Genomic DNA, 57,671 nt, shown 5'->3' on the forward strand with positions numbered 1-57,671 from the left:
CGGGTAGCGGGCGTTAAAATACAATAGGGCTTGAACGAATGTGAAAGCCAGCGCCTTGAGGTGCGTGTTAGTAATAAAGGGTTATACCCGAAGAGAAAACCACCCCTTTTCAGGGGTGGTCATTATTCTTTGTCAAATTGATTGTAAGCGTCGTAAGCGTCCAATAACGAGGTATCTACCTTTGAAACAAAAATACAAACATAAAAGAAAAAATGGAGGAAGATAAAATGTCAAAACAAATTGTACCATTAGACGTTGGTTATTCACCAAAAAAAGAAGGGAAATCTAATGCGATTATACTAAAGCTTCGTAAGAGGAAAATGGAATGGGTGCTTTACGATTCGTTGATAAATAGCCATTATTTTAAAAATAATGTTAAACTTAGTGGAAATAAGAAAAAGTAAATAACCCCATTTAACGGGTAGCGGGCATCAAAATACAATAGTGCTTGAACGAACAAATGTGCTGTTATACCCTAAGAGAAAACCACCCCTTTTCAGGAGTGGTCCTTATTATCTTGTATTTCTATTTACTGTTCTATTAGTACTAGTACGAGTAGAATCATTAGTTGCGTTTCTTGAAGATACCTGACTTTGAGAGTTATTATTAGTGTTTCTAGTCGTAGCTGATGCAGAATTCGTTAATGAATTGAAAACTGTTGTAAGAGCTGAACGAGTATCACGCTGTTTTGAAGCAATAGCAGCTTGATAAACCGCATCTCTATCAGTACCAGCATACATGTAGTCAGTTTCTGTATTTCTTTCTTTAGCATACTCGACACCATTTTTCATTTCAATCCCTGCAGGTTTTTCAAATGATGTGGGAATTTTATTACCTGACACTTTTTTCATTACATCAGCCATGATTACTTGTGTAGTTTGTGCTTGTTCTGATGATAGAGCTTTTGCAGCGGAGTCTAGCACATCTGCACCTTGCCAAACAGACACTGTATAATCGGTTGTATAACCAATCATCCAACTGTCTTTAGTAGAATTTGCAACATCTATTCCAAAATTATAGTAAGCAGAGTCATCGAATGTACTTGAACCAGATTTACCGGCCATATCGAAATTATCTACTTTTCCGTTTGGAGAAGTACCATTACTAGTTAGAACACCTTTTAATACATTTGTTATTAAATATGCAGTTTCTTCTGACATAGCTTTAACAGGTTCATTTTTGATATTTGGTAGTTCTTTACCATTGGCATTAAAAATTTTAACAATTGTAGAAGGTTTATTATAGTATCCTTTGTTACCAAATGATGCGAAGGCACCAGCCATTTGAGTTGGAGAAACACCATCAACGTTTCCTCCAATTGCTGTAGTTGGTTCATCTTTTGTTACAGGGATACCAAGTTTCTCAGCGAAGTATTTAGCTCTTTCATACCCGACTGTTTCAAAGGCACGAACAGCAGGAATGTTGTAAGACCAAGATAAAGCTCTACTCATAGAAACTGTTCCATGGTAAAGTCTATCCCAGTTTTGAATAAAGAAATTAGTTCCCGCAATTTGATAAGGTGTATCTGAGAATGTAGTTTGGGCATCCCATCCGTAGTATTCAATACCAGGAGCGTAATCAATTATTGGTTTAATAGATGAACCGGGTTGAACACGGGCATCAACTGCATAATTATATCCTCCAGCTTTGTAATTTTTTCCACCACCAATTGCTTCTATAAGTCCGGTCTTCGTATTAAGGACTGATATAGCAGCTTGAGAAGCATGAGGTTTCATAGGAGTACTTTGATTATCTAGCATGTTTTGAACATATGTTTGTAATTCTGGATTTAAATTAGTATAGATTTTTAATCCCATTGAAAGGGGATCTTTAATATTTTCAAAATTTTGATTTTCTTTTAATTCTTTTGTTATTTGATCGATATATGCAGCATACTTAGGGTTATAAGTATGCTGATTTGCACGCTCTTCTTTTGTTTTTTCAACGATTCCCTCCATTATAGGAGTGTTAAGTGCATTGTTGTATTCGTCTTCTGTAATTTTATCATTATTAAGAAGTGCGTATAAGACTGTGTCCCTACGCTCCTTTGCTTGTTCAGGATAATCATAAGGATTATATAGGATTGGTTGCTGAGGTATACCAGTTAAGAGAGCAACCTGAGGTAGTGTTAATTGATTCAACTCTTTATTATAAAAGTATTTGGCTGCTGTTTTAATACCGTATTGTCCATCAGAATAATATATTTTATTCATATACATCTCTAATATATCATCTTTAGAATATCTGTTTTCTAACTTAAGAGAAAGATATGCTTCTTGAATTTTACGTTGTAATGATTTATCAGATGTTAGTAATGAATTTTTTACTACTTGTTGTGTTATTGTACTTGCACCTTGTTGTGCAGAATTAGAACGAATATTTACAAGGAGTGCTTTGATAAGACGAATAGGATCGATACCTATATGTGATTGGAATCTTGTGTCTTCTGTAGAAAGGACAGCATCTGTGATATTTTTTGGAATATCATTTATTGATACATATTCTCTTTTTTCAGCACCAACGGTAGCTATTAAATTAAGATTTTTATCATAAATTTCAGATGATAAAGGATCTTGTAAATTAGCCTGAGTAATATCTGGAACATCCTTTAATTCTTTTGCAAACAGTATTAAAATGGTAAAGAATAATACTAAGCATATTGAAAAAAAGATAGAACTAATATATTTGAATAAAGTTTTCATTTATTATTAAAACTCACTTTCATTATTTTTTATAATAGTTATATAATCTAATCTTATTTTGTAGTTAAATGATAATTCAAATGCAGTTGCTTCAAATTCACTAAGTTTTATTGACTTTCTTCCTCCCGTTTGAGCCCGATTAAAGAAGAATACGAATCTCTTAAATGGAAGTAAGAAAGTTTTATCGATTTTTTTAAATCTAACTATAATAAAAGTTATTCCACCATGATTTAAAATTTTTTGCATATGTTCTATTTGATGCTTATGAATATTATTTAAAGAAAATGATGTAGCTGAATTAGTTTCTTTAGCCTCAAAATCAATATATTTTCCATTCCAAAGACCATTGTAATCCGTAGTAGAAGGAGTTTTATAAAATGCTTTTGTAATCATAGCACTCGCTCTATTAGGATAATTAACATCTACAATTTGAATAGGAATAGGTTTTTTATGAATAACTGCAATATCATTATTTAAGTAATATTTATTCGCAAAATTTATATCTTCCTCGAGTTCCATACCACGATTAGAATATTTTGTTTTTTGAATGAAATTACTTTTCTTATTAGGATAATTAAACATATATCCCTCCATAAATAATTATCCTATATATTATACTATATTATTAGCGAAAATTAAATTGGTAATAATCAAAAACAATATATTTTTTAAAAATATTAAATTAATGAGTTAAAGTGAAATGCTAGGTAGGTAAGAAGAATATTAAATTATTATATTATTAATTTATAAAATATTTATATTTTTGTCATTTTATGACTAAAGAAAAGTTATATCATAGATATCAAAATTCGATATAGTAGGAGCTGGCTGTTTAAAAATTAGGTATCTTAGAAAAAATTGGATTTGAATTAATTAAAGAAAGGTTAAGTATATATTTATAAAAAAATGAAATTATTTGAAAAAAAATAATAGATTTGTGGTATAATATAGTTAATTTTAAAAATGAGAGGTGGTATTGTTATGAGACAATCAAGAACATTTATTCCAACAACAAGAGAAGTACCATCCTCTGCAGAAGCAACAAGTCATAAGTTGCTTATCAAAGCGGGGATGGTGAAGCAGGTATCTGCAGGAGTTTATACTCATCTTCCCTTGGCTACAAGAGTAATTCAAAAAATTGAAAAAGTAATAAGAGAAGAACATGAAAAAATTGGCGCTGTAGAATTATTAATGCCAATTTTACAATCAGATGAATATTGGAAAAAATCTGGTCGTTGGAATAAGATGGGAGACGAATTAATTCGTGTTACTGATAGAAAAAATGCAGGATATGCATTAAGTCCAACAGCAGAAGAAATTATCTGTCAAACAGTTAGTAATATGGTAACTTCATATAAACAACTTCCAGTAAACTTGTACCAAATTCAAACTAAATTTCGTGATGAAATTCGTCCACGTTTAGGTTTATTACGTTGTAAAGAGTTCATTATGAAAGATGGTTATTCTTTCCATGATTCTCCAGAATCATTAAGAGAAACATATAAAGATTATTATCAAGCATACAGTAATATTTTTGATAGATTTGAACTTAAATATCGTGCGGTAAAAGCTGACTCAGGTAATATTGGAGGAAGTTATACTCATGAATTCCAAGCATTAGCAGAAGTTGGGGAAGATACTATTGCATACACTGAAGAGAGTGACTATGCAGCAAATATTGAAACTGCGGCGGTAGTAGAACAAAACTACACTATGCCTACAGGTTTCGAGAAAAAAGAACGTAGTTTATTAGAAACTCCAAATCAACAAACAATTGATGATATTGCTGCATATTGTGGAGTGGAAGTTAACCGTGCAATGAAAGCATTAGCTTTGAAAGCTGATGGAGAATTCTATTTAGTTCTTATGCGTGGTAATGATCAACTTAATGATATTAAATTCATGAAAGCTACAGGAACTTCAGAAGTTGAAATGGCAACAGAACAAGAAATTGAAGAAGTTATGGGTGGAGTAGTAGGTTACATGGGACCATTCGGAATTAAAAATTGTAGAGTAATCGGTGATAATGCTATTAAATATATGTATAATCACAGTTGTGGAGCAAATAAAAAAGGCTTCCACTATATTAATGTAAATCCAGGTGATTATGAAATAGAAGCTCACTATGATCTTCGTATGATTGAAGAAGGAGATTTAGCTGAGGATTTATCAGGACCAATTAAATTTGCTAAAGGTATTGAAGTAGGGCAAGTATTCGAACTTGGTAAAGGATATTCTGAATCTATGGATATTACTTACTTAGATGCAAATGGTCGTGCAAATCATTTTTACATGGGATGCTATGGTATTGGAGTTACTCGTGTTATTTCAGCAATTATTGAACAACATAGTGATGAAAAAGGTATTATTTGGCCTAAAGAAGTGGCTCCGTATCAAGTTCATCTAGTATGCGTTGATGTTAAGAAAGAAGAACAAGTTAAACTTAGTGAGGAACTATATGAGCAACTAACAGCAGCTGGCTACGAAGTTCTTTATGATGATAGAGCAGAACGTGCTGGTGTTAAATTTAACGATGCTGATCTTATCGGTATTCCATTACAAGTAGTTGTTGGGAAAAAAGCTGGAGAAGGAATAGTTGAAGTTAAGGAAAGAAAAACTTTAGAAAAAGTTGATACACAAGTTGCTGATGTGTTAGCTAAAGTAGAAGCATTTTATAAATAATAAAAAAACTAATGAATGCCAATTAAAAATAAATAGTTGTTAAGAAAATAACCATTTGTTTTTAGTTGGTATTTTTAGTATAATTTAGTTATGTATAATATATTCTTGTTTATAGAAAATATATTAAAAAATTGTATGATAAGTCAATTCATTTTATCTTTATATAGAATTAAGATGAATGAATTTTTTATGTTTAATAGAAGTTATTAGAATTATTGTGGAAATTAATTTTTCTCTTTAATGGTAGATTAGAGAGGTACTTAGAAATTAATGAAAATATAGTCAGTTATATAAAAAGTAGGAGGAATCATGAGTAATAAACATTTTTCTTTATTAGTTAAAACATTAGAATTAGAAGAACAGTTATCCAATTCAAAATTCATAAATTATTCTTTAGATAATATAGAAAAAGATAATAAGAATAAGATTTGGACGTTTAATTTTAGTGGAGAAAGTTTACCTTCAGTAGAAGAATTAACATTACTTATTCAGAAATTGCGAGAAAATTTCTTAGGTGATTATATTGTTAATTATCGTTTGAAAGTTAGTGAGGTAGTTACAGATGAGCAAATAAAAGAATTTTGGAAATATGTAATATTAGAAAATTTCTCAGAGATTTCTCAAGTTCTAATGGAGAGTATTTTATTTAGTGAAGTTGAAGTTAACAATAGTGTTTTAACTATGAAGATAATGGCTCCATCTATCTGGAATAATTTTATTAATGAACGAAAACAACAAATAATAAGTAGTTATGCAAATTTAGGTATTGAAATTAAAGACATTATTCCTAATTTTTCTAAAACTGATGTTGAAGCGGTACTTGTGAGTCAAGAAGAAAAAATTTCCCAGGAAATCGTTAAGTTAGAGGAAATAGAGAAAAAAGAGGCCGAGAGAAAACCAAAGGAACCTGAAAGAAAATTTGTTGCCTTTGGAGGCGGTGGTGGAACTCGATATGGGCAAGAAATTCGCGATGAGGACATCGTAGAAATCAAGGATGTTGTTGGTTATGCCGGAGATGTAACTATAATGGCTCAGGTTTTTGGGACTGAAGAGATTGTTCATAGAAATGGGTCTAGCCAGTATCGTTTAAAGCTTACAGATTATAGTGATTCTATAATACTAAGATTATTTGGTAATAATCCTAATTCAAAATTTCAAAATAAACGTAAGAATGAATTAATCGACCTAGTAAAAGGAATCAAAAAAGGTCAATGGCTTAAAATTCATGGGGCTGTAAGTAATGACCCATATTTAAGAGACACAATCATCGAGCCTAAGTCTATTGAGGTTGCTCATAAAGAAGAGAAAAAAGATAATTATAATGGGCGTAAACGAATTGAGTTAAATACTCATACGAAGATGAGTCAGCTTGAGGGTATTTCTTCAGCTAAAGAATATTTATCTCGAGCTATGAATTGGGGACATGAAGCCATTGCTTTTACAGATACGTATGGTGTTCAAGCATACCCTGAAATTTGTTTAAGTTCTAAAGGGAAGGATATTAAACCAATATATGGGTTAAATGCTTTTATCATGGATGATAGTATTACTGCTACGACAAATCCCAAAGAACTCAAATTAAAAGATGCTACGTATGTTGTATTTGACGTTGAGACTACGGGTCTTTCAGCAGAACGTGATAGATTAATCGAGATTGCGGCGGTTAAGGTAAAAAATGGAGCTGAAATAGATAGTTTTGAAAGCTATATTAATCCACAAAGACCTATTTCAGAACTTATTACAAGACTAACGAGTATTACTAATGATGATGTTAAAGATGCTCCACTTGAAAAAGAAGTAATGACTAACTTTTATAATTGGTTAGATAAAGATGACATATTAGTAGCCCACAATGCGAAGTTTGATCTTGGATTTTTAGATACTTGTTTTGAGCGCTTAGGTTTAGAGAATAAAAATAATGCCAGTATAGATACATTATTCGTCTCTCGTGCTGAAAATAAAGAAGCGAAAAGACATGGTCTTAGCAACTTAGCTAAACTATACAAAGTTCGCTTAGTTCAACACCACAGAGCTATTTACGATACAAAAGCGACGGCAGAAATTTTTGTAAAAATGCTAGATCAACTTTATGAATTAGGAATTGAATATCATAATGAAATAGATGAAAAGATTGACTTGGAGCTTGCACATAAGCGTTCGAGAACATTTCCTTGTTCGATTTTAGTAAAGAATGCTAAGGGTCTTAAAGATTTATTCAGATTAGTTTCATATAGTTGTACTAAGTACTTGAATTCTGCTAAACCTACGATACCGCGTAGTTTACTAGAACAATATCGTGAAGATTTATTAATTGGTAGTGGTAATGGTGATAATGAAGTATTTGAAGAATTGCTAAATTCAAAAGAAGCTAAGGTAGAGGATATAATTAATTTTTACGATTATATTGAAATTCAACCAAAGCATCATTACGCTAATTTCATAAGAAATGAAAGAATAGCAGATAATGCCGAATTAGAAGAAATTCTGAAAAAATTAATTCACTTAGCTAAGAAAAAAGAAAAAATTGTTGTCGCAACAGGGGATTGTTATTATTTAGATAAATATCAACATGTTTATCGCCAAATATTAAGACTAACGGTGAAAAGTAATCCTGGTGCACGTGATTTGAAACCGATGGCTACATTTCTCACAACCGAAGAAATGTTAAAAGAATTCTCTTATCTTGATGAACGATTAAGAGAAGAACTAGTTATTGATAATACGCATAAAATTAATGATATGATTGAATTAGTAGTTCCGTTAAAAGACAAGCTATATACGCCTAATATTGAAGGAGCAGCTGATGAGGTCCGTAATTTAAGTTATGATATGGCTCATAAAATATATGGTGAAGAGCTGCCGGAAATAGTAGAAAAAAGATTAGAAAAAGAGCTTGCATCTATTATTGGTAATGGATTTAGTGTGGTTTATTTAATTTCACATAAACTTGTAAAAAAATCACTAGATGATGGATATCTAGTAGGTTCGAGGGGATCAGTTGGGTCATCGCTTGTAGCTACAATGATGGAAATTACAGAGGTTAATCCACTAGCTCCACATTATGTTTGTCCAAAATGTAAACATAGTGAATTTTTCCTAAATGCTGAATATGCATCGGGATTTGATCTTCCAAATAAAAATTGTCCTCATTGTGATGTTAAAATGACAAAAGACGGGCAAGATATTCCTTTCGAAACATTCTTAGGGTTTAATGGAGATAAAGTACCCGATATAGATTTAAATTTCTCTGGTGAATATCAAGCAACAGCTCACAACTTTACAAAAGAGATTTTTGGTGAAGATTACGTATATCGTGCTGGAACTATTTCGACGGTAGCTGAGAAGACAGCTTATTCATTTACTAGAGATTATTATGAGAAAAATGAAATAGAGAAAAGAAGTATAGATATTGAACGTATTGCAGCGGGATGTGAAGGTTCTAAGAGAACTACTGGTCAACACCCTGGAGGTATACTAGTAGTCCCTAATGATATGGATATTTTTGACTTTACGCCATATCAATTCCCAGCCGATGATGAAACGAGTCCATGGAGAACAACTCACTTCGATTTCCACTCTATCCATGATAATATTTTGAAATTCGATATACTTGGACACGATGACCCGACTATGATTAGAAAGTTACAAGACTTGTCGGGTATTGATCCTAAAACAATAGATGTATCAGATCCTGAAGTGATGGGGATTTTCTCAACAGTTGAGGCGCTTGGTGTCACTAGAGATCAAGTAGATTCAGCAAGTGGAACATTTGGTATTCCTGAGTTTGGAACAAACTTTGTTATTCAGATGTTAGATGATACAAAACCGACTACCTATTCAGAATTAGTTCAGATATCTGGATTATCTCATGGTACGGATGTTTGGCTAGGTAATGCACAAGAATTAATTAAAAATGGTACTTGTGAACTTAAAGATGTAATTGGTTGTCGTGATGATATCATGGTATATTTAATTCACGCAGGATTAGAAGAAGGTTTATCTTTCAAAATAATGGAAAGTGTAAGGAAAGGTAAAGGACTAACGGAAGACTTTGAAAAAGAGATGATAGATAATAATGTACCAGAATGGTATATTGATTCATGTAAAAAAATCAAGTATATGTTCCCTAAAGCTCATGCATGTGCATACGTACTTATGGCGCTTCGAATTGCTTGGTTTAAAGTGCATCAACCATTAACATACTACTGCGCTTATTATTCTGTCAGAGCTAGTGACTTTGACATTATTACGGTTGTTAAGGGAGCGGAAACGTTAAAAGCGAAAATAAAAGAAATAAAAACTACAGATAAAAATGATTTGTCGAATAAAGATAAAGATGCCCTTGTAAGTTATGAAATTGCAAATGAGATGATGGAGAGAGGATTTACATTCTCGAAAGTTGATTTAGAAAAATCAGCCAGCCATGATTACATAATTGAAGGGAATACGTTAATTCCACCGTTTTCAATTGTTCCTGGACTTGGAGATAACGTAGCGAACAAAATCGTTCAAGCGAGAGAAGAAAAAGCATTTTTATCAATAGAAGATTTCTCAAAACGAGGAAGTGTTTCATCTACGGTAGTAGAATACTTAAGAGAAATGGGGACATTAAAAGGTCTTCCCGAAAAAGCACAATTATCATTCTTTGATGAATTGTAATTGATAGAATTATTCATTTAAAATTAAAGTGATAAATAAATTATTCTACTTAATGAAATTATATTTTTCGAAAATTTATTTTCATTTTTGTAGGATAATTTTATTATTCTATAAAAATTTTTAAAATTAAAACCAGTTATAGAAAAAGTATAAATATATTATTGTTTATGTAAATAAAATTAATTTTATATTATATGTATGAAAAAGGTATACTTTCACATAAAATAAATATTAAAAATATTTATTCAAACTTTATTTATTTTTTAATTTGTGGTAGTATTATATGTGGTATAAAATGTAAACAGAGAGATGGAGGAAACAACTTGGAAAAAATAGTCGTTAAAGGTGGAACACCTTTAATAGGAGAAGTACAAGTTTCTGGTGCAAAGAATGCAGCTTTGCCAATTTTAGCTGCGGGTCTATTGGCAACAGAGGGTACAAGTAAATTTTATAACGTTCCTAAACTATCAGATATTAAGACAATAGGATTATTATTTGAGAGTCTAGGAGTAAAGGTAGATTATAAACCAGAAGAAAATACTTTAGAAATGGATGCTAGAAAACCATTATTAACAGAGGCTTCATTTGAGTTTGTTAGTAAAATGCGTGCTTCATTCTTAGTATTAGGACCAATGTTAGCACGTGAAGGAAGTGCTAAAGTAGCGATGCCTGGTGGATGTTCGATTGGAAGTAGGCCTATTGATCAACATTTAAAAGGCTTTGAAGCATTAGGAGCTACAATTATCCAGGATGCTGGCTTTGTAGAGGCAAGAGCTGAAAAAGAATTAGAAGGAACAACAATTTTCTTTGATTTCCCAAGTGTGGGTGGAACTCAAAATGTTATTATGGCAAGCTGTTTAGCAAAAGGAAAAACTACTATTGTTAATGCAGCTCAAGAGCCTGAAATTGAGGATATGATTAACTTCCTAATTAAAATGGGAGCTAAGATTGAAGGAAAAGGAACTTCTGTTTTAGTTATCGAAGGAGTAGAAAAATTAGTAGGTACTGAATATACAGTAATGCCTGATCGTGTAGAAGCGGCTACGTATATGATTGCAGCAGCAGCTACTAAAGGGGATGTGTTAGTTAAAGGAGCACCTTATAAAGATAATGTTGCCTTAGTAAGTAAAATGCGTGAAATGGGCGTTAACATAGAAGTAGTTGATGAAACTTCTATGCGTGTAAGCAACAAGCTAGACAGTTTAAGACCTGTTGATGTTAAGACGTTACCTCACCCAGGATTCTTAACAGATATGCAGTCTATTATGTGTGTATTAACATTATTAGCTGATGGTACTAGTACTATTACTGAGACTGTTTTTGAAAATAGATTTATGCATGTTGAAGAGTTACGCAGAATGAATGCGAAGATTAGAATTGAAGGTAGAAGTTCACTGATCGAAGGATTACCTCATTTAGAAGGTACTACTGTAAAAGCGACGGATTTACGTTCTGGAGCTGCTCTTGTTATCGCTGGGTTAATGGCTACAGGAACTACTAAAGTTATTGATATTTATCACATTGACAGAGGATATGTAGACATTGAAGAAAAAATGAGAAAATTAGGCGCAGATATTCAAAGAATAGACGAGTAGGAATTTATTATGAAATCAAATGATAAAGTAGTAAGATATTTGCGAAATATCGCATTAATGATTATTATATTTTATATAGGATTATTAATAGGATATACAATTTTAGGTAAGGGCAGTCTTTTCGATGCTTTAAGTTTAAAGCCGATAAGACATATTAAAGATATTATATACAATTAGGAGGAACTGAAGATGGCAAATGATTTATTTGTAGAACTTCAACAAAAATTAGAAGGGAAAAATGTACGTATCGTATTACCAGAAGCATATGATGAGCGTGTATTAGAAGCGGCTGTTAAATTAGGCGCTACTAGTTATGTTAAACCTGTGTTAGTTGGGAAAAAAGAAAAAGTAGAAGAGATTGCTAAGGGATTATCTTTAGATGCTTCTAAGTTAGAAGTTATTGATCACGAAAACTACGAAAAATTAGAAGAATTAGTTGCTAAGTTTGTAGAGCGTCGTGCAGGAAAAGTAACTGAAGAAAAAGCTCGTGAATTATTAAAAGATGTTAATTACTTCGGAACTATGTTAGTATACACTGGTGAAGTTGAAGGATTAGTATCTGGAGCAATTCATTCTACTGGAGATACTGTTCGTCCAGCGTTACAAATAATTAAAACTAAACCAGGTACAAAACGTACAAGTGGTGCATTCATCATGAGTAAAGAAGACAAACGTTATGTATTTGCTGACTGTGCGATTAACCCAACGTTAGATGCAGAAGGTCTTGCTGAAATTGCAATTGAAAGTGCAAGAACAGCTAAAAGCTTTAACGTTGATCCAAAAGTAGCAATGTTAAGTTTCTCTACTTTAGGTTCAGCTGTTACTGAAGATACTACAAAAGTAGCAGAAGCCACTAAGTTAGTTAAAGAAAATGCACCTGAATTAGCGGTAGAAGGTGAATTACAATTTGATGCTGCAGTTGTACCTTCAGTTGCTAAATTAAAAGCTCCTAATTCGAAAGTACAAGGGGATGCTAATGTATTTGTATTCCCAAGTTTAGAAGCTGGTAATATTGGATACAAAATTGCTCAACGTCTAGGTGGGTTTGAAGCTGTAGGACCAATCTTACAAGGATTAAATGCTCCTGTAAATGACTTATCTCGTGGATGTAATGCAGAAGATGTATACAAACTTTCATTAATTACAGCTGTTCAAGCTTTAGAAAAATAGTATTTAAAATTAAGAGGTTGACTTAGATTAACCTCTTTTTCTTTATGGAATTTTTTTGACATCGTTTTCTTAATTTTGTATAATTAAGTAAAGAATATAAGCTACACTTATTGAGATGAATATTGTTCGTATCTACAAATAAAAAGGAGAAATTAGGAAAAATAGGTTATTAAAATTTAAAAGGAGAGACAATGATAATAATTTATTTTAGAATATTGTAAGGAATAGTATTGTGATAAAGTGGTGAAAAAGGAGATGTGAATTATGGATTTTTCAGAATTATTTACTAAGGCAATTACTAGTCCGGTTGCGAATGTTATTGGTTTTGTTTTATCTTTATGCCTAATCTATGTTGCTGTAGACTTTATACGAAAAGGGTTGAAAAAATAGAACAAATAATTTTAATAGATGATAAAAATAGTAAATTCGATAAGAGATAGAGTTTTCTATTATTCAAATGGGTTTAGTTCATTTTTTAAATATATAAAAGATAGGTGGGAGTAACTTTGTATTAGTGATTTTTATAGAATCATAAAATATAGGGTTACTTCCTTTTTAGTCTTTATAATTGCATTTATACCAACTTATATGGTATTATATAATGATGTATAAATATGGAGGTAAACATGGTTGCGATAGAATCAAAAGATGACTTATACGTTATAGATTTGTTAGAAGACTTTGGTGAATTTTACTTAGAATTAGAAAAATTTGCTGAAGAAAATAGAGTTCCAATAATTGATAAAATCGGGATAAGATTTTTAATTCAAATGCTGAAAGTTAAGAAAGCTAAGAATTTATTGGAAATAGGAACTGCAATTGGTTATACGTCAATTAAATTAGCTGAGAGAATAGGATGTAATGTTACTACTATTGAGCGTGATGATAAGATGTATAAAGAAGCAAAAAATAATATAGAAAAGAGAAATCTAACTGATAAAATAACATTACTTCATGCAGATGCTTTAGAACTTCAAGATGAAGTAGTGACAAACGCCCCATACGATGTAATATTCATTGATGGTGCTAAGAGTCAAAGTAGAAAGTTTTTTGAATTATATGAACCATATTTTGCTGAGGATGTCGTAGTTATTACGGACAATGTTCTATTCAAAGGAATGGTTGCCGATCCAAGTATTATTAAACATAGTAGAGATTTAAAACAACTTTCTAGAAAAATTAATAACTACAATGAATGGTTATTAAAACATGAAAATTATGAGAGTGTAATATTACCATTTGGAGATGGGATAACTATAACAACAAGAAAATAAAATTATAGAACTGTGAAGTTAGTATATTTTATTAAGAGAGGATAAAAAATGACAGTAGAGTTAGTTGTAACACCGAAAAGTATTGATCATATCTATGAACTGATAAATGTAGGAGCTGATAGTTTCGTTATTGGTGAAGAAAAATATGGATTACGTCTTGCTGGTGAATTTAATAGAGACGAATTAAAAAAATCTATTGAGATTATACACCAAGCAGGGAAAAAAGCGTATGTTAGTGTAAATGCAATATTCCATAATGAGCATATTGATGACCTAGTTGATTATTTACATTATTTATCAACACTAAATGTAGATGCTCTAATATATGGAGAACCAACAATTATTACAATTTTAAGAGAAGAAAATCTTGATTTTAAACTTCAATGGGATCCACATACATTAGCTACAAACTCTTTCTCATGTAATTATTGGGGAAAACGTGGAGCATATAGAACGTGTCTTTCAAAAGAATTAACTATTGATGAAATTCTTGAAATTACGGGAAAAAGTGAATATGAAATTGAAGTGCAAGTTCAGGGAATGCTTTGTATGTTCCAATCTGTAAGAAAATTGGTGGATAACTATTTTATGTATAGTGGTAAAGAGAAGTATATTGAAGAATATAGTAATTCTAAGAAACTATTCCTATACAGTCAAGATAGAAATGAACGTTATCCAATTTTTGAGGATTCAAATGGGACACACATCATGAGTGCAAATGATATCTGTGCGATAGAAGAATTAGATCGTCTAATCGAAGCAGGGGTAACTGCATTTAAGATTGAAGGTGTTTTAAAAGATGAAGATTACATCACAGAGGTTGTAACTATTTATCGTGATGCTATTGATCTTTATTATGAAGATAAAGAAGCATACGAAGATGAAAAACAAGATTTCTATAACGATATAGAAAGAATTAAACCAAAATATAGAGAAGTAGACTTAGGATTCTTCTATAAGAAAACTATGTACTAATCATATTTTAAATTTTGAAAAGAGGATAAGGTTTCCTATATAAAATCTAATAAAAAAGACAAGGAGGATGGGTCATACTTGAATGTGACCTTAACTTATGGCGATACCAAATATTTCAGAAATTAGAGACGGTAAGAGAGTAATAACGAAAAAACCAGAATTACTGCTTCCAGCAGGGAATTTAGAAAAATTAAAAATAGCTATTCATTATGGAGCAGATGCTGTGTTCTTAGGAGGGCAGGAGTTTGGGCTTCGTAGTAATGCAGACAACTTCACAATTGAAGAGATTAAAGAAGGTTGTGAATTTGCAGCAAAATATGGTGCTGATATTTATGTTACAGCGAATATTATTGCGCATGATGAGAACTTTGAAGGATTAGATGAATTCTTAATGGCACTTCAAGATGCAGGAGTAAGAGGAATTATCGTAGCGGATCCATATATCATTGAAAGATGTAAAGCTGTGGCTCCAAAAGTAGAGGTGCATATTAGTACACAACAATCTATCTCAAACTATAAGGAAGTTAGATATTGGGAAAGTGAAGGAGTACACCGTGTAGTATTAGCTCGTGAAACAGGATATGAAGAAATTAAAGAGATTCGTGAAAAAACAGATGTTGAGATTGAGATGTTTGTTCACGGTGCGATGTGTATAGCTTATTCTGGACGTTGTACACTAAGTAACTACATGACAGCTCGCGATAGTAACCGTGGAGGTTGCTGTCAGTCATGTCGTTGGAATTATGACCTTTATGAGGAAGGAACTGATGAAGATACTAAGTTATTCGATGAAGGTGCAAATCCTTATGCAATGAGTCCTAAAGATTTAACTTTAATTGAAGCAGTACCAGAGATTATTGAATTAGGTATTGATTCGTTAAAAGTTGAAGGTCGAATGAAATCAATTCACTATGTAGCAACAGTTGCAAGTGTGTATAGAAAACTAATCGATGATTATTGTGCAGATCCAGATAACTTTGAGATGACACCAGAATATAAATTAGAATTATATAAATGTGCTAACCGTGATACTGCAATGTCATTCTTCTATGAGATTCCTAAGTATTCTGAACAAATGTTTGGAAACGAAGGTGGTAAGAAAACAAATTATGATTTTGTTGGGCAAGTTCTTCACTATGATGAAGAAACTCAAATCGCAACAATTCAACAACGTAACTTCTTTAAAACAGGTCAAGAGGTTGAATTCTTTGGACCAGAAATTGATACATTTAGACAAGTTATTGGTGAAATTTATGATGAAGATGGTGAATTACTAGATGCAGCAAGACATCCACTTCAAATTATTAGAACAAAATTAGACTCTAGAGTATTTAAAAGCAATATGATGCGAAAGGAAATGGGACGCTAATGGCTACAAAACGACCAAAAATTATCGGTATTGTTGGAGGAAGCGGTAGTGGTAAAACGACCGTTACAAAAAGAATTATAGACGAGTTAACTCAAGATAAAGTTGCTTTAATCGAGCAAGACTATTATTATAAAGACCAAAGCCATATGACAATGGATGAAAGAGTTAAGACAAATTATGATCACCCTAGTGCATTTGATAATGAGTTACTTTACAATCATTTATTAGAATTAATGGATGGAAAAGCTGTTGAATTACCAGTCTATGATTACGTAAATCATACACGTAGTAAAGAACAAAAACATCAAGAACCTAAAGATGTAATTATTATCGAAGGTATGTTTGGTCTTTATTCAGAGAAACTACGTGAATTAATGGATATTAAAATTTTTGTTGATACACCTAGTGATCTGCGTATTTTAAGAAGATTATTACGTGATATTAATGAGCGTGGAAGAACTGTAGAATCAGTAATAAATCAATATTTAGTGTCAGTTAGACCGATGCATGAAAAGTATATTAAACCAACTAAACAATATGCTGATATTATTGTTCCTGATGGTGGATATAATGACATTGCGATTGATATTTTAATAACAAAAATCAAATCGCTACTAGCAAAATAATTAAAAAAAAGATATAATATAGAGTAGACTAAAAAAAGGAGTATTACCATGGCTTTAGAAGAAAAATTAGAATATCAAATGACCCAAGAAGGTTATGACAAACTTGTTGAAGAATTAGAACACTATAAAAAAGTAAAACGTCCAGAAGTAATTGAAAAAATTAAAATCGCACGTAGTTTCGGGGACTTATCTGAGAACTCTGAGTACGATGCAGCAAAAGATGAACAAGGATTCATCGAGCAAAGAATTTTAGAAATGGAACAAATGATTCGTTACGCTGTTATTATCGAATTAGATGAAAAATCAAGCACAATTCGTTTAGGTAACAAAGTAACTTATCAAGAACTACCAGATGGTTTGACAGAAACTTACAAAATCGTAGGTAGTGCTGAGGCTAATCCATTTGAATACAAAATTTCAAATGAATCTCCAGTAGCACAAGCTTTATTAGGAAAAGAAGTTGGAGATGTAGCGAAAGTTTCATTACCAACAGGTCCAGAAGATTCAATGGATATCAAAATTCTAGCGGTAGAATAGTATCATGATAGCATTAATCGGTGCAATGCCAGAAGAAGTGGCTATAATAAAAGAAAAGATAGAAAATTTACAAGAAAAGAAAATAGCGCATGTAACATTTTATGAAGGTAAATATGAAGGACGTGATATTGTTCTTATGTTAAGTTTACCAGGTAAGGTGAATGCTGCTATTGCTACAACTCTATTATTAGATTACTATAAACCGGAATATGTGATTAACATAGGGACATGTGGTGCCTTACAAGGTGATATGGAAATTGGGGACATGATTGTTGCTACAGAAGTAAGACATTTTGATGTTGATGCAACAGAGTTTGGCTATGAAATTGGTCAAGTACCACAAATGCCAGCAGCATATAATAGTGATGAAGAATTACAAAAATTAGCTTCAGAGATAAGCTTACCAAATCATAAAATCCACTTTGGGTTAGTGGGGACATCCGATTCTTTTATCTCTAATAAAGAGTTGAAAAAAGGAATATTGAAAAACTTTCCTAATATGCAAGTAGTTGAGATGGAAGCAGCAGCGATTGCTCAAACTTGTTACCAATTTGGAACAAAATTTATAGTTTGCCGTAGTGTAAGCGATAAGGCGGAAGAAGGAACAAGAGTTACTTTTGATGAATTTTTACAAATAGCTGCAGTAAACTCATCTATATTAACTACAGAATTAATTAAAAAACTTTAAAATTAATTATAAATCAGCAAAGGAGAGTAAAAGCTTTTCTTTGCTGTAATATTTATGTGAAGTAGGAGGGAAAGTATGATAACTATATTATCGAAATTATTTTTAATATTAACATCTGAAAAACTTCCGAGATACACTTTAAAATCAATTAAAAGTGGAGGCTATACAAAAGAAGAACTAGATATAATCTGTAAAATTGTAAAAGATGATTATACAAGATATAAAAAAGGATTCAGAGCTGCAATGGCAGCATTGTTTTTTTCAAATTCATTTGTATTATTTCTTGGATACTATGGAGGAGCCTCGGCAACATATTTATTTAATTGTTTGATTTTATTTATTGTGATGAGTATCTTGATTGCTATTTTTATTTATGTACAAAAAGTTAATAAAATTCGAAAAACATTTTTAAAAGCAGTGAAAAAAGGGTATCCAGAATTATATAATGAATACGAAGATAGGTTAAACGAATACGTTGATTAAAAAATATTATAGTCATAATTTTATGTAATTAATTGTATTGAAAAAAATGTTATAAAATGTTAAGATAAAATAGATAAATATTATTTAAGGAAAAGAAAAATGAAAAATATTACTGAAAGAAAATCCTTTAATTATTTGAAGAATTTAATTCAGATAAGTTTGGGATTATTGATATTTTATTTAATTTTTTCCTATTTTAAAAAAGAGATTGTTAGTTTAGACTTTAAGAAAATACATCATCTTACTTTAACTATAGGTGAGATGAAATTTATTATAGTTTTATTATTTGGTTTATTAGGGATAAGTATTTTATGTCTTTATGATTATTTTGTCCTAAGAGCCATCAATTTAACAAAAAATATGTCTTCATTCCGTATTTTTAAAATTAGTTTTATGACCAACACGTTAAATATGGTTTTAGGTTTTGGTGGTTTTATTGGCGCGGGACTTAGATATTATATGTATAAGCCATATACAAAAAATGGAAAGACATTGGTTACTGCAATAGGGATGATTCTTATTTCTATGCTTTCAGGTATAAGTTTATTATCGATTTTTGTAGTTCTAAATGTATTTCCTGGACAAGCACTATATGCTAATAATAAAATCTTTTATTATTCATTAATATTGATGTCATTATTTTTACCGTTATATCTATTTTTTAATTTGAGAAAACCGAGAATTAGAACAGATAGATATTTGAGTGTTAAATTGACAATTATTTCTTTTTTAGAATGGGTATTTGCAGCCCTTATTATTCTTATAATTCTTTATTTTTATACGGGAGATTTAGTTGCAGATAAGGAATTACAGATAATGGGAGTTATTATAGTTGCTTCAATAGTAGGATTATTAACTATGATTCCAGGAGGTTTAGGTACTTTTGATACTTTAGTACTTATTGGACTTAAAAATTTGGGTATAAATCCAGAAATTATAGGTGCGACAATTATAATATATAGATTGTCATATTATGTTGTTCCATTTTCTATTGGATGTTTTATGTTCTTAAGTGAAGGGATTAGAATGATAAAAGATAAATTTAAGAGAGGAGAAAAGTTATGATTACGACGATAATTTATGCGATAGTTGCCTATTTTATTGGAAATGTAATGGGTGGAAAATTATTAGAAAAGATTTATAAAGAAGAATTTACTAATAAAGGTTCAGGTAATGTTGGAGCAAGAAATGCAGGACGCGTTTTAGGTCCTAGATCGTTTTTATTTGTTTTAGCAGTAGATTTTTTCAAAGGATTTTTAGTAGTTATATTACTGAAAATATTAGATGTTGATTTAAAAATTGTATATATTTGTATAGTATTAGTATTACTAGGTCATATAAAACCTATTATCTTTAAGTTTAAAGGTGGTAAAGGGGTGGCGACATTCTTTGGTTGTTTAGCAGCGTTATCATTAAATTTATTCTTAATCCTAATACTTTGTACATTAGTTATAGCTATTATTGTAAAAAGTTTAACAATTGGATTTTATTCTAGTCTTCCGTTTGTAACTTATATAAACTATGTAGAAAATCCATCATTTATAATATTAGGAATTTTTATACTAGCAGTTTTATTAATAAGTGTAGTAGCTGTAAAAGATATAGAAGAGTCGTTTAATAAATATTTTAGTACAAGAAAAATTAAGAAATCAGTTCGATAGTGAGCTGATTTCTTTTTTTGTTATTTAGAATTGTTTTTTCGTAGCTCTCTTCTTATAAGAAGGGTACGTTTAATATAAATTATTGCAGTTAATAGGAATAAAACTACAGTAATTATATATGCAACATAGTAGTATTCTAGTATTTTAATTTTATTGATAAAATTAACAAAGGGTGTTAAGTATGCTATTATTAGTGCTGTAGCGTAAAAAATATTCTCATATTTTAAAAGATTTAAGATTTTATTAGTTTTTATTAATAACTTATTTTTTTCTTGATAATATCTTACAAAGCTCACGTAGACACATATCGGAATAATTGAGTAGAAATAGAAGATATTTTTTGTATAAAAAAATGTTGAAACTAGTACGATTAAAATAGGAAAAGTGATGATTAAGTATTTGTTATATTTCATATAATTCCCTCCCTTTTTTATATGAAAAGTAGTGTATAATGGATAATAAAAGAAGAATTGACCAAGCTTTAAGTTCTTTATTTTAATTTTATTATAACATAATAAACATATAAAATGATAATATTGTATTTGATATTTTTGTATAATTTTATTTTAAGAAAAAATATATTGTTGAAAATATATTGTGAAACTTAACTACAATTTAATTTAAGTTTTAATTATAGTTTAAAGTTAATTTAATTGATTTTAAAGTTAATAATTTATAATACAGTTATATGATAAATAAAAATAGGAGATGACCTATATATCGTTAAAGAAAATAGCAAAATTACTAGCGAATAAGAAAGTAAGCAAGATAGTATGGATGATAATAAGCCAATCTAAATTTTAAAAAATACTGAAGAATATTAAAATAGAAAGATAAAACAAAAAAACAAATTTTAATAGTTATAATATAACATGAATTTTGAATAATATAATGGAGAGCAATCTACACACAATAAAGTAGTATTTACACGCATTCTTTACGTTAATTTAAATTTGATATTATTACGATTTAAATAGTTGTAAATCGTAATAGTTACTTAAGAAGAAAATCTATTGACTTGTTATATAAAACATAATAGAATTTAAGTATAGAATATAAGATAAATATTATGGAGGCTATTAATATGAGCAAATGTGAATGTGAACACCACTGTCACTGTCATGATGCAGTAGAAGATTGTAAATGTGGAAACTGTGTTGAAGGAACTTGTGAATGTAAAGAAGGGTGTGCATGTGGATGCCATAATGCAAAAGAAGATTGCGAATGTGGCAACTGTAAGACAGGAGCTTGTCATTGCGATAAGCATGCTGCGTAGTATTCCTAAAATAAAAGAGAGCTTGTAAATATACAAGTTCTCTTTTTTATAATTTTAAAAATAAAGTTATTTAAGAGTAATTAATAAATTTAATATTCCAGTAATAATAAGTAGTATAATACTCCATTTTATAGTTTTAGAGAAAATTTCACTATCTTTATTTATTAATCCAACAGCAGCAGCTGCTACAGCAATTGATTGAGGAGAAATCATTTTGGCGATAGCCCCTCCCATGATGTTTGAAGCAACAAGTAACGATGAATCAACGCCGATTTGGGATGCAGTTACAGATTGTAATCCAGCGAATAAAGATCCACTATTAACAACAGAACCTGTTAAGAATACTCCAATCCATCCTAATATAGGAGAAAATAGTGGGAATATCTTACCAGTATTAGCAAGTGCAAGACCTAATGTTGAAGACATTCCAGAATATGTTGAAATATAGGCGAATCCAAGGACTGAGCAGATAGTCAAGATAGGAGCCCACAATTCCAAGGCAGTTTCTTTTAGTGTTAAAAGCACAATTCGATTTTTTACTTTAAAGAAGATAACTGTAAGGATAGCCGCAAGTACAATTGCCGAAGTTGTGGATGTAAATGGAGAAAAACTGAAAATTGCCTTTATTGGTGTAGGTTCTTTTACAATAGGAGATACGCGAGATACCTCACCGTTAATATAAAAAGGGAAGTTAAATATTAGTGAATTTAAAATTCCAGCTTTTTGACCGGTTTTTGGATTTGCTCCTTGAACTAGTTGTTTAAAGAATGCCGTATTTAATATTGTAACGAATAATGTTAGTAGTATGAAGGGAGTCCATGCTCTAATAATTTTTTTTGTTGTTAAGCTCTTAACATTTTTCTGAAGAACTTTATTTTCAGAACAAAGGATTTTTTTAGGTTTCCAAAATTTAAAAAAAAGAATTAGTGAAAGTAAACTTACGATAGCAGAAGACACATTCACAAGTTCTGGTCCAACAAAATTCAAGAATATAAATTGAGTTATTGTATAAGATCCACCGGAAACTAAAATGGCGGGAAAAGTTTCTTTAATTCCTTTAAATCCATCTATCATAAATACAATAAGAAAAGTTACAATTATTGTAATTAAACATAAAATTAATGAAGTATTTTTACCGAGTGTTAAGGCGTCTAAATCAGTTAGATTAGCTGGTACAGTGACTGGGATTCCCATGGCTCCATATGCACCGCCAGAAATATTTGCAACTAAACAGACAGCGGCAGCTTGTAATGGTTTGAAGCCTAAACCTACCAAAATTGCGGCTGTAATAGCGACTGGAGCACCAAAACCGGCAGCTCCTTCAAGAAATGCGTTAAAAGAGAAAGCAATTATAAGAACTTGAATTCTTTTGTCAGGTGATATGGATGATATACTTTGTTTCATAACATCGAAAAAACCAATTTTAACGGTTAACTTATATAAGAAAATAGCGGCTACGACGATGCTAGCAACAGGCCATAGTCCAGCAACTATACCTTGCTCAGTTGCTCCAACAATTTTATCAATAGGCATTTTGTAAAAGATAGCTGAAATTATTGATGCACTCATAATACTCAATCCACCAGCAATATATCCTTTTAACTTGAAAATGACTAATGAAATTAAAAAAATAACTATAGGGATAGCCGCAATTCCCGCAGATAACCAAATGTTATCCATTGGATTATATTGTTGTTCCCAAATAATATTAAGAATCATTGTAATTATTCCTCCTAAAGAATGATTTATAGAGCTGATTATAAAATAAGATAATTTTGTGGTGCAAGAAATATGCCTAGCAATAATAAATCATAGGTTTACATATAATTGAAAAAATAATTGAATAACTTCAATTTTTAAGAAAAGAAATAAAAATAATACAACGCTAAGAAAACGTTTAAAAAAAGAATTATCAGTAAGATGTTATAAATGTTAATAATGTGTATATATTATTATTATTGTTGAATTAAAATAATTTTAAACTAGATATATAAAATACTGTTCTTACACATTTTTTAAAGTAGTTTAATTTTTTAAAATAAAAGAAATATGGCTGTGTTGTTGTAAAAAGAAACAACACTAACAATCTGTACCAATACAGATTTCAAGAGTAATGATACAATAAAATAATAATATTGTTGAGATAAATATTATTATTTTATTGAGTCTACAAATTTGACTTTTTTTTAGAAACATTGTATATTAGTATAGTAATATATGATTAAAAAATAATTTATATACATTTAATAAATATATATACAAACTTTGGAGGTTATTATGGTAAAAACATCAAAAGATTTAACAAAACAAGAGCATTTAGAAATGTATGAACTAATGCACCTTATTAGAGATTTTGATATGGAGTTAAGTAAACTATACTCTCGTGGTTTAGTTCACGGTATGACTCACTATTCAGTAGGGGAGGAAGCAGCTAACGTTGGAGCTATTTATCCACTAAGAAAAGAAGATTTAATGTTTTCTAATCACCGTGGACATGGGCAAACAATTTCTAAAGGAATTGAAATCGACCGCATGATGGCTGAAATCCTTGGTAAAGAAACAGGTCAATGTAAAGGACGTGGAGGAAGTATGCACGTTTATGATCTTGAACAAGGAAATATGGGATGTAATGGTATCGTTGGTGGAGGTCACGGTTTAAGTACTGGTGCTGCTCTAGCTCAAAAAATGAAAAAAACAGGTAATATTGTAATTTGCTGTATGGGTGATGGAGCTACTAACGAAGGAAGTTTCCATGAATGTTTAAATATGGCATCTAACTGGGATTTACCACTTATTTTCTACGTAATCAATAATAAATATGGTATCTCAATGGCTCAAGAGAGATGTATGCGTGTAAAAGAAATTACTGAACGTGCAGCTTCATATAGAATCAAAGGAATTCATGTTGAAGATGGAAACGATGTATTAGCTGTATATGATGCAATGCAAGAAGCTATCGAACACACTAGAAGTGGGAAAGGTCCTGTTTTAGTTGAAGCAGTATCTTATAGATGGTTTGGACACTCTGCTTCAGATGCTGGTAAATACCGTAGTCGTGAAGAAGTAGCAGAATGGAAACTTAAAGATCCTAACGTAAAATATAAAAACTACTTATTAGAAAATGGAATTGCTACAGAAGAAGAATTAAAAGAAATCGAAGATAGATCAAAAGCAACTATTGATGATGCTGTAGAATTTGCAAAAGAATCACCATTTGCTGATGGTTCAATTGCGTTCCAAGATAACTACGCTGACTAATATTTTAAGTTGATGTAATTTAAATAATTTTTATATGAAATAGGAGATTAATAGTTATGACTAAAGAAACAAAAATTATGACAGTTCGTGAAGCCATAAAAGAAGCTATGACTCACGAAATGCGTGAAGATGAAAATGTATTTTTAATGGGTGAAGATGTTGGTATCTTCGGAGGAGATTTTGGTACAACAGTTGGTATGTTAGAAGAATTCGGTCCTGAACGTGTTATTGACACACCTATTAGTGAAGCTGCAATCTGTGGAGCCGCTGCCGGAGCTGCGTCAGTTGGTATGCGACCTATCGTAGATGTAACATTCATGGACTTTGTAACAATTGGTATGGATGCGATTGTTAACCAAGCTGCACCAATGCGTTACATGTTAGGTGGAGAAGTTCAAGTACCGGTTACGTATCGTTGTGCATCTGGTGCAGGTACAGGAGCAGCAGCTCAACACTGTAAAGCTCTAGAAGCATGGTTCTGTCACATTCCAGGTCTTAAAGTAGTAGCTCCAGGTACTGCTGGTGATGTTTACTCAATCTTAAGAGCTGCAATTAGAGATAATAACCCAGTTATCTACATTGAACCAAAAGCATTATTCGGACGTAAAGGTGAAGTTGAAGTAGGAAAAATTGGTGTTATTGGAAAAGGTGACATCAAAGTAGAAGGAACTGATGTAACATTAGTATCATGGGGAAGAATGTTAGAGCGTAGCTTAAAAGCTGCTGAAGAATTAAAAGAAGAAGGTATTTCAGTAGAGGTAGTAGACCCAATTACATTAGTACCATTAGATACAGACTTAATTGTTAAATCTGTACAAAAAACTGGTAAATTAGTAGTATGTCACGACTCATTCAAAACTGGTGGATTCGGTGGAGAAATCGTTGCACGTATCGCAGAAAGTGATGCATTTGATTTCTTAGATAGCCCAATTTACCGTGTAGCTGGTGCTGACACACACATTCCATCAGCCAAAAACTTAGAAAAATTAGTTGTACCTGATGTAGAAGACATCAAAGAAACAATTAAAAAAGCTGTAAATAAAAAATAAAAATTTAGTTAGCGAAGGATGTGAATAAAACATGGCAGTAGAGGTTATAATGCCAAAAGCCGGTAGTGAAATGGAAGAGGGCGAAATCGTACAATGGTTTAAAAATGAAGGTGACCATGTCGAAGCAGGAGAAGTCCTATTAGAAATCGTAACAGACAAAGTAAATATGGAAGTAGAAGCTGATACTAGTGGAACTTTATTAAAAGTACTAGCTCAAGCAGGAGATGTAGTACCAGTTGTTCAAACAATTGCATGGATTGGTGAGCCAGGAGAAGCAGTTCCTGGAGCAAGTTCAACAGGAGAGGTAGCTCCAGTAGAAACTGTTGTTGAGAAAAAAGTTGATCACACACCAGTTAAAGAAGTTGAAGTAATTGACTATTCAGGTATCCGTGCTACACCTGCAGCAAGAGCATATGCTCGTGAAAAAGGTCTTGACTTATCTAAAGTTAAAGGGACTGGTGCAAAAGGTCGTATCCACAAAGATGATGTAATAGATTACAAATTAAATTCTAAAGTTAAAATTTCACCACTTGCTGCACGTATTGCGCAAGTAGAAGGGATTAACACAGAAAGTATCGTGGGAACAGGACCTAACGGTAAGATTATGAAAGTAGATGTTCTTGCGGTTCTTAATGGTGCACCAAAAGCAGCTCCAGCTAAGAAAGAAGAAATTGCTCAGCCAGCTAAAAAAGCAGCTAAAGCACCAAATGAAAACCAATGGGGAGTTGTTGAAACAGTACCGATGTCACCAATGCGTAAAGTTATTTCTAAACGTATGAGTGAATCTTACTTCAGTGCACCAACATTTGTGGTTAACGTAGAAGTTGATATGACAGAACTTTTAGCATTACGTAAAAAAGTTGTTGATGCAATTATCGAAGAAACTGGTAAAAAAGCAACAGTTACAGACTTTATTTCATTAGCGGTAATCAAATCATTAATGAAACACCCATATGTAAATGCTTCTTTATCAAGTGATGAAAAAGAAATGTATTTACACCACTATGTAAACTTATCAATCGCTGTTGGTATGGATAGTGGATTAGTAGTACCAGTAATTAAAGGTGCCGATAAGATGAGTCTTAAAGAGCTTGTAGTAGCTTCTAAGGAAATTACAACTAAAGCTCTTGCTGGTAAATTAAAACCAGATGAAATGGCAGATTCAACATTTACAATCAGTAATTTAGGTATGTACGGAGTTAAGAGCTTTGTACCAATCATTAACCAACCAAATACAGCTATTTTAGGTGTAAGTGCAACTGTACCAAAACCAGTAGTGTTGAATGGAGAGGTTACTGTAAGACCTATTATGACATTGACATTAACAGCGGATCACCGTGTTGTTGACGGATTAGAAGGAGCTAAATTCATGAAGACACTGAAAGAAGCTATTGAAAATCCACTATCATTACTAATTTAATGATGATATAATATTGTTAGAAAATAAGAGAAAAGTGTATTAAGGAGTGATTATAACATGGCAGTAGAAGTTATTATGCCAAAAGCCGGAAGTGAAATGGAAGAAGGCGAAATCGTACAATGGTTTAAGCAGGAAGGTGAAGAAGTAAAAGAAGGTGAAGTCCTACTTGAAATCGTAACTGATAAAGTTAACATGGAAGTAGAAGCTGAAGCAAGTGGAACATTATTAAAAATTCTTCACCCAGCTGGATCAACTGTACCAGTTGTTCAAACAATTGCTTGGATTGGACAACCTGGTGAAGCAGTACCAGGAGCTGATGGTGCAACAGCAGCAGCTCAAGAAGTTGTTAAAGAAGTAGCAGCCGATGTAAAAGTACCTGAAACTAAAGCAGAAGAAGTATTACCAAAACGTGAACGTCGTGGAGAATATGATGTTGCTGTTATCGGTGGTGGACCTGCTGGATATGTAGCAGCTATTAAAGCAGCTCAATTAGGTGGAAAAGTAGCACTAGTAGAAAACCGTGAACTTGGTGGAACATGTCTAAACCGTGGATGTATTCCAACAAAAACATTCTTACATAATGCTGAAATTATTAACTACATCCGCTCAGCAAAAGATCGTGGTATCAAACTTGTAAATGATGCATTTACAGTTGACATGGAACAAACTGTAGCAGTTAAAAATAAAGTATCTAAAACACTATCAGGTGGAGTAGCTGGATTACTTAAATCTTACGGTGTTAAAGTATTTAATGGAGTAGGTCAATTAACAGCTGATAAAAAAGTTGTTGTTGATGAGAAAGAAACTATCGATGCTGATAACGTAATTTTAGCTGGTGGTTCTAAAGTAAGTAGAATTAATATTCCGGGAATGGATAGTGATAAAGTTCTTACAAGTGATGAGTTCTTAGATATTACAGAAGTACCATCTCGTTTAGCAGTAATCGGTGGAGGAGTAATCGGTTCTGAATTAGGACAAGCATTCGCTACATTTGGTTCTAAAGTAACTATTGTTGAGATGGCTGATCGTCTTATTGCTGGTATGGATAAAGATGCTTCTGTAGCATTAGAAAAACAATTCAGAAAACAAGGTATCAATGTTCTTACATCTACTAAACTATTAGAAATCGTTGACAAAGGTCATGAAGTAGTAGTTAAAGTTGAAGGAAAAGAAGATATCGTTGCAGATAAAGTTCTATTATCTATCGGACGTGTTCCAGATAACACATGTCTTGGAGAATTAGCTGATAAATTCGAAATGGAACGTGGACGTGTTAAAGTTGACGAATACATGGAAACTTCTATTAAAGGAATCTATGCTCCTGGAGATATTAACGGAGTTAAAATGTTAGCTCACGCAGCATTCAAGATGGGAGAAATCGCTGCTGAAAATGCAATGGGTCACCACAAAAAAGTTGATCTTAAAGCAACGCCAGCAGCAATCTACACTCATCCAGAAATCGCTATGGTTGGTTTAACTGAAGACCAAGCTCGTGAAAAATATGATGTTAAAGTTGGTAGATTCAACTTTGGAGCTAATGGACGTTCATTAGCATCTAACCACGGTGAAGGATTTGTTAAAGTAATCATGGATACTAAATACAGAGAAATCTTAGGTATCCATATCGTAGGACCAGTTGCCGCTGAAATTATCAATGAAGGTTCAACTCTACTACAAACTGAAATGACAATTGATGATGTTATGGATATTATCCACGGCCACCCAACATACTCAGAAGCTTTATACGAAGCAATGGCTGATTGTATCGATATGTGTATCCATGCACCTAAGAAAAAAACTAAATAAGTTTAATGAAAAAAAGCAACTAGATTTCTAGTTGCTTTTTTATAATATTTTTAATTAAATTTGAGGTATATAATTAATTCTATTTTTTTAATGGTAATCAATTTATATATAACAATACACCCAAGCAAGATATAATTTGCTTGGGTGTAAGTATTAACGAGAACTTTCAGCCTTATGAACTTCTTTGTGTAATGTTTGTAAATTTATACTTACAGCTTTATATTCTTCGCTTTGAGGTAATTCAAGTTTAAAATTAAGTGGTTTAGACACTTCTACAGTAGCATTCTTAATATCGAAATTAAATACATGTCCACCTTGAGTGCGATCATCACTGATGTAGTGAAGATGAAAACCTCCAACACCAACTCCTTGAGTATATTCAGGAGAAAAGAATCCAACTATTGTACCTTTACTATTTTCGTAATTAAATATACTTTGTGTTTTTAGTATTTCTAAAAGACTTGGGTAAGGTTTTTCATGTTTTTTAGGTGAACGAGTATCTATTTTATCAAATACACCAGTAATTTTTATTGCATAAAAATAATTTGGATTTAGATATTCACTGATATCCTTATTTAATGTTTCAAAACTTGTTCTAGTTATTTTTTTAAAGTTTGTAGAAAACTTAGTAATGTTTGAAAAAGGTGAGGTTGCCTCTTTAGGTTGTAGAGTAGAAAAACCATCACTATCAGTTTTATAGACTTTCCCATCAAGTATAATCATTTCACCATCAACACCTTCAAAAGTACCAATACCAAAATCACCATATTCTAGTAACCTTTCTATTGTAGTAGTTCCACTAAATGCTCCACCCATGAGTGCAGCCATTGTACTATATTGATATAACATAATAAAACTCCTTTTATATTATAAATTTATAATTTAGTGTTAATTCCAAAATTAGAATTTTTTAGAGATAATTTTAATAAAATTAGTTTAAATAGCTATCCTGAAGAGTTTCACCAAGTTTAATATTATCGCTATAATCAACAGGAACATCTATAACAACTGGACCTTCGATTTGGAAAGCTTCTCTTAAACATTTTGCAAATTCTTCTTTAGTTGTAGCACGCATTCCTACAGCGCCATAAGATTCCGCATGTTTTTTTATATCCACTTGTCCAAGGTGAACAGCAGAGTCACGACCGTACTTCATTTCTTGTTGGAAAGCCACCATATTATAAGATGAATCATTCCAAACAACGTGAACTATAGGTGATTTTAAACGAACAGCAGTTTCAAGTTCCATTGCTGAGAATAAAAAGCCACCGTCTCCAGATATTGATAAAGTTTTTTTATTAGGGTAAAGTAAACCAGACGCTATAGCCCACGGTAAAGCTACTCCTAAAGTTTGCATACCATTAGAGAAAAGTAAATGACGTGGTTCATATGAGCGGAAGTGTCGTGCTAACCATATTCCATGCGATCCAATATCACAAGTAACAATAGTATCATCAGAAACTGCATTTTGAGTTTGTTGAATAATCTCTAGTGGATGAAGGCGACCTTCAATTTTTGATTTAGGTGGTTCATCTCGTTTAACAATTTCTTCTTGAAGTTCTTTTAGATAAGATAGATTTTCTTCTGAAATTCGTACTTTTGGATTTCCTTCATAAATACATTTTAAAGTTGCTGAAATATCACCGATAAGCTCAATATCAGGTTGATAATCACGATCTATTACAGCAATAGTATCATCTATATGTACTAAAGTAGCATTTTTATTTGTGTTCCAATAAACAGGATCATATTCTATAGGATCATAACCAATAGAGATAATTAAGTCAGCTTTATTTAGTAATCTATCTCCAGGCTGATTTCTAAACAACCCTACGCGTCCATAAAAATGTTGAACCAATCCACGAGAAATGACACCTGCAGCTTGGAACATTTCAACTACTGGTATACCAGTTTTAGCCACTAATAAACGAATTGCTTCTGTAGCTTCTTTGGTAGAAGCATTCATACCCAGTAAAAGAACTGGAAGTTGAGCATTTTCAATTTTCTCCACTAAATCGCTTACATGTTTAGGGTCGGCTATACCTAAAACAGGTTCTTTAAGTTTTTTTATGGCTTTTACAGAGGTGTTCTCATTTATGACATCTGCGGGTAGAGATACAAACGTAGCACCTTTTTTAGGTTCTTTAGCTTTTCTAAAAGCATTAGTAATAGCTTCAGAAATACTATCTTGATGACCTACTTCAACAGCTGATTTAGTTACTGGACGAAGTAAGCTTACGTTGTCCATGCTTTGATGTGTTTGTTTTAATAAGTCAGAACGCTTAACTTGACCTCCTATAGCAACAACAGGATCCCCTTCAGAGTTTGCAGTAATAAGTCCAGTGGCAAGGTTACTAACACCTGGCCCAGAAGTAACTAAAGCAACTCCAGGTTTTCCAGTTAGACGTCCCACAGCTTGCGCCATAAAAGCGGCGTTTTGCTCATGACGAACTACAATAAGTTCAGGACCGCGATCTACTAGTGCATCAAAAACAGCATCGATTTTTGCACCGGGTATGGCAAAAACATGTTTAACACCTTCATTTATTAAAGTATCTACAACTAACTCTGCTCCGCGTCGAGAACTTTTATCTAAATTATCTCTCATTATTATTCCTCCTACACTATGAGAATCAAAAAATATATATTAATATTCTAACTCTATATTGTAATTTTTTCAATAAAAGAAATTATTATATTGTTTAATATAGAATATTTCTTATTATTATAGATACTAATTTTCTGTAAATTAAACTAAATTATCCAAGTAATGTCTTCATACTATTTGATATAGCTTTTTCTTTTTAAAGAATCATATTTTAAAATTTTCTCGTAATATTCCATATTTTATAGAATCGTAGTAGATACCTTTGTAGTATCTAACCTTAGGAATTCTCGCTTCACAAACTAGGTTAAGTTTTTCTGCAAGTTTTATCATTCTAGGATTCCCACTCCATGTTGTAAGACCAATATGCTGTATTTCAGGAAATTTTTTAAAACATAGTTCTATCCATTTGCTTAGAGCTGAGTATCCTATACCTTTTGCCCAAGTATTCTAATCATATATTACAATTCCAATTTCTAGCCAGCGAGTGGAAAAACATTCCCAATAGTAAGTGACAATTCCGATTGGTCTGTCGTTTAAAAATATTCCTAAGACACGCTCGCTCAAATAATATTCATGGTGATTTTTTAGTAAGAATGTATCTAAATCAATAAATTTAAATTCGTTAAAATATGGTGCATTATATTTACTCCATTCAGGTTCTTCTGATGAGTAAATCATATTGTATAAATCTGATAAATGTTTTTCTTCTATTTTCTTTAGTGTAATCATATACATCTCCTTTTTATAATTATATCATAATAAAGGGTTAAAACTCTTTCATAATTTTATTCAATAGAATATTGATATTCATTATGATATAATTATTCTTGTATTAATGGTAATGAGGTGAAAAATGGAGAAATTTAGTAAAATAATATCAGATATTTTCCTTTGGATAATGAACATTGGATTATTAATCATAGGAGTATTACTATCATTTGGATTAATAATGGAAGCTAAAGAAATATATCATGAAGGGGTAAAATTTTTAGCTGATCAAGGTAATTATCAACACTTTGTTGAAGGAATATTAGTATTCTTCCTATATTTTGAGTTCGTAGCTCTTATTGTGAAATATTTTAAAAACAATTATCATTTTCCGCTGCGATACTTTATTTATATTGGAATAACAGCAATTATTAGGTTAATTATAGTTCAACATGATGATCCCAAAAGTGTTCTTATTTGGGCTGGAGCAATTTTATTGTTAGTTATAAGTTTAGCGATTGCTGAGAAATTTATAAAAAAAGATTAAGAAAAGACTTCGAACTATTTTAGGTTCGAAGTCTTAATTTTATTTCACAGTATATTTACCAGTTTTATAGTCGATAGTAACACCTTTTTGGAAGTTTGGTAAGAATACATTGTATTTAACACTCTTACCATTATCTTCAACTGACATTGCTTCCATGATAACCCCTTGAGCAACGAGATCATCACCTTTAAAAACAGGAGTTACACGGTAACGTACATGTTTTTTAGTTTTCTTAACGTAATCTGCAACCTCATTTTCAAAAGGAATCATATTAAGATTCATAAATCTTGTTCCAGTCATAAGGTTTTTATCATTATCATTTTCTCCAGCTAGTTGGAAAGCAATTAAATGTGATCTATCATAAACATGAGTGCCTCTATTACTTTGCCATCCGCTTGGGCGAACATGGGCGATTTCTTCACGTTTATCAGTTGGCATTAAATCAGTACCTATAATACCGTTAGCTTGTCCAACACGTCCAAGTTTGTCTAAAGGACTATAGTTTTCAAATGATGTAGTAGATAAGTCTTCCTTAGCGAAGTAAGGATTGTTATTATTTAGTACTTTATACTTGTTATCGTCAGTTGCTTCACTTTCTTTAGGTGCTGTAAGAGAATTGAGTACATCATCAGGAATTTTTGATACGCTTGTGAATGTTGTGGCAGTATTTGATGTTTTATTTGATGATTTATTCGTGTAATAAGTGATAGCAAATGCTGCTAAAATTACTATTGCAATTGATATAATTGAAAATAAAGATAATTGTTGTTTTTTCCTTTTTGCCATAGGGCCTCCTTATTTTATTGTAATTTAAATGACTAAGAGGAAGAGTAGAGCTCTTCCCCTAAAAAATATTTATTTTTTAAAGTAATTGATTCCCATTGCATCTTTTACTTCGTCTAAAGTAGCAGCTGCTACTTTTTCTGCTTTTTCACTTCCTGCTTTTAACATTCTATATACTTCAGCTTTATCTTTTGCGAATTCTTCACGACGCTCTCTTATTGGGCGTAGGTAATCTTGCATAACATCATTTAAACGGCGTTTTAGTTTCATATCGCCAAGTCCACCGCGAGAGTAGTGTTCTTTAAGCTCTGCAACTTCATCAGTACGAGTATCGAAAATGTCTAAGTATTTAAATACAACATTTCCTTCAACTTGACCTGGATCTTCAATCTTGATGTGGTTTGGATCAGTGTACATTTTCATTATTTTAGCTTTAATGTTTTCTTCACTATCCCCTAAGTAAATACCATTGTTTAAACTTTTACTCATTTTTCCTTGTCCATCTATACCTACAAGACGAGCATGATTTTTTGGTGGTAATACAATTTCAGGTAATACTAGAACTTCTTTATTGTATGTTCTATTGAAGTCACGAACGATTTCACGAGTTTGTTCAAGCATTGGCTTTTGATCTTCACCAACAGGAACGTGTGTTGCTTTAAATGCAGTAATATCAGCAGCTTGGCTTACAGGATAAGTAAAGAATCCTGCAGGAATACTTTCACCAAATTTTTTGTCGTTAATTTCCTGTTTAACAGTAGGGTTACGGTGTAATCTAGAAACTGATACTAGATTCATGTAGTACATGTATAATTCAGCAAGTTGTGGAATTTGTGATTGAATAAAAATAGTAGTTTTTTTAGGATCGATTCCAACCGCAAGATAATCAAGTGCTACTTCTGTAATATTTTCAATAACTTTTCCTGGGTTATCAGCATTATCAGTAAGTGCTTGTTGATCGGCAATCATGATAAATACTTCAGTATCATCTTCATTTTGTAAAGCTATACGATTTTTCAAAGAACCAACATAGTGGCCTAAGTGAAGTTTACCGGTTGGTCTATCTCCAGTTAAAATAATTTTCGTCATAAAAGGGTAACTCCTTTAAAATAGTTTTAATAATTCCCTATAATTATACCATAATCTAACAGAAGTTTGTTTGAAATAACATAAAAAATATTAATTTAGATAAAATTTAGTGTTTTAGTTGGAAAATAATGATATAATAAAAGGTAAAGAAATAGTTAATTATTAAGGAGATTAATATGATATATATAGAATCAAAAAGTAATGATCCACGCTATAATACAGCATTAGAACTGTATGCTTTTAATGAACTTGCGGAAAAAGATGATGTGTTTATGTTATGGATAAACTCGCCATGTATCGTTGTTGGTAAAAACCAAAACACAACAGAAGAAGTAAACCAAAAATTCTGTGATGACAAAGGTATTAAAATTGTTCGTCGTGTAAGTGGTGGTGGTGCAGTTTACCACGATTTAAACAACTTGAACTATACTATTATCTCAAATGGTAGAAGTGGTGAAGAATTCGATTTCAAATCATTTTCACAACCTGTACTTGATGCATTAGATTCATTAGGGGTTAAAGCGGAATTTACAGGACGTAACGACTTAGAGATTGATGGTCAAAAATTCTGTGGTAATGCACAATATGTACGTAATGGTCGTATTATGCACCATGGTTGCTTAATGTTTGATGTTAATACATCAGTTTTAGCAGATGCTTTAAAAGTATCTAAAGATAAAATTGAATCAAAAGGAATTAAATCAGTACGCTCACGTGTAACAAACATTAAAGATCACCTTCCAAACCAAGATATGACAGTTCAAGACTTCGTTGCAGCTCTTAAAAAATATATGAGTGAAAAATATGAAATGACTGACTTTGTTGCGACTGAAGAAGATGAAGCTGCAATCTTAGCTATTCAAGAAGAAAAAAATAACTCATGGGATTGGGTATATGGTAAAAATCCTGACTTCAATATTAAACGTAATAGAAGACTTAAAACTGGTAAAATCGAAGCTAATATCATGGTAGAACAAGGTGTTATTACTAATATCAAATTCTACGGAGACTTCTTCGGAGTAATGGATGTAGAAGATATTGCTAAAAAATTAGTGGGTGTAAAATACCAAAAAGAAGATATTCAAAAAGTTTTAGAACAAATTGATATTAACTCTTACTTCTTAGGAGCAACATTAGAAGAAGTAGTAGATATTTTAGTAGACTAATAAACAATTTAGGAGTGAAGTAATATGATTATTGCAACAACAAATTATGTTCCAGGAATGGAAGTAGTAGAATATAAAGGATTAGCTACAGGTGAAGTAGTAGCTGGGATTAATGTTATCAAAGATATAGGAGCAGGAATTCGAAACCTTTTCGGTGGAAGAGTTCAAGGGTATGAAGATGAAATTATTCAAGCAAGAGCTCAAGTTTTAAAAGAATTAGAAGCTCGTGCAGCTGAGATGGGTGCTAATGCCATTATCGGAGTTAGAATTGACTTTGATCCTCTAGGAGGAGACGGTAATAATATGCTTTTAGTTACAGTTACAGGAACAGCTGTAGTAGTAAGATAGTTATAAATAGAAATATTTGTCAAGATAGTATATAATATAAAATAATTATATAAAATTTACTGATAGAAAGAAAAAATAAATGAAACAGATATTTAACATTAAAAAAACTTTTTCTGTTTTACTTTTAGTGATTGCTTTAGTAGTCTCTGCTGTATTCGTAGCAGGATGTAGTGATGATAAAGGAACAAGCTCTAGTTCATCATCAAAAGCAACTTATACAGTAAGTAAAGAAGAGAAAGATTATTTATCAAAACGTTTTTCAGAATTATTTAAAACAAATAATGAAACAGTCGCTTATATTTATGCTCCAGGAACAGAATTAGACGAACCAGTAGTTCAAACTAATGACAATGAAACATACTTAGATAAAACTTTTGAAGGTGGACATGTTCCTTACCTTGGTACTGTATTCATGGATATGGATAACAAAAAAGACTTTCATGACAGATTAACTTGGTTATTTGGTCATGCTCGTGGAAGTAAAGTTGGAGATCACCGTATGTTCAATGATGTTAACTACTATGACAAACAAGAATACCTGGATAAACACAAATTCGTAGTTATTGAAACTCCTGAGAGAAAATACTACTACGAAGCAGCGTTCTTGACAATTGTACCAGAGACAACTTCATTTTATCGTTTGGATTTTGAAAATGATGAAGATTTCTTAAGCCAATTAACAAATGTTAAGAAAGATGCGACAACTAAAAATGATAGTGTTCAACTTAAAGGAAATGACAAATACTTAGTATTATCTACTTGTCGTGAGGAAGACGAAACAATTCGTTCTAACCTGTATCTACGCCAAATTCCAGATAATGAAATGAACGATTTCTTAGCTAAACATAAAGATGAATTAAAATATGTAGCTACAAGATAATAAATATTGAAAAGCAATCTAATGATTAAGTTCACTAGATTGCTTTTCAGTTTATTTAAATAATATTTTGCTTAGGCATCATTCTAAATTCTCTTATTAAGAAGAATAATGAAATTGAGAATGCACAAAGGTCAGTCACTGGAGTAGCATAGATTATTCCCTCAATTCCAAAGAAATGTGAAAGAATAAATAACATTGGTATTAGTACTATAAGTTGCTTAGTTAAGGCAATAGTAACTCCAATTTTTGGTTTTCCTATTGCAGAGAAGAAAGTAGAACTTGAAATTTGAACACCATTTATAAATGTAAATAACAAGAAGAATCTCATATACCTAACTGCGAACTCAAAGTATAGTTCATTACCATTTCCGAATAGACTAACAATTTGTTTAGGAAAAATCTCGAAAATTAGGAAGAATGTAATTGAGATAATCATCGCATATTTCATAGTGTATCTCATTGTAGTACGAACTCTCTCGTATTTTTTAGCTCCGTAATTATACCCAAAAATTGGTTGAGCACCTTGAATTAATCCAATAATAATAGCTATAAATATTATATTAATTTTAGCTACAATTCCGGCGACGGCAATAGGAATATCATTCCCATATACAGAATTAGTACCGTGAATATTTAATAAATTGTTTGTTACTATTTGTGCTATCATATTAGATCCTTGGAAAACAAATGAAGGCATTCCGAACCCTGCAGCGACTTTTAACAATGGTATCTTAGGTATAAAGTCCTGTTTAGTGAATTTAACACTTTTGAATTTTGGAAAATATAAAACAAGAATCAATGCAGATAAGAATTGGCTTATAACTGTAGCCCAAGCTGATCCAGCAATACCCCAACCAAATCCAAAGATGAAGATTGGATTAAGAATAGTATTAAGTACTGCACCAAAAATAATCGCAAACATTGAATATTTAGGGCTATTATCCGAACGAACAATAGGGTTAGTACTAATGGAAATTAGTAAGAATGGAATCCCTAAAGATGTAATACCGGCAAAGGTCATTGCATACTCTAAAATTTCATCTGTAGATCCAAATGCATACATAAGAGGTTTTAAGAATATGTGAACTAAGATTGTGATAATAATACCTATAATAAATAATGAAGATACTGCAGTACCAACTACAGATTTCGCTTTTTCAGGATTGCCACGACCTAACTCAAGATTAAAGTTAGAGGCAGCACCGATTCCTATCATTAAACCTATAGCTAAGCAAATAGTTGTAAGAGGAAACGCGACATTTGTTGCAGCATTACCTAAGTAACCAACACCTTGACCGATGAAAATCTGATCGATTACACTATACATCGCATTAATAATATTAGCAGTAATAGCAGGCCAAGCAAATGATGTAAGTAATTTTTTTATAGGTTTTGTACCTAGCGGATTTTCTATATAATTTTGTGTCTTTTCCATATGATTCCCTCCTTAAGTTATTTTATTTAATATCATGAAGAAAGTAGAAATTTCTTCTTCAGTCAAGCTTTTAAGAACTTCTTTTTCAGCTGTGTTTAATAGATTAGAGTAACTTGATAAAACCTCTTTACCTATTTCAGTCAAATGTAATGTATAAGAACGTCTATCTTTTATTCCACGTTTTCTAATAACAAGATTTTGTTTTTCTAGTGCATCGATATTACGTCCAACAATATTTCTATCTTTTCTATGTATTTCAGCAAGTTGAGCTTGGGTAACCCCTTCATTTTCCGAAACGTAAATAAGAGTTATGAAATGCCCATGAGTAATGCCTATCTCGGCAAGAGGTTGTTTAGTGTAACTTCTCATGTTCTCTAATAGCGTAATAAGCTTATAACCTAACGCATCTTTTAGCATAATTTCACCACCTAAAATAATATAGATAATATATTATATACCTAGTATACTAGTTTGTCAACATAAAAAAGAAAACACTGAAAATAATATGTTTCATAGTTTTTTCTTCAGTGTTTTCTTACTGTTTATGAAAATTTGACTCTGTTTGTATTGAGTAGAAATTTAGTATTAATTAATGTTCTAAACCACCTATTATTTTTGTATCTTCCTTATCATAATAAGTCACAGCAGTTTTTATTATTAATTCTAAAGCAATGATAATATCTTCTTTTTTTATAAAAGGCATATTAGGTTTGTCTTTAACCTGCTCTTCAATATACGGGATATGAATAAATCCAGCTTTAATCTTTGGATATTTTTTTGTAGTTAGGTATAAAGATTCATACATAATATGATTGCAAACAAAAGTACCAGCAGTATTAGAAATAGCGGAAGGAATATTATTTTTATTTAATTCGTCAACAATTGCCTTTATTGGTAATGTAGAAAAATATGCATTTTCTCCATCTTTTCGTATGGCTTCATCAATAGGGTTATTTCCAATATTATCTGGGATTCTAGCATCATCAATATTAATAGCGATACGCTCTGGTGTAATCTTATTTCTTCCACCAGCTTGACCAATGCAAATCACGATGTTAGGAGAAAATGAGTCTATATTTTCTTCTAAAACACGTGAGCTGTCTTTGAAGACTGTAGGTAGGGTAATTTTTTTTATTTCTATATTATCTATTACATCTGGTAAGCTATTAACACATAAACTAGAAGGATTAATACTCTCGCCACCAAACTTATCAAAACCAGTTATTAATACTCTCATAAGGCACCTCGTAATTTTATAAAAAATATATTGTAATAATTAACTTAATAATATTCTAAGATAATTACAATATATCAATTAAATGAATTTTTAAATTATAATAATTATAAAACAGTTTAGATAATTTGAAAATAGTATTTCTATATTTTAGGAGATAAATTGTAATTTATTTTTAAAAATGATATTATAAAAATATAAGGGGTGAGGATTTTGTCTAGAGAAGAAAAATTAAGAATAATTATTAGTACGATAGATAATTCGGAGTATAGTGCTACTAAGAAAACTACTAACAATAAATGTATGATGAGAACATTTAAAGAAGCTAATGACACTTGGCTAGCAAAAGCTTATTCTAAGAAAAAATATGCTGATTATAAACCATTTCAATTCGTTGATGGAGAGGGAGTAAGATGTTCAATATATCTAAGTGGTTGTTTATTCGCTTGCAAAGAGTGTTTTAATGAAAGTATCCAAAACTTTAATGCAGGCCAATTATATACAAAAGAAATAGAAGATCAAATAATCCAGGATTTAAGTAATTCTTATGTACAAGGACTAACGATTTTGGGTGGAGAGCCGTTTCTTAATACTCAGGTAGCTAAATCTTTAGCGAAAAGAGTAAGAGATGAGTTCGGTTCAACAAAAGACATTTGGGTTTATAGTGGTTATACATATGAACAACTCCTAAATGGTAGTGAGGATAAAAAGGAATTGTTAAGCTTGTGTGATATCTTGGTAGATGGACCATTTATGATTTTTCTAAAAGACCTAAGCTTAAGATTTAGAGGAAGTAGTAATCAAAGAATTATAGATTTAAAAAATTCTAATAAAGATAATGTAGTGCTATATATGGAGTAAGTTTGAATATAATAAAATTACTTTAATTAGTAGTTAATTCATGATATAATAATTAGGTTGACAATTAGGGATATAAAATATCTCTAATTGTTTTTGTTAATTAATTTATAGAGAGGAGATTAAAAGTTGAAAAATATTATAGAGATTTTTCGAAAGGATATAAAAGAAGTATTTAGAAAAACTAATACGTGGATAATTATAGTAGGTTTAATATTTTTACCGTCAATGTATGCATGGCCGAATATACTATCTTCATGGGACCCGTATGGACATACCAACAATATAAAAGTTGCTGTAACATCGGAAGATGCTGGAGCTACTGTTGATGGAAAAGAGTTAAACCTAGGTAATAGTTTAGTTGAGGGATTAAAAAGTAATAAAAATCTAAATTGGCAGTTTGTATCTAATAAAGAAGAAGCTGAAAATGGAGTAAGAATAGGTGATTATTACGCAAGTATAGTTGTCCCAAAAAACTTCAGTCAGGATATGACATCTGTTAGTAGAACAGAACCTAAGAGAGCCACTATAGAGTATACGGTTAATGAAAAAATTAATGCGATTAGTCCAAAAATAACAAACAGTGGTGCTTCTGCAATAGCTAATAATATTAGTAAAAACTTTGTAGAAACAGCTAATGGTGTAATTTTTGAAAAACTGCATGAAGTGGGGATAAAATTTGAAGAAAATCTTCCATCAATTGAAAAAGCAAAAGAGGAAATCTTTAAATTAAATGATAACTTTTCTACATATGAAAGTACTTTAAGTGAATTAATTGGAAAAGTGGAATATGGATATAATATTTTAAATAATGTTCAAAATACACTTCCAGAAATAGATAGGGTAGCTACAAATAGTATTATGATCGCTGATAAGGCTGGAATTACTATTAATAATATTCAGGGATTCAATGAAAGATTATTACCGATTATTAATAATCATCTTAATGTTGTAGAGGAAGTATCTAAAGAAGCTAATATTATAGCAAAAGAGTTGCAACAAAAGCCAGACAAAACAGAAGAAATAAAGGCAAGACAGAAAGCTTTAGATAGTAGACTACAAGCTAGTACAGAAAGATTGCAACTAGTAAAGAATATTTTTGAGTATTTTAATAAATTATCAAATGAGAGATTATTTAATAATCAACTTGAAAGAGTAACAACTTTATTGAATGATATTATGACGATAAAAGAAGTAAATAATAATATCTACAATAAGATGGATCATTATGATGAGATAGTAGATACTGTAAAAGAGGAATTTGTAAATAGATCTGCTAGAATTAATGAAGTTTCTTCAAATATGAATTCAAAATTAAATGTAGAAGTTGCACCTTTAATCTCTCAAGTTCTTAGTAAGGCAGAGGTTAATATTGATAAGGTGAGTGGCATAATTGCTGGGGCACAAGGAGAATTACCTGCAGTTGAGAGAAAATTATCTGAAACTGAGGTGAAGATTAGTAATGCATATGGTAAACTATTATCATTACAAGCGCAAATGCCATCTGCAAAGAGCAAAATTCAAAAGTTAACGGATGAAATTAAAAAGGCTGACAGCGGTATAGATAAAAATCAACTGTTTAATTTATTAAAGGTTGATTATAAACAACAGGCAGAGTTTTTTGCAAATCCTGTTAAACTTCAAGAGAATAAGCTTTACCATATAGAAAACTACGGTTCAGCTATGACACCATTCTATACAGTTCTTTCTATCTGGGTTGGTTCATTATTAATGTCTTCGTTATTAACTACTAAGGTAGAAGATGAGGATAATAAATATAAACCATATCAAAAATATTTTGGTAGAGGGCTATTATTTGTAATTATATCATTATTCCAAACATTAATAATTACATTAGGGGATATGTATGTTCTTGGAACGCAGGCGACATCTCCATATAGATTTGTAATTTATGCATTATTAATATCGCTGCTATTTTCTTCGATTATTTATACAATAGTGTGTATTCTAGGAAATGTAGGGAAAGCAGTTTGTATAGTGCTGTTAGTATTACAATTAGGAAGTTCGGGGGGAACATTCCCAATTCAAATGACTTCAGAATTCTTCCAAGCGTTATATCCAAAAGTACCATTCACTTATTCTATAGGTCTACTACGTGAAGCGGTAGGTGGGGTATATATTCCAGCGGTAGAACGTGATATTAAGATATTATTTATTTATCTAATTGTCGTTCTTGTAGGAGGAGCAATTCTAGTTAGTCTAAAAGCACGTTCTGCTAAATTAAGTAGGGAAAGAGAACGTTCTAAGTTATTCTTATAAGATTTATATTTTTTAATGGATATATAATTTTTAATAAAGTGATTCAAAGGAATTGATTTAATGTAGTCAAGGCTTTTGGGTCACTTCTTTTGTTTGTTTTCTCATACTAAATGAAAAAACTTAGTATTTATGATATAATAAAATGATAAAACCTTAAAATATAGAGGATAAATTATGGTTAAAACATTAGATAGAACCAAAGACATCTTCTTAGATACGATGCTTTTGGGAAATGAAATATTAACGAAAAAAATAAAAACAACTAATAAAACAAAAATTACAGTAGTGATAGCGGCATATAGAAGTGTTGATAGACTAGAAAGTATTGTAAAAGATATATTTAATCAAAGTTTTCAAGAATTTGAAATAATAGTAGTTGACGACCTTTCAGGTTCTGAGATAGAAGAAGCGGTAGCTGCATTAGATAATAATAAGATTAACTATATAAAAAAACAGCTAGGTTCTAATTCCTCAGCAAAAAATTGTGCGTTAGACTGTTCTAAAGGAGAATATGTAGTTTTTGTAGAAGAAAACTCTAAATTAAAACAAAATTACCTAGAGATTTTATATAATGAGATTTCTAAAAATAATCTTGACATTGCAATGTTAACTAGAGATGGGTATCCTAGCATATTAGATGAAAAAATATCATCTGGGCAAGAGTATCTAGTTGAAGAAATAAAAAGATTGAAAAGTGATTTGAACTATAATATCACTGCTTGTATGTTTAAAAGGAAATTTCTAGATATCTATAATTTAAGATTTCAAGAAGATATGTTAGCATTAGAGAATTTATATTTCAAATTACGCGTCTTTGATGTTGCGGGTAAAGTAAGTCAGGTAGCAAAAGTTGGTTATAAAGATTTACAAGAAAGTAAATCTATAAGAAATAATGCGATGATTGAGGCTTCAACTAGGAGAATAATGATTGCATTTAATAAAATCGAAGAATTTAAACAAAATAAAAAATATGAGGATAGTTTAAATCTTCTTTGTGGATATTTACTTTTTGATGTATTAAGAATGCAGGAAAATATGTCCGAGGAAATAGAAATTTTAGAATTAATAAAATCAAGAAAAAATTATTTTGAAAGTGATACATTTGTTAACAAAACAATAATGGCAATGTCTCCGATAATGTTTGCTAATCATCTTAATAGAAAGGATAGGAGATAATTATGAGGCGAATATTACATAATGTGTTTTCATATGCGTTCATAGCCTTGTTTACAATAGCTTTAACCTGGGCATATGTTGCACCATTTGTGTATGAAAGAATATTAAATCCGTTGGCACTTCTGTTAGGTGTTCCAGTGGTTTTCATATTGTTTATTTATGCAGTAAAAAAAGTTTTAGCAACTGATGAAGTTGGATTAAAAAAATATAATAGAATTATAGTATTAGTATATTTAGTGTTTCAGGCAATTATTTTATCTATGGATACACTGAACTTTTCGGATGGTGCAGAAATAGAAAATGAAGCCCACTACATGTTAAACTATGGAAAATTCTCCGGTGAAAGATATTTTTTAGTTTATCCGAATAATATCACACCGACAATTATTCTATACTGGATATATCGTATAGCTGCATTCTTACATATATCAGAAGTGTGGACATTGCATATATTCTGTTTCTTAGTAACAACAGCGACAATATTTTTAACATATAAAACAGCCGGGAAATTACTTACAAAACAAAAGCAAACGATAATTTTAGGATTAATGATATTATATATTCCTTTCCAAATGTATAGTTTATTCTATTATTCTGATACATTAATGGTAATTATGGTTGCTTTAATAATATATGTTCTTATACCATCAGATGGAAGTTTTATCTTTAGAACAAAGCATATTGTAGCAGTAGCTATTCTAGTTGCATTTGCATGGAACTTAAGATCTAATATAATTATTATTTTACCAGCGTTAATAGTGTACTTACTATTTTTCAAATGGTATAAAAATTTAGTTTTATTATTAGTGACTTTTGGAATTGCATTTATATTTTTTGGAAAAGGATTCGATATGCTGTGGGCACATTATGGATTTTGGAAAGATGATGGTTATAAGTTTCCTATGTTGCATTGGGTAATGATGGGAATGAGTATCCAAGGTGGAAGCTATAACTGGCAAGATTTCCAATTTACATATCTTAGTCAAAATAAGATGACAGATGATCTAGGCTTATTCTTTAATAGATTAACTCATAGACCAATCTTCCTTAATTTACTTATGGTAGTTCTTAAAGTAAGAGGAAATTGGAGTGATGGTACTATTAACTATACGAATGGTACACGTGCATTAAGAGATGGTGATGGCTTCTTGTGGCAACTTTTCTATGGAAGTAATAATAGTTTCTTCATATACCTTTCGCAAATGATGTATGTTGTGATTATTTTTGGGATGGTATATTACATCTATAAACGTAGAAAAGAATACATTACTTCATGCTTCTTATTCCAAATTATTATCTTCGGGGTATTTATGTTCCATTTAATCTGGGAAGCTAAACCGAGATATGTTTATGCATGGATGCCGATAATTTTCATTCTAGGAGCAAAAGGTATAATACTATTTGCAGAAAGATATAAGACGACTATATTTGATAAATACAAGAAAAAACTTTATATTGCTTTCGGAGTAGTATTTGCTCTTCAAGTAGGAAGTGATAGTTTCTTAAGACCATCTTATTCGATGAACTTAGATTATGATTCACGTGTAATTAACGGTATTAGTATTTATGCAACGGATAATTATCTAAGAGATGGAATAGTTAGGGTAAATAAAGATACAGAAGTAGAACAAACATTTAAAGCTAATCGCAGCTTCAATTATGTTCGAGGATATATTTCTTCGTATGACGAGAAAAATAATTCGAAGTATAAAGTAGATATAATAGATAAGAAAGATAATAAAGTTGTAAGAGAACATGAATTTATTTATCATGAATTGTATTGGGAAGTACCATTACAAACATATACTCTTCGTTGGTATTTCGACGATCTTCCAGCAGGAGACTACAGTGTAAAATTCTCACAGGTAGAAAGTGATAATAATGGAAGTATAGTTATTTCTAGTGTACCAAATGAAATGATTGATATGTATGAAGCTGGTAAATTATATATTAACGGTGCTGATCAAAATAAAAAAGATCTTTCATTACAAATAGGACATAGATACCAAAAACTTTGGTGGTATTAATGAAATAGCGGAAAATAATATGTTTAATTAAGATAAGAGGCTCATCTTCGGATGAGTCTTTTCATATAATGATAAGTATTTTAAAATTATAGTAGCTAGTGTTAAGTTCAATATTATATATTATTATTTGTAATTTTATTTATTTATCAAGAATGAATTTATGGTATAAATATAATAATATTCTGACTTTGAACAGAGATGGTATTTGTTATAAATTCTTGACAAATAAATATTAAAAATCTAAAATAGAGTTTAAGGGATATAATCCATTTAAAAGAAAAATGGATATTGTTATAGATAAGAGGATTGTGTTTGATGAAAAAATATATAATTAATTATATATCTTTTATTTTGCAGAAGTTATTTTATTTAATAGGGAAATGAGTATGAAATAATCGTAATGTATTTTTATGAAAATTTTTAATAAGTATAGTTATATTTAGTAAAATTTGTTAGAATAATCTAGCTTATAATATAGTATATTAGATGAGAGTGATTCAAAAATCATAGTTTCAGAGAAATAGATTTTGTTAGTTCTGTCTCGTAAAATTTATTAGATATCTAAAAAAATTTCGTAAAGCGAAGTTAGATATTAATGAACCATTGTGTTTATAAGTTTTCATATAAACTTTTTTTAATATTTAGGATTTTTAGTTTAATCGTATATATCCTATTTATATTTTTGATTTTTTCGTATTTTATAGATATTGATATAAAAATTAGATTTATTGATTTGATTTTTTATGTTTGTCTGTCAATCTAGTATAGAAATTTATAATAGTAAGGAGTAGCCATGGTAAATAAAGATAAAAAAAGAGTATTAAAATATTCAATTAAGAAATTTAGTGTTGGAACATTTTCAGTGATGGTAGGTGCGTTTATATTTTTAGCATCGTCAGCTTTAGCAAATGAAACAAACTCTAATGAAAATATACATAAAGAAAATAGCACCATTATAGAAAAGGAAAAACCTAAAGAAACTTACAAAAATGAAGTGAATGCGACAAATGAAACTAGAGATATGTTAAGAGCAGCTTCAAGAGATACAAAAGAAAATGATTTACTAGAAAAGCAAAGTAATCTAATGGAAGAAAAAAATCCTATAGATGCAGCTGTTCTAGAAAGTAGAGAAAAAAATTATTTAAGTAAAAAGAACGGTGAATCAATGGAAGAGAAGAGTTCTGTAGAAAAAACTGTTGCTGAAAAGCCAAAATCTCGTAGGAAAAGATCTATAGACTCAGAAAGAGAATCAGTAAAGCGATTTGCAACTGATGATGATTTTGTGAAAATTTCAAAAGGTTTAATAACGACAGAAGATGGTAGAATTGATAATTTACTTTTTGGAAAAACTCCATTAAAAGCAAATGAAGACAAGGATGGAGATAGTGCGAAGAATGGTAGCGAGATTTATATTTATGAGAAAGCTGGAAAAACTTATTATGGTTACTATGGACATCCATTTTTAAAAGATACGGATGGTGATGGAATGCCTGATCATGATCAAAGTAATTTGAATAAGCCAGGCGACGATGATAATTTTAAGTGGTATGTGACGGACCGTGATATGGCTATGTTTATGAAATTGGTATATCGTGATGATGAGTATATTAAGAAAGTTTTAAATAAAGATTATACGTGGAAAAATACTGATAATACTGTAGCAGATGATCCAAAAGCCAGAAATGTGTATGAACTTATACATAATGAGTTTTCTCCATATTGGGAAATAGATAAGACTTATCATAATGCAAGTGGGCTTGATGCAGTATTATTTAAGACTAAAAGTACGTTGCCGATTTTACCAGACGGCTTAGTTCATGTTCTTGCGATAAGAGGAACTAAGGGTGGTGCGGATGTTACTAATGACGGGGTTATTGCAGCAGGACAAGATCCAAAGCAAGGTAAGGAAATAGAAGAAATAATAAAAGAGATAGGTATAAGAGAAGATATTAAGAATTTTTATATTACGGGACATTCTTTAGGAGGATATTTGACTCAACGTGCTGTAGTTAAGCTAAATAGGTTAGCTAATGAGGAAAACGGGTATTGGATTGATTCTACGGCTAAAAAATATAGAAACTTTTACAATAATGTTTTTAAAAAAGCTACAACGTTTAATGCTCCAAAAATTAATGCTTCGAGAACAAATGGTGATTTATATAAGAAAAGTATTTTAAGTAAGCAATTAGCAAAACAAGGAAAAATTAAACATTATGGAATGAGTGGAGATAAGTTTATAGGATTATTATATAACGATAAAGATGTAATGACCTACATAGAGGGAGGAGAACATAGTTCTAATGCTTATTTCTCAGCAATATTGAATGATGACGATAATTTTAATATAGGCGAAAGAACTGGAGTTAGCGGTAAAGGGAAAGAAAATCCAATACTGAAAAACTTAAAAATAGCAGAGCCAACGGATGAAGAAGTAAGAAAAATAGTAAATGAGAATATAAAAATTTCATTGAAAGATCAAAATCCAGTAGAAATATTAGCATTAAATAAAATATCAAGAGAAGAAGTATTAAAAAAATTAAATTTAGATAATTTACCTAATACAGCAACATTGAATATAAATGTTCCTGATGAAATTCAACCAACAGCAGTAAATCATGTTTTACCAGTAACAATAAGTTATCTAGGAAAAACAGTAAATACAAATATAAGTGTAGTAGTAAAAGTATTACCAAATTTTGAGGAGTTAAAAGCTATTAAACAAAAAGCATCTGATGAGAAAGAGAAGAAAGTAGACACAGAGCATAAAACTGTGGAAACAAAAAAACGTTATGATGCAAAAAAAGTAGAATTAGACACTAAACTACAAAAAGTTGAAGAATTGTTAAAAAATAGTACAGCCAAACAATCAGATATAAAGGTTTTAACTAAAGAATTGGAAATATTGTTGGAAGAATATAAAATGTCTGTTAGTGGCTTAAAATTAGATAAAACTTTATTAACAGATGAGATAGCAAAAGCTACGAATAAATTAGAAATGTTTAAAAATACAGATACTTCATCAAAACCAGTAGAAGTAGTAACTGAGTTTAATAGTCGAAAAGATAAATTGGTGAATGACTATAATAATCTTTTGAAAGAAGTTAAGGGTAATTTAGACATAATAGAAACTTACGATAAATTAGTGGAAGAAAAAAATAAATTGGCTAATTTGGAAAAAGATATACAAGAAGCTTCAGCTGTTTTAAATAAAACTCAAAAAGATTATTACGAACCAATTAAGAAAGCTTATGAACTTTATGAAGGAGATAAGCCTAACGCGGAATTATCTATTGAGAAAAATAATCTACCTATAAAAAATGTTGTATGGGAAACTGAACCAAATACTTCAAGTGCTGGCAATAAAGTGGAAAAGGTAAAAGTAGTATACAATGATGATAGTTTTGATTTAGTAGATGTAAATGTGAATGTCAAAGAATTGTATGGAGAAGTAGTTACAACAACTGAAGAAGAAAAACTGCCATTAAAAGTGATTTACACTGGTGATGATACAAAAGATTATGGTTATATTAGTGAAATTACTGGAAAAGATGGTAAAGTTGTTACAACTATAAAGTCAAGATTGAATAAAAAGAGAAATAATGTAGAAGAAATAAGTAGAACTCCAGTAAGAACAGATGCTGTAAATACAGTTATTACAAAAGGACTTAAGTCTAAAATAGAGGAGATTAAAATCCCAAGAGGAGTTGTTTATGAAGAAGATGCTTTAGTAGAAAAAGGAAAAGATGTTGTAAAACGAGAAGGAGAAGATGGTAAAAATATTACGACAACGACGTATATTTTAAATAGTAAAACTGGAGAAATTACAGAAAAAGTAACTGTAGAGAACAAGGAAAAAATAGATAAACTTATAGTAAGAGGGACGAAAGAAGTAGTGAGTGAGTCTAAAGTTATAGAGGTTCCAACAGATCCGAAGGATAACTTTAATGAGGATAGCGCTATAGCAGTGCCATCGCAACCAGAAGCCCCAGGAAAACAAGAGAAACCAGTTCAACCAGAGAAAATAGGAAAAGAAGGAACACCGACAGCACCTGTAGAGGAGAAACCGAAAGAAGATAAGCCATCAGTTCCAGGAAAACAAGAGAAACCAGTTCAACCAGAGAAAACAGGAAAAGAAGAAACACCGACAGCACCTGCAGAGGAGAAACCGAAAGAAGATAAGCCATCAGTTCCAGAAAAACAAGAGAAACCAGTTCAACCAGAGAAAACAGGAAAAGAAGGAACACCGACAGCACCTGTAGAGGAGAAACCGAAGGAAGATAAGCCATCAGTTCCAGAAAAACAAGAGAAACCAGCTCAACCAGAGAAAATAGGAAAAGAAGAAACACCAACAGCACCTGTAGAGGAGAAACCGAAGGAAGATAAGCCATCAGTTCCAGAAAAACAAGAGAAACCAGTTCGACCAGAGAAAACAGGAAAAGAAGGAACACCGACAGCACCTGTAGAGGAGAAACCGAAAGAAGATAAGCCATCAGTTTCAGAAGTACCAAAATACACAGATCCAGTAAGAACAAGCAGTACGGATGGAGAAGGAAACGCAATCACCCCACCAACAGCAGAAGTACCAGAATACACAGATCCAGTAGGAACAAGTAGTACGGATGGAGAAGGTAACCTAATTACCCCAGCAACAGCAGAAGTACCAGAATATACAGATCCAGTAGGAACAAGTAGTACGGATGGAGAAGGAAACGCAATCACCCCAGCAACAGCAGAAGTACCAGAATACACAGATCCAATAGGAACAAGTAGTACGGATGGAGAAGGTAACGTAAACACCCCAACAGCAGAAGTACCAGAATACACAGATCCAGTAGGAACAAGTAGTATGGATGGAGAAGGTAACCTAATTATTCCACCAACAGCAGAAGTACCAGAATACACAGATTCAGTAGGAACAAGTAGTACGGATGGAGAAGGTAACCTAATTATCCCACCAACAGCAGAAGTACCAGAATACACAGATCCAGTAGGAACAAGTAGTACGGATGGAAAAGGAAACGCAATCACACCACCAACTGTAGAGATTCCAGAATTCAATGGAGGAACAGTGGCAACAGATTCACCAATAAACAAAGGAGAGAAATATAGTGAAGTATTATCTACAAAAGTAACAAAACGCTTAGCTAATACAGGAGAAACTAATACTAACACGGGATTAGCAGGATTAGGATTAGGAATCCTAGGTGGATTACTTGCAGCAGCAAGATGTAATAAAAACGATAAAAATTAATTTAAAGTTTATAATAAATCTTTAAGTATAGTAGAAAGAGGATGACCCAAAAGTCTTAAATTTTAACAAGGTTTATATGGGAATTTATAGACGCAGTGGTTTATAGATATCTAAATTCGCTTTATAAAAGCTTTTTAGATATCTAATAAACTGTGCGGAGGTGACTCGACAAAATCGATTTCTTTGAAATTACGATTTTTGAGTCACTCCCTTTTTGGTTAAAGGCTTTAGCCAGTTGAGGGGGCGAAGTCTCCGAAACAAAAAACCCCCCCTACTTCTCAGTATAAAACAAATTTCATTTAAATTTTTTAACTAATTTTCGTATTTTCGTATCTATTTACTAGACTATAGTCCATTTGTACATTTTTATTTTATCAAAACTGTACATTCTTATTTTATTATTTTCAAAATAAATAAGATATAGCGCGGGATTGATCCAAAAGTTCTAAGTTTTTTGAAAGTATATATTATAACTTATAGATGCAGTGATTTATTGATATTTAAGTTCGCTTTTCGAAAACTTTTTAGATATCAATAAACTTTATGGGAGTGACTTAAAAATTTTGTTTCTTAGAAATCATGATTTTTGAGTCACTCCTTTCTTAATATCTCTAAAAAAATCTAATATTATTAGTAATAATTTACTTATAATTTATAAGAGATGTCTAATATAGATATTATAATATTATTTTTATAAATTAAACATAGTATCAGTTTAAAATTTTTGACATACACGTATTTAAAAATTAGAATATAATTAAGGGGATTCATTAAGAATTATAACATAAAGATTTAGTGATGAAGAATATGCGAAATATATAAAATATTTTTGTTAATTTGAAATTCTTATGAATAGTTCATTTTTTATAGGGGAGTAATATTAAGATAATAACTTTTTAGTTAATATAATATTTTAAGAATATTATTTATAATTTTTAATAAACAAGGTTAGTAAGAATTATTGAGTTTATTTTTTTAAAATCTATAAAGTTGATGTAAGATTTATAAGACAAGAGAGGGATTCCCATGGGAAGTAAAAACAATGTATTAAAATATACGGTAAAAAAATTTAGTGTTGGAACATTTTCAGTATTAGTAGGTGCTTTTATATTTTTAGCAGCGCCTGCTTTGGCAAGTGAGACGAATTCTAGCGAGAATATACATAAGGAAAACAATGTTATAATAGATAAGGAAAATCATAACGAAAGTAACGCTTTTAAAAATGTAGCAAATGAAAAAAATGTAGAAAAAAGTATTTCTGAAGATGTTAAGGTAAATGATTTAGCAAAGAAGAAAAAAGATTCACTAGGAAAAGATGTTTTGATAGATGAAAATGAAGGGGAAAAGTCGAGAGTCCGTAATGATAAGTCTGCTGTATTAGAAAGAGAATCTAAAAAACGATTTGCTACAGATGAAGATCTTGTAAAAATTTCAAAAGGTTTAATAACAACAGAAGATTCGAAGATTGATAATTTACTTTTTGGAAAAAAAACGTTAAAGGCGGATGAAGATAGTGATGGGGATAATGTGAAAAATAATCGTGAGATTTATACTTATGAAAAAGGCGGAAAAACATATTATGGTTACTATGGGCATCCATTTTTAAAGGATACAGATGGAGATGGAGTAATAGATCATGATCAGAGAGATTTGAGTAAACCGGGAGATGATGATAATTTCAAGTGGTATGTTACCGATCGAGATATGGCTTTATTTATGAAATTATCGTATCGTGATGATAGTTATATTAAAAAAGTTCTAGATAAGGATTACCAGTGGACAAAGGCTGATAACATTATTAAAGATGACTCGAAGGCCGAAAACAAATATGAACTTATGCACAATGAACTGTCGCCATATTGGGAAGTCGACAAAACTTATCATTATGATAGTGGGCTTGATGCAGTATTATTTAAAACAAAAAGTGCACTATCAATTGTTCCAGATGGATTGGTTCATGTTTTAGCTATACGCGGAACTAAAGGTGGAAAAGATATAGGTAATGATGTAGTTGTTGCGTTTGGTCAAAATCCACAACAAGGTAAAGAAATTGAAGAAATAATAAAAGAGATTGGATTAAGAGAAGATATAAAGAACTTTTATATTACAGGACATTCATTAGGGGGATACCTAACTCAACGTGCAGTAGTGAAGTTACATAAATTAGCTAATGAAGAAAATGGGTATTGGATAGAACCTACGGCTAAGAAGTATAGAAATTTTTATCGTAATGTTTTCAAAAAAGCTACAACGTTTAATGCTCCAAAAATTGTCGCATCTATTTTGAATAGAGATTTATATAACAAGAGTATTTTAAGCAAACAGTTAGCAAAAGAAGGGAAAATAAAGCATTATGGAATGAGTGGGGATAAGGTTGCAAGATTATTATACAATGATAAAGATGTTATGACCTATATAGAAAAAGGGGAACATAGTTCTAATGCGTACTTTTCATCAATATTGGATGACGACGATAACTTTAATGTTGGGGAAAGAACTGGAGTTACTGGTAAAGGAAAACAAAATCCAGTGTTGAAAACTCTGAAAATAGAAGAACCGACAACTGAACAAGTAAGAAAAATAGTAAATGAAAACATGAAAATTTCATTAAAAGACAAAAATCCACTAGAAATATTAGCATTAAATAAAATTTCTAGAGAAAAAGTTTTAGAAAAATTAAATTTAGATAATTTACCTAAAACTGCAACATTAAACATAAATATACTTGAAGGAATACAACCGACAGCAACGACGTATACTTTAAATGTAGCAGTAAATTATTTAGGGAAAACTATAAATACGAATGTAGGTGTATTGGTAAAAGTACTACCTAATTTCGAAGAGTTGAAATCAATCAAACAAGAGGCTGTTCTAGAAAGTGAAAAGAAAATAAATATAGATAATAAAACTTCAAAAATAAAAGCTAATTATAGCGCTAAAAAAGAAGAATTAAAAATAAAATTACAAAAAGTAGAAGACTTATTGAAAAATAGCAATGCTAAACAAACTGATATAAGAATTGTAACTAAGGAACTAGAAATAGCACTAGAAGAGTATAAAACAGTAGTTCGTGATTTTAGATTAGACAAAACGTTATTAACAGATGAGATAATGAAAGCAACAAAAAAACTGGAAGTATTCAAAAATACAAATACTGCATTAAGTTCGTCTGAGGTGATGAATGAGTTTAATATTCGAAAAGGAAAATTATTAAATGACTATTATAATCTATTAAAAAAAGTAAAAGGGAAGCTAGATACAATAGAAACTTATGATAAATTAGTGAAAGAAAAAGATAAGTTAGCTAATTTAGAAAAAGATATCGCATCAGCCTTATCTGTTTTAAATAAACAACAAAAAGATTATTATAAGCCAATCAGGAAAATTTATAAAATATATGAAGGTGACACAGCTAACGCAGAGTTGGCTATTGAAAAAAATGGTTTACCTATAAAAAGTATAGTTTGGGAAGAAATCCCAGAAACTTCTAAATTCGGGACTAAAAAAGCAACAGTAAGGGTAGTGTATAGAGATGGTAGTTTTGATTTAGTAAATGTGAACATAGATATTAAAGCGCTATACGGAGAGGTAATAACAAAAACGGAAGTAAAAACAATCCCATTGAAGGTAATTTATAAAGAAGACAATACAAAGGATATAGGATATGTTAATACGGTAGCGGGAACTGAAGGACGAGTTGTAACAACTATAAAATCAAGATTAAATAAGAAAACAAATGTTTTAGAAGAGATAGGTAGGGAAACAGTAACAACTAAAGCTGTTGATACAATAATAATAAGAGGGGCTGACCCAAAAGTAGAAATTAAAAAACCTTCAAGTTTGATACGATTTGAAAAAAGATATAAGAATCGCAAGGTAGTTGAAAAGCAGCAAAAGCATTATTCAAGAAAAAGAAGAAGATAGAGTAATAATTATATGACTTTGAATCAGCGAAAGATATAAGAAACAATAGGTGTCGGGAAAAGAAAGAGTAGATAAAAATAGTAAAGTAGCCGCCAGGATGATATCAATAGTAATAAAATAGATTGTTAGATGTGCAAACGATTTATTGTCAAAGAAGGTAAAACTATGGTATAATTAGAATACAACATAAAAGGAGCAAATAATTATGGTAAATATTTATGATAAAGCAAATGAATTTGAAAGAGCATTAAGAGAATCTGATGAGTATAAAGCGTCATTAGCTGCATCTGAAGAATTATATGCAGATGAAGAAGCTAATGCTTTATATACAGAATTCGTATCTAAACAAAAAGATTTAATGGAGTCTGCTCAAGCAGGAAATGAACCAACAGAAGAAGAATTATCAGTATTTGAAGGAATTCAACAAAAATTATTAGAAAATGCTAAATTCTTAGAGTTTGTACAAACTCAACAAAAACTACAATTTTTAATTGAAGACTTAAACAAAGTAATGTACAAACCTCTAGATGAACTTTTCGAAAAATACGGAAACAAATAGAATAAGATTTAACACGAAGTATTAGATATTTTCTAATACTTCGTGTTACTATTTAAAAATCACCTAGGAAACTAATTTTCTAGGTGATTTCTATATATACATTTAACTTTTATTTATCTTTGTTTTCTTCAACATAATCTATTAATTCTAATGTAAGATCATATCTAAAGAATGGTGTTATTAGGTAAATTCCTTTGAAGTGTTTTAAAGCAACATCAAGTAACTTTTTACTTTCTTCTAAAGCAATTTTTTGACAAAGTTCTTTGTCATCTTTTACTTCTTCTAGTTTTGCTAAGAATTCTTCTGATAACTTGATACCAGGTACCTCATTGTGTAGGAATACAGCATTGTTGTAGCTAGTAATTGGCATTATACCAACGAAGAATGGAGTATCTGGATAATCAGCAGCAAATTCTGCTAATTGCTCAATTTTTTCAGCTTCAAAGACAGGTTGTGTAATAAAGTAATCAGTACCTGCTTTAATTTTCTTCTCAACTAGACGTTTTGTTTTACTTAAGTCGCGAACATTTGGATTATAAGCAGCAGCAACTGTGAAGTTTGTAGTCTTTTTCAGAGAAGCTCCATTATATCCAAGTCCTTCATTAAGTTGTTTAATGAATGGAATTAATTTAAGACTAGTCATATCGTAGACACTAGTAGCTCCAGGGAAATCACCAAGTTTACTTGGATCTCCAGTAAGAGCAAGGACATTATTAATTCCAAGAAGATCAAATCCCATTAAACGAGATTGCAATCCGATAAGATTGTGATCACGACATGTTAAATGCAGAAGTGTAGGAGTAGAAATGTGCTCTTTAAGTAACGTAGCAGCAGCTAAATTACAAATTCGAGTGCTAGCTAAAGAATTATCTGCTAAAGTTATAGCTTCGATATTCTTTTTATCTATCGCTTTAGCACCTTCGATAAATTTATCTACATTTAAATGTTTAGGTGGATCTAGTTCAGCTATTATTGTTACTTGTTTTTTCACTTTATCAATAATTGTTGGTTTATTATTTGCTACTCTTACAAGCTCTTCCTCAGCTGGTAAAGGTGTAATAATTTTTCTTTTAACAGGTTTAAGATCTTTAATTCCTTTTTTAATAGCACGAATATGCTCAGGAGTAGTTCCACAGCAACCACCGATTAATCTTACACCTTCTTCTACAAGTAACTTAGCACTTTGTTCGAAGTAAGCCGAATTTTTTCTAAAACGGTATTCATTACCATTAATAGTTTGTGTTAACTGTAATAAGCTGGCATTAGGATAAGCTGATAGGTAGCTTTGTGCAAATAATGGGACCTGTTTTAAACTTTTTATCATATGATAAGGACCAAGATGACAGTTTAAACCAACGATATCAGCACCTAAGTTAACAAGGGCGCTTAGAGCGTCAGTTACTTTTTCCCCATTTTGAGTTATACCTGCTTCTAATAATGAAATATTAGTAATAATAGGTAAGTCAGTTAATTTTCTAGCTTCAGTTAATACAGCACGAATTTCTTCTTGATCATAGTAAGTTTCAAAAAGTAATGCATCAACTTTATTTGTTGATAATAATACTTTA

45 protein-coding genes (1 of these 45 running past the window's edge) are annotated in these 57,671 nt (G+C 30.9%); 32 read left to right on the forward strand and 13 right to left on the reverse strand.

Annotated features, from left to right (window positions below; all coding sequences use genetic code 11):
- The first annotated feature begins 227 nt into the window (after nucleotides 1–227).
- Entirely contained in the window at nucleotides 228–404 is a 177-nt protein-coding gene (locus ACWOBP_RS01825; protein WP_455337210.1) for a hypothetical protein, read from the forward strand.
- Nucleotides 405–512: 108 nt separating this feature from the next.
- Here ACWOBP_RS01825 and ACWOBP_RS01830 read toward each other — a convergent pair whose 3' ends face one another.
- Nucleotides 513–2,702 carry a PBP1A family penicillin-binding protein gene (locus tag ACWOBP_RS01830; RefSeq protein ID WP_455337211.1) on the reverse strand — a complete coding sequence of 730 codons (2,190 nt, stop codon included), beginning with the start codon at nucleotides 2,700–2,702 and terminating at the stop codon, nucleotides 513–515.
- Between the two features lie 6 nt (nucleotides 2,703–2,708).
- Nucleotides 2,709–3,284, reverse strand: a complete 576-nt coding sequence (gene recU / locus ACWOBP_RS01835) for a Holliday junction resolvase RecU (RefSeq protein ID WP_455337212.1) — start codon at nucleotides 3,282–3,284, stop codon at nucleotides 2,709–2,711.
- 399 nt (nucleotides 3,285–3,683) lie between these two features.
- On the opposite strand from recU, the gene ACWOBP_RS01840 reads away from it, so the two are divergent.
- From ACWOBP_RS01840 to ACWOBP_RS01915, 16 genes are all read left to right on the forward strand, one after another.
- On the forward strand, nucleotides 3,684–5,384 hold the full coding sequence (locus ACWOBP_RS01840) for a proline--tRNA ligase (protein ID WP_455337213.1): 1,701 nt from the start codon (nucleotides 3,684–3,686) through the stop codon (nucleotides 5,382–5,384).
- Nucleotides 5,385–5,693: 309 nt separating this feature from the next.
- The gene (locus ACWOBP_RS01845; RefSeq protein WP_455337214.1) at nucleotides 5,694–10,043 is read left to right on the forward strand and encodes a PolC-type DNA polymerase III; all 4,350 of its coding nucleotides are present in this window, start codon (nucleotides 5,694–5,696) and stop codon (nucleotides 10,041–10,043) included.
- A gap of 323 nt (nucleotides 10,044–10,366) precedes the next feature.
- Nucleotides 10,367–11,638, forward strand: coding sequence for a UDP-N-acetylglucosamine 1-carboxyvinyltransferase (gene murA, locus ACWOBP_RS01850; RefSeq protein ID WP_455337215.1), 1,272 nt, complete (start codon nucleotides 10,367–10,369; stop codon nucleotides 11,636–11,638).
- A 57-nt stretch (nucleotides 11,639–11,695) separates the two neighbouring features.
- On the forward strand, nucleotides 11,696–11,815 hold the full coding sequence (locus ACWOBP_RS01855) for a DNA-directed RNA polymerase subunit beta (RefSeq protein ID WP_455337392.1): 120 nt from the start codon (nucleotides 11,696–11,698) through the stop codon (nucleotides 11,813–11,815).
- A gap of 12 nt (nucleotides 11,816–11,827) precedes the next feature.
- Nucleotides 11,828–12,808 carry a phosphate acetyltransferase gene (gene pta, locus ACWOBP_RS01860; protein WP_455337216.1) on the forward strand — a complete coding sequence of 327 codons (981 nt, stop codon included), beginning with the start codon at nucleotides 11,828–11,830 and terminating at the stop codon, nucleotides 12,806–12,808.
- A 264-nt stretch (nucleotides 12,809–13,072) separates the two neighbouring features.
- Nucleotides 13,073–13,198, forward strand: a complete 126-nt coding sequence (locus ACWOBP_RS01865) for a hypothetical protein (protein ID WP_455337217.1) — start codon at nucleotides 13,073–13,075, stop codon at nucleotides 13,196–13,198.
- 236 nt (nucleotides 13,199–13,434) lie between these two features.
- The gene (locus ACWOBP_RS01870; protein ID WP_455337218.1) at nucleotides 13,435–14,082 is read left to right on the forward strand and encodes an O-methyltransferase; all 648 of its coding nucleotides are present in this window, start codon (nucleotides 13,435–13,437) and stop codon (nucleotides 14,080–14,082) included.
- A gap of 48 nt (nucleotides 14,083–14,130) precedes the next feature.
- Nucleotides 14,131–15,057 (forward strand): peptidase U32 family protein, encoded by a 927-nt coding sequence (locus tag ACWOBP_RS01875; RefSeq protein WP_455337219.1) that lies wholly within the window; start codon nucleotides 14,131–14,133, stop codon nucleotides 15,055–15,057.
- Between the two features lie 97 nt (nucleotides 15,058–15,154).
- Nucleotides 15,155–16,426: a peptidase U32 family protein gene (locus tag ACWOBP_RS01880; RefSeq protein ID WP_003146785.1), complete on the forward strand. Its 1,272-nt coding sequence runs from the start codon at nucleotides 15,155–15,157 to the stop codon at nucleotides 16,424–16,426.
- Nucleotides 16,426–17,052, forward strand: a complete 627-nt coding sequence (gene udk, locus ACWOBP_RS01885) for a uridine kinase (RefSeq protein ID WP_455337220.1) — start codon at nucleotides 16,426–16,428, stop codon at nucleotides 17,050–17,052. The genes ACWOBP_RS01880 and udk overlap by 1 nt, the downstream gene beginning before the upstream one ends.
- A gap of 48 nt (nucleotides 17,053–17,100) precedes the next feature.
- The gene (gene greA / locus ACWOBP_RS01890; RefSeq protein WP_299322553.1) at nucleotides 17,101–17,589 is read left to right on the forward strand and encodes a transcription elongation factor GreA; all 489 of its coding nucleotides are present in this window, start codon (nucleotides 17,101–17,103) and stop codon (nucleotides 17,587–17,589) included.
- A gap of 4 nt (nucleotides 17,590–17,593) precedes the next feature.
- Complete coding sequence (gene mtnN, locus ACWOBP_RS01895) at nucleotides 17,594–18,277, forward strand: 5'-methylthioadenosine/S-adenosylhomocysteine nucleosidase (protein ID WP_455337221.1); 684 nt, start codon at nucleotides 17,594–17,596, stop codon at nucleotides 18,275–18,277.
- A gap of 75 nt (nucleotides 18,278–18,352) precedes the next feature.
- Nucleotides 18,353–18,760, forward strand: a complete 408-nt coding sequence (locus tag ACWOBP_RS01900; RefSeq protein ID WP_455337222.1) for a hypothetical protein — start codon at nucleotides 18,353–18,355, stop codon at nucleotides 18,758–18,760.
- 99 nt (nucleotides 18,761–18,859) lie between these two features.
- Nucleotides 18,860–19,825 (forward strand): lysylphosphatidylglycerol synthase domain-containing protein, encoded by a 966-nt coding sequence (locus tag ACWOBP_RS01905; protein ID WP_455337223.1) that lies wholly within the window; start codon nucleotides 18,860–18,862, stop codon nucleotides 19,823–19,825.
- The gene (locus tag ACWOBP_RS01910) at nucleotides 19,822–20,421 is read left to right on the forward strand and encodes a glycerol-3-phosphate acyltransferase (protein WP_455337224.1); all 600 of its coding nucleotides are present in this window, start codon (nucleotides 19,822–19,824) and stop codon (nucleotides 20,419–20,421) included. The genes ACWOBP_RS01905 and ACWOBP_RS01910 overlap by 4 nt, the downstream gene beginning before the upstream one ends.
- A 1,084-nt stretch (nucleotides 20,422–21,505) precedes the next feature.
- Complete coding sequence (locus tag ACWOBP_RS01915) at nucleotides 21,506–21,697, forward strand: hypothetical protein (RefSeq protein ID WP_455337225.1); 192 nt, start codon at nucleotides 21,506–21,508, stop codon at nucleotides 21,695–21,697.
- Between the two features lie 66 nt (nucleotides 21,698–21,763).
- Here the strand turns inward: ACWOBP_RS01915 and ACWOBP_RS01920 are convergent, their stop codons facing one another.
- On the reverse strand, nucleotides 21,764–23,416 hold the full coding sequence (locus tag ACWOBP_RS01920) for an L-lactate permease (protein ID WP_455337226.1): 1,653 nt from the start codon (nucleotides 23,414–23,416) through the stop codon (nucleotides 21,764–21,766).
- A 558-nt stretch (nucleotides 23,417–23,974) separates the two neighbouring features.
- Between ACWOBP_RS01920 and ACWOBP_RS01925 the strand changes: the two genes are divergently transcribed.
- Genes ACWOBP_RS01925 through lpdA form a run of 4 tightly spaced genes read left to right on the forward strand, consistent with a single transcriptional unit; the run spans nucleotide 23,975 to nucleotide 29,230 of the window.
- Nucleotides 23,975–24,955, forward strand: a complete 981-nt coding sequence (locus ACWOBP_RS01925) for a thiamine pyrophosphate-dependent dehydrogenase E1 component subunit alpha (protein WP_455337227.1) — start codon at nucleotides 23,975–23,977, stop codon at nucleotides 24,953–24,955.
- 56 nt (nucleotides 24,956–25,011) lie between these two features.
- Entirely contained in the window at nucleotides 25,012–26,004 is a 993-nt protein-coding gene (locus ACWOBP_RS01930) for an alpha-ketoacid dehydrogenase subunit beta (RefSeq protein ID WP_455337228.1), read from the forward strand.
- Between the two features lie 31 nt (nucleotides 26,005–26,035).
- Nucleotides 26,036–27,424 (forward strand): dihydrolipoamide acetyltransferase, encoded by a 1,389-nt coding sequence (locus tag ACWOBP_RS01935; protein WP_455337229.1) that lies wholly within the window; start codon nucleotides 26,036–26,038, stop codon nucleotides 27,422–27,424.
- 57 nt (nucleotides 27,425–27,481) lie between these two features.
- Entirely contained in the window at nucleotides 27,482–29,230 is a 1,749-nt protein-coding gene (gene lpdA / locus ACWOBP_RS01940) for a dihydrolipoyl dehydrogenase (protein ID WP_455337230.1), read from the forward strand.
- Between the two features lie 153 nt (nucleotides 29,231–29,383).
- Here the strand turns inward: lpdA and budA are convergent, their stop codons facing one another.
- The 4 genes from budA to ACWOBP_RS01960 form a co-directional block, all read right to left on the reverse strand.
- Nucleotides 29,384–30,079 carry an acetolactate decarboxylase gene (gene budA, locus ACWOBP_RS01945; RefSeq protein ID WP_455337231.1) on the reverse strand — a complete coding sequence of 232 codons (696 nt, stop codon included), beginning with the start codon at nucleotides 30,077–30,079 and terminating at the stop codon, nucleotides 29,384–29,386.
- 82 nt (nucleotides 30,080–30,161) lie between these two features.
- Nucleotides 30,162–31,838: an acetolactate synthase AlsS gene (alsS, locus tag ACWOBP_RS01950; RefSeq protein ID WP_455337232.1), complete on the reverse strand. Its 1,677-nt coding sequence runs from the start codon at nucleotides 31,836–31,838 to the stop codon at nucleotides 30,162–30,164.
- A gap of 204 nt (nucleotides 31,839–32,042) precedes the next feature.
- A complete protein-coding gene (locus ACWOBP_RS01955; RefSeq protein ID WP_455337233.1) occupies nucleotides 32,043–32,168 on the reverse strand; it encodes a hypothetical protein in 126 nt (41 codons plus the stop codon).
- A gap of 117 nt (nucleotides 32,169–32,285) precedes the next feature.
- Nucleotides 32,286–32,567 carry a hypothetical protein gene (locus tag ACWOBP_RS01960; RefSeq protein ID WP_455337234.1) on the reverse strand — a complete coding sequence of 94 codons (282 nt, stop codon included), beginning with the start codon at nucleotides 32,565–32,567 and terminating at the stop codon, nucleotides 32,286–32,288.
- A gap of 124 nt (nucleotides 32,568–32,691) precedes the next feature.
- Between ACWOBP_RS01960 and psiE the strand changes: the two genes are divergently transcribed.
- Complete coding sequence (psiE, locus tag ACWOBP_RS01965) at nucleotides 32,692–33,093, forward strand: phosphate-starvation-inducible protein PsiE (RefSeq protein ID WP_294682120.1); 402 nt, start codon at nucleotides 32,692–32,694, stop codon at nucleotides 33,091–33,093.
- 39 nt (nucleotides 33,094–33,132) lie between these two features.
- On the opposite strand, the gene ACWOBP_RS01970 is transcribed toward psiE, so the two are convergent.
- On the reverse strand, nucleotides 33,133–33,879 hold the full coding sequence (locus ACWOBP_RS01970) for a DNA/RNA non-specific endonuclease (protein WP_455337235.1): 747 nt from the start codon (nucleotides 33,877–33,879) through the stop codon (nucleotides 33,133–33,135).
- Between the two features lie 69 nt (nucleotides 33,880–33,948).
- Nucleotides 33,949–34,965, reverse strand: coding sequence for a tryptophan--tRNA ligase (trpS, locus tag ACWOBP_RS01975; protein ID WP_448913551.1), 1,017 nt, complete (start codon nucleotides 34,963–34,965; stop codon nucleotides 33,949–33,951).
- Between the two features lie 176 nt (nucleotides 34,966–35,141).
- Between trpS and ACWOBP_RS01980 the strand changes: the two genes are divergently transcribed.
- The 3 genes from ACWOBP_RS01980 (at nucleotide 35,142) to srtB (ending at nucleotide 37,359) form a co-directional block, all read left to right on the forward strand.
- On the forward strand, nucleotides 35,142–36,131 hold the full coding sequence (locus ACWOBP_RS01980; RefSeq protein ID WP_455337236.1) for a lipoate--protein ligase: 990 nt from the start codon (nucleotides 35,142–35,144) through the stop codon (nucleotides 36,129–36,131).
- Nucleotides 36,132–36,155: 24 nt separating this feature from the next.
- A complete protein-coding gene (locus ACWOBP_RS01985) occupies nucleotides 36,156–36,479 on the forward strand; it encodes a YbjQ family protein (RefSeq protein WP_060913655.1) in 324 nt (107 codons plus the stop codon).
- A gap of 79 nt (nucleotides 36,480–36,558) precedes the next feature.
- Complete coding sequence (gene srtB, locus ACWOBP_RS01990) at nucleotides 36,559–37,359, forward strand: class B sortase, LPKTxAVK-specific (protein ID WP_455337237.1); 801 nt, start codon at nucleotides 36,559–36,561, stop codon at nucleotides 37,357–37,359.
- A gap of 55 nt (nucleotides 37,360–37,414) precedes the next feature.
- On the opposite strand, the gene ACWOBP_RS01995 is transcribed toward srtB, so the two are convergent.
- The 3 genes from ACWOBP_RS01995 to pcp all read right to left on the reverse strand — a co-directional run bounded on the left by ACWOBP_RS01995 (nucleotide 37,415) and on the right by pcp (nucleotide 40,031).
- On the reverse strand, nucleotides 37,415–38,794 hold the full coding sequence (locus ACWOBP_RS01995; RefSeq protein WP_455337238.1) for an MATE family efflux transporter: 1,380 nt from the start codon (nucleotides 38,792–38,794) through the stop codon (nucleotides 37,415–37,417).
- A 12-nt stretch (nucleotides 38,795–38,806) separates the two neighbouring features.
- Nucleotides 38,807–39,211, reverse strand: a complete 405-nt coding sequence (locus tag ACWOBP_RS02000) for a MarR family winged helix-turn-helix transcriptional regulator (RefSeq protein ID WP_455337239.1) — start codon at nucleotides 39,209–39,211, stop codon at nucleotides 38,807–38,809.
- Between the two features lie 172 nt (nucleotides 39,212–39,383).
- Nucleotides 39,384–40,031, reverse strand: a complete 648-nt coding sequence (gene pcp, locus ACWOBP_RS02005) for a pyroglutamyl-peptidase I (protein ID WP_455337240.1) — start codon at nucleotides 40,029–40,031, stop codon at nucleotides 39,384–39,386.
- Nucleotides 40,032–40,241: 210 nt separating this feature from the next.
- Here pcp and nrdG point away from each other — a divergent pair, with 210 nt between their 5' ends.
- The 7 genes from nrdG (at nucleotide 40,242) to ACWOBP_RS02040 (ending at nucleotide 56,103) form a co-directional block, all read left to right on the forward strand.
- A complete protein-coding gene (gene nrdG, locus ACWOBP_RS02010; RefSeq protein WP_455337241.1) occupies nucleotides 40,242–40,889 on the forward strand; it encodes an anaerobic ribonucleoside-triphosphate reductase activating protein in 648 nt (215 codons plus the stop codon).
- Between the two features lie 126 nt (nucleotides 40,890–41,015).
- Nucleotides 41,016–43,166: a YhgE/Pip family protein gene (locus ACWOBP_RS02015; RefSeq protein ID WP_455337242.1), complete on the forward strand. Its 2,151-nt coding sequence runs from the start codon at nucleotides 41,016–41,018 to the stop codon at nucleotides 43,164–43,166.
- 174 nt (nucleotides 43,167–43,340) lie between these two features.
- Nucleotides 43,341–44,342 (forward strand): glycosyltransferase, encoded by a 1,002-nt coding sequence (locus ACWOBP_RS02020; RefSeq protein WP_455337243.1) that lies wholly within the window; start codon nucleotides 43,341–43,343, stop codon nucleotides 44,340–44,342.
- A 2-nt stretch (nucleotides 44,343–44,344) separates the two neighbouring features.
- The gene (locus ACWOBP_RS02025) at nucleotides 44,345–46,369 is read left to right on the forward strand and encodes a glycosyltransferase family 39 protein (RefSeq protein ID WP_455337244.1); all 2,025 of its coding nucleotides are present in this window, start codon (nucleotides 44,345–44,347) and stop codon (nucleotides 46,367–46,369) included.
- 793 nt (nucleotides 46,370–47,162) lie between these two features.
- A complete protein-coding gene (locus tag ACWOBP_RS02030; RefSeq protein ID WP_455337245.1) occupies nucleotides 47,163–51,620 on the forward strand; it encodes an SIALI-17 repeat-containing surface protein in 4,458 nt (1,485 codons plus the stop codon).
- Between the two features lie 1,026 nt (nucleotides 51,621–52,646).
- A complete protein-coding gene (locus ACWOBP_RS02035; protein ID WP_455337246.1) occupies nucleotides 52,647–55,544 on the forward strand; it encodes a Rib/alpha-like domain-containing protein in 2,898 nt (965 codons plus the stop codon).
- Nucleotides 55,545–55,749: 205 nt separating this feature from the next.
- The gene (locus ACWOBP_RS02040; RefSeq protein ID WP_314397804.1) at nucleotides 55,750–56,103 is read left to right on the forward strand and encodes a YlbF family regulator; all 354 of its coding nucleotides are present in this window, start codon (nucleotides 55,750–55,752) and stop codon (nucleotides 56,101–56,103) included.
- A gap of 109 nt (nucleotides 56,104–56,212) precedes the next feature.
- Here the strand turns inward: ACWOBP_RS02040 and ACWOBP_RS02045 are convergent, their stop codons facing one another.
- Nucleotides 56,213–57,671 carry the 3' portion of a bifunctional homocysteine S-methyltransferase/methylenetetrahydrofolate reductase gene (locus ACWOBP_RS02045; RefSeq protein ID WP_455337247.1) on the reverse strand. Its footprint extends 383 nt past the window's final position, so 1,459 of the gene's 1,842 nt are visible here — the last part of the coding sequence; its start codon lies beyond the right edge, outside the window — the gene reads right to left on this strand; its stop codon occupies nucleotides 56,213–56,215.

The sequence above is a fragment of the Gemella parahaemolysans genome (assembly GCF_053758945.1).

Coding starts and splice junctions, on each gene's coding strand:
- ACWOBP_RS01825 (WP_455337210.1), top strand. CDS start 228: ATGTCAAAACAAATTGTACCATTAGACGTTGGTTATTCACCAAAAAAA.
- ACWOBP_RS01830 (WP_455337211.1), bottom strand. CDS start 2,702: ATGAAAACTTTATTCAAATATATTAGTTCTATCTTTTTTTCAATATGC.
- recU (WP_455337212.1), bottom strand. CDS start 3,284: ATGTTTAATTATCCTAATAAGAAAAGTAATTTCATTCAAAAAACAAAA.
- ACWOBP_RS01840 (WP_455337213.1), top strand. CDS start 3,684: ATGAGACAATCAAGAACATTTATTCCAACAACAAGAGAAGTACCATCC.
- ACWOBP_RS01845 (WP_455337214.1), top strand. CDS start 5,694: ATGAGTAATAAACATTTTTCTTTATTAGTTAAAACATTAGAATTAGAA.
- ACWOBP_RS01855 (WP_455337392.1), top strand. CDS start 11,696: ATGATTATTATATTTTATATAGGATTATTAATAGGATATACAATTTTA.
- pta (WP_455337216.1), top strand. CDS start 11,828: ATGGCAAATGATTTATTTGTAGAACTTCAACAAAAATTAGAAGGGAAA.
- ACWOBP_RS01865 (WP_455337217.1), top strand. CDS start 13,073: ATGGATTTTTCAGAATTATTTACTAAGGCAATTACTAGTCCGGTTGCG.
- ACWOBP_RS01870 (WP_455337218.1), top strand. CDS start 13,435: ATGGTTGCGATAGAATCAAAAGATGACTTATACGTTATAGATTTGTTA.
- ACWOBP_RS01875 (WP_455337219.1), top strand. CDS start 14,131: ATGACAGTAGAGTTAGTTGTAACACCGAAAAGTATTGATCATATCTAT.
- ACWOBP_RS01880 (WP_003146785.1), top strand. CDS start 15,155: ATGGCGATACCAAATATTTCAGAAATTAGAGACGGTAAGAGAGTAATA.
- udk (WP_455337220.1), top strand. CDS start 16,426: ATGGCTACAAAACGACCAAAAATTATCGGTATTGTTGGAGGAAGCGGT.
- greA (WP_299322553.1), top strand. CDS start 17,101: ATGGCTTTAGAAGAAAAATTAGAATATCAAATGACCCAAGAAGGTTAT.
- mtnN (WP_455337221.1), top strand. CDS start 17,594: ATGATAGCATTAATCGGTGCAATGCCAGAAGAAGTGGCTATAATAAAA.
- ACWOBP_RS01900 (WP_455337222.1), top strand. CDS start 18,353: ATGATAACTATATTATCGAAATTATTTTTAATATTAACATCTGAAAAA.
- ACWOBP_RS01905 (WP_455337223.1), top strand. CDS start 18,860: ATGAAAAATATTACTGAAAGAAAATCCTTTAATTATTTGAAGAATTTA.
- ACWOBP_RS01910 (WP_455337224.1), top strand. CDS start 19,822: ATGATTACGACGATAATTTATGCGATAGTTGCCTATTTTATTGGAAAT.
- ACWOBP_RS01915 (WP_455337225.1), top strand. CDS start 21,506: ATGAGCAAATGTGAATGTGAACACCACTGTCACTGTCATGATGCAGTA.
- ACWOBP_RS01920 (WP_455337226.1), bottom strand. CDS start 23,416: ATGATTCTTAATATTATTTGGGAACAACAATATAATCCAATGGATAAC.
- ACWOBP_RS01925 (WP_455337227.1), top strand. CDS start 23,975: ATGGTAAAAACATCAAAAGATTTAACAAAACAAGAGCATTTAGAAATG.
- ACWOBP_RS01930 (WP_455337228.1), top strand. CDS start 25,012: ATGACTAAAGAAACAAAAATTATGACAGTTCGTGAAGCCATAAAAGAA.
- ACWOBP_RS01935 (WP_455337229.1), top strand. CDS start 26,036: ATGGCAGTAGAGGTTATAATGCCAAAAGCCGGTAGTGAAATGGAAGAG.
- lpdA (WP_455337230.1), top strand. CDS start 27,482: ATGGCAGTAGAAGTTATTATGCCAAAAGCCGGAAGTGAAATGGAAGAA.
- budA (WP_455337231.1), bottom strand. CDS start 30,079: ATGTTATATCAATATAGTACAATGGCTGCACTCATGGGTGGAGCATTT.
- alsS (WP_455337232.1), bottom strand. CDS start 31,838: ATGAGAGATAATTTAGATAAAAGTTCTCGACGCGGAGCAGAGTTAGTT.
- ACWOBP_RS01955 (WP_455337233.1), bottom strand. CDS start 32,168: ATGATAAAACTTGCAGAAAAACTTAACCTAGTTTGTGAAGCGAGAATT.
- ACWOBP_RS01960 (WP_455337234.1), bottom strand. CDS start 32,567: ATGATTACACTAAAGAAAATAGAAGAAAAACATTTATCAGATTTATAC.
- psiE (WP_294682120.1), top strand. CDS start 32,692: ATGGAGAAATTTAGTAAAATAATATCAGATATTTTCCTTTGGATAATG.
- ACWOBP_RS01970 (WP_455337235.1), bottom strand. CDS start 33,879: ATGGCAAAAAGGAAAAAACAACAATTATCTTTATTTTCAATTATATCA.
- trpS (WP_448913551.1), bottom strand. CDS start 34,965: ATGACGAAAATTATTTTAACTGGAGATAGACCAACCGGTAAACTTCAC.
- ACWOBP_RS01980 (WP_455337236.1), top strand. CDS start 35,142: ATGATATATATAGAATCAAAAAGTAATGATCCACGCTATAATACAGCA.
- ACWOBP_RS01985 (WP_060913655.1), top strand. CDS start 36,156: ATGATTATTGCAACAACAAATTATGTTCCAGGAATGGAAGTAGTAGAA.
- srtB (WP_455337237.1), top strand. CDS start 36,559: ATGAAACAGATATTTAACATTAAAAAAACTTTTTCTGTTTTACTTTTA.
- ACWOBP_RS01995 (WP_455337238.1), bottom strand. CDS start 38,794: ATGGAAAAGACACAAAATTATATAGAAAATCCGCTAGGTACAAAACCT.
- ACWOBP_RS02000 (WP_455337239.1), bottom strand. CDS start 39,211: ATGCTAAAAGATGCGTTAGGTTATAAGCTTATTACGCTATTAGAGAAC.
- pcp (WP_455337240.1), bottom strand. CDS start 40,031: ATGAGAGTATTAATAACTGGTTTTGATAAGTTTGGTGGCGAGAGTATT.
- ACWOBP_RS02020 (WP_455337243.1), top strand. CDS start 43,341: ATGGTTAAAACATTAGATAGAACCAAAGACATCTTCTTAGATACGATG.
- ACWOBP_RS02025 (WP_455337244.1), top strand. CDS start 44,345: ATGAGGCGAATATTACATAATGTGTTTTCATATGCGTTCATAGCCTTG.
- ACWOBP_RS02030 (WP_455337245.1), top strand. CDS start 47,163: ATGGTAAATAAAGATAAAAAAAGAGTATTAAAATATTCAATTAAGAAA.
- ACWOBP_RS02035 (WP_455337246.1), top strand. CDS start 52,647: ATGGGAAGTAAAAACAATGTATTAAAATATACGGTAAAAAAATTTAGT.
- ACWOBP_RS02040 (WP_314397804.1), top strand. CDS start 55,750: ATGGTAAATATTTATGATAAAGCAAATGAATTTGAAAGAGCATTAAGA.